Raw genomic sequence first — 57,059 nt, forward strand, 5'->3', positions numbered from 1 at the left:
CCGTGAAGGGCGTGACCATGGCGGTGAGGACCCGCCCGAAGGGGGTCTGCGGAGTCGAGGTCGGAGCCATGGGTAACACGCTACTCGGTGCTCAAAGCGTGGTCTGCCCTCGGGGTGCCGGGAAAGTCAGGACAAATATGGAGCCCGGCACTGCCTGCTCGGGGGTTCAAGCAGTGCCGGGTCCGTTTGATCAGGCTAGATGAACTTCTCCAAATGCCGCAATACGGACACTTCGCCTGGCTGATCCGTACATCCGTTTCCGCGAGGGGGAACACGGCTTCGTCAGGGGGCCACACGCCCGTTCGCGTTGAAGGCGTCGTACGTGAGCGGCATGAGCTTGGCCCACTCGGCCTCCATCTTCTCGCCGACCATCTCGATCTCCCGCTGCGGGAAGGAGGGCACCTTGGCCAGCTCGTGCTGGGTGCGCAGGCCGAGGAAGTGCATCAGGGAGCGGGCGTTGCACGTGGCGTACATCGAGGAGAAGAGGCCGACCGGGAGGACCGACCGGGCGACCTCGCGGGCGACGCCCTCGGCGAGGAGCTTCTGGTAGGCCGCGTAGGCCTGCTCGTAGGACTCCTCGAGGGTGCCGCGCACGGCCTCGTGCTGGGCCGGGGTGCCCTCGACGAAGACGTACTTGCCCGGACGGCCCTCCTGCACGAGCTTGCGGGAGGTGTCGGGGACGTAGAAGACCGGCAGGAGCTCCCGGTAGCGGCCGGACTCCTCGTTGTACGACCAGCCGACCCGGTGCCGCATGAACTCGCGGAACACGAAGATCGGGGCGCTGATGAAGAACGTCATCGAGTTGTGCTCGAACGGGCTGCCGTGCCGGTCCCGCATCAGGTAGTTGATCAGGCCCTTGGAGCGCTCGGGGTCCTTCTTCAGCTCGTCCAGGGACTGCTCGCCGAGCGTGGAGACGCGGGCGGCGAAGAGGACGTCGGCATCCGAAGCGCTGGACTTCACGAGCTCGACGGTGACGTCACTGCGCAGGGTGAGCGACTCGGGGGTGGTCACGGGGGTCCTTCCCATCACTTCTTGAGGTTCGCGCCCACTGTACGGGGCACCCCTGACAGTCCCGAACCGTGACCTTGCCGAGCATTTTTTCTGACATGGGCACCTTTTGTGTCACTCGACCGTCTGTATCGGTGAGGCCCGCACATTCGACCCCGAGAGGAGACGTACCCGCCATGTTCCGTCGGCGTGAGCCCGTGCCCTTCGCCTTCCTGGCCGAGGCGGACAGGTTCCGCAGCAATGTCGCTCCCCCGCCCCGTCAGCGGGCGTCCCTCGGCCAGATGGCCGGGCGCTGGCTGCTGGGCCTCACCATCGTCGCCGGGCTCGTCGGCTCGGTGATCGTCGGCACGCCCGCGCTGTCCACGCCCTCCAGTACGCCGGCCCAGCAGTCCCAGGCCGCGCAGGGGCACTGACCCTTCCGGCCGCCCACGGGTGGTGGGCGAGAACGCGGCCGGATAGCCTCACCGGGCACAGCCCAAGCAAGGATTGAGTGAGGACCAGCCGTGCCCCTGCCCTTCCTGACGGCCGACCGCACCTTCGACGCGGCATCCGAGAACCCGCTGCCGTACGACGACCCGGACCGCTGGCGGCGCCCCTACCGGCCCGGGCCGTGGCGGGTGGCCGGGGCGGCACTCGGGCTGCTGCTCTCCTCGTTCGTCCTGTTCGCCGCCGTCCTCATCGCACTGACCGGCTCCGCGTCCTCGGCCGGCGTGGTCCTCACCCTGGCGCTGGCGGTGATCGCGAGCGCGCTGCGGCTGCTGCGCATGGGCGTGTGGGTGAGCGCGCGCGGGCTGCGTCAGGTCGGCTTCCTGCTGACGCGTACGGTGCTCTGGAAGCGGGTGGTCTCGGTGCGGACGGCACAGCAACCGGTGCGCTGGCTGGGCCTGCCGCGCACGGTGCAGGGGCAGGCCCTGACGCTCGTCCGCAAGGACCGGGCGCCGACGGACACGGCCCCGCTGCTGACCACGCACGGTCTGGACTTCCTGAACCGCCCCATGGCCTTCGACCGGGCGGCGGACGCGGTGGAGGCCTGGGCGGCGGAGTACGGGCGCGGCTGACCGCAGCAGACATGGCTGAGGGGCCGGTTCCGCTGTGCCGCGGACCGGCCCCTCAGTCGTGTCGGCGGGCCGCTGGTGGGGCTCAGGCCCGGACGGGTCTGCCGTCGTGCAGCGCGATGGCGCGCTGCATCGCCTTGCGGGCGCGCGGAGTGTCACGGGCGTCGTGGTAGGCGACGGCGAGCCGGAACCAGCTGCGCCAGTCGTCCGGCGCCGCCTCCGTCTCGGCCTTGCGCTTGGCGAACACCTCGTCGGCCGAGTCGCGGTCGATACGGCCGCCCGGGGTGCGCTTCAGCTCGTCGACGGGCAGGCCGCCCTCGGCGTCGAGTTCGGCGGCGAGCTGGTTGGCCCTGCGGACGAACTGGGTGTTCTTCCACAGGAACCACAGCCCGATGACCGGCAGGATGAGCACCGCGATCCCGAAGGTGACGGTGACGACCGTGCCGGACTGGATGAGCATCACGCCACGGCTGCCGACCAGGACGAAGTAGAACAGCAGGACGGCGGCCGTGACGAGGTAAGTGATCTTCGCGCGCATGACGTCTTCGGGCTCAGCTCAGGTCGAGGAAGTGTTCCAGGCCGAGGGTCAGGCCCGGAGTCGACACCACGCGGCGGGCGCCGAGCAGGATGCCCGGCATGAAGCTGCTGTGGTGCAGGGAGTCGTGGCGGACGGTGAGGGTCTCGCCCTCGCCGCCGAGCAGCACCTCCTGGTGTGCCAGGAGGCCGCGCAGGCGGACGGCGTGGACGGGGACGCCGTCCACGTTCGCCCCGCGGGCGCCGTCCAGGGCCGTGACGGTGGCGTCCGGCGCCGGGGCCGTACCGGCCTGGCGGCGGGCCTCGGCGATGAGCTGGGCCGTGCGCGTGGCGGTCCCCGACGGGGCGTCCACCTTGTTCGGGTGGTGCAGCTCGACGACCTCGACCGACTCGAAGTAGGGCGCGGCGATCTGCGCGAACTTCATGGTCAGGACGGCGCCGATGGAGAAGTTCGGAGCGATGAGCACGCCGGTCTCCGGGGACTGGGCGAGCCAGCCCCTCAGCTGCGCGAGGCGGTCGTCCGTCCAGCCCGTCGTACCGACGACCGCGTGGATGCCGTGGCGCACGCAGAAGTCGAGGTTGCCCATGACGGAGGCGGGTGTGGTCAGTTCGACGGCGACCTGGGCGCCGGTTTCCGCCAGCGTCTCCAGCTTGTCGCCCCGGCCGAGGGCGGCCACCAGCTCCATGTCCTCGGCGGCCTCGACCGCCTTGACCGCCTCGGACCCGATCCGGCCCTTGGCGCCGAGGACCGCAACGCGCAGCTTGCTCATCTCTTGCTTCCTTACGACCGGAGGGGTTAGGCGACCGCGTCGTGCAGCCGCGCGGCCTGCTTGTCCTTCAGCGGGCCGATGACCGACAGCGACGGGCGCTGTCCCAGGATGTCGCGGGCGACCGACCGGACCTCGTCCGGGGTGACCGCGGCTATCCGGGCCAGCATGTCGTCGACGGACATCTGCTCGCCCCAGCACAGCTCACTCTTGCCGATACGGTTCATCAGCGCGCCGGTGTCCTCCAGGCCCAGGACGGTGGAGCCCCGGAGCTGGCCGATGGCGCGGCCGATCTCGTCGTCGGAGAGGCCGTTCGTCGCGACGTGGTCGAGCTCGTCCCGGCAGATCCGCAACACGTCGTGGACCTGGCTCGGACGGCAGCCGGCGTACACGCCGAACAGGCCGCAGTCGGCGAAGCCGGAGGTGTACGAGTACACGCTGTAGGCCAGGCCGCGCTTCTCCCGGACCTCCTGGAAGAGGCGGGAGGACATGCCGCCGCCGAGGGCGGTGTTGAGCACGCCCATGGCCCAGCGGCGGTCGTCGGTGCGGGCCAGGCCCGGCATGCCGAGGACGACGTGCGCCTGCTCGGTCTTGCGGGCGAGCAGCTCGAGCCTGCCGGACGTGCGGATCGTACGGCGGCCGTCGCGCGGGGCGATGGGCCGCACGTCGAGGTTCTTGAACGCGCCCGCCTTCTCGAAGGCCGCGCGGACCTGTCGCACGACCTTGTTGTGGTCGATGTTGCCGGCCGCCGCGACCACCAGATGGGTGGGGTCGTAGTGCTTCTTGTAGAAGCGGCGGATGCGATCGGCGGTGAGGGCGTTGACCGTGTCGACCGTGCCGAGCACCGGGCGGCCGAGGGCGTTGTCGCCGAACATCGTGTGCGCGAACAGGTCGTGCACGCAGTCGCCCGGGTCGTCCTCGGTCATCGCGATCTCTTCGAGGATGGCGCCGCGCTCGACGTTGACGTCCTCTTCGAGGATGAGCGAGCCGGTCAGCATGTCGCAGACGACGTCGATGGCGAGGGGCAGGTCGGTGTCGAGCACGCGCGCGTAGTAGCACGTGTACTCCTTGGCCGTGAACGCGTTCATCTCGCCGCCGACCGCGTCGATGGCGGAGGAGATGTCCAGCGCCGACCTGCGGCCGGTGCCCTTGAAGAGCAGGTGCTCCAGGTAGTGCGTGGCGCCGTTCAGGGCCGGGGTCTCGTCGCGGGAGCCCACGTGCGCCCAGATGCCGAAGGTCGCGGAGCGGACCGAGGGCAGGGTCTCGGTGACGATGCGCAGGCCGCCGGGGAGGGTGGTCTTGCGCACCGTACCGATGCCGTTCGTCCCCTTGATGAGGGTTTGGGTACGGGCGACGGCCCGCGCCTCCGAAGAGGTGCGGGCCGTCGCCATGGAGCTACGGGACGTCACTGGTCGGCGTCGTCCTTCTTGGTCTCGGCGGACTCTTCCTCACCCTCGATCACGGGGATGAGGGAGAGCTTGCCGCGGGAGTCGATCTCGGCGATCTCGACCTGGACCTTCTGGCCCACGCCGACGACGTCCTCGACGTTCTCCACGCGCTTGCCGCCGGCGAGCTTGCGGATCTGCGAGATGTGCAGCAGACCGTCCTTGCCCGGGAGCAGCGACACGAACGCACCGAAGGTCGTCGTCTTCACGACCGTACCCAGGTAGCGCTCGCCGACCTCCGGCATGGTCGGGTTGGCGATGCCGTTGATCGTGGCGCGGGCGGCCTCGGCGGCCGGGCCGTCGGCGGCACCGATGTAGATGGTGCCGTCGTCCTCGATCGTGATCTCGGCGCCGGTGTCCTCCTGGATCTGGTTGATCATCTTGCCCTTGGGGCCGATGACCTCGCCGATCTTGTCGACCGGGATCTTCACGGTGATGATCCGCGGCGCGTTCGGGGACATCTCGTCCGGGGTGTCGATCGCTTCCATCATCACGTCGAGGATGTGGAGACGGGCGTCGCGGGCCTGCTTGAGGGCCGCGGCCAGGACGGAGGCCGGGATGCCGTCCAGCTTGGTGTCGAGCTGGAGGGCGGTCACGAACTCCTTGGTGCCGGCGACCTTGAAGTCCATGTCACCGAAGGCGTCCTCCGCACCGAGGATGTCGGTGAGGGTGACGTAGTGCGTCTCGCCCTCGATCTCCTGGGAGATCAGGCCCATGGCGATACCGGCGACCGGGGCCTTCAGCGGCACACCGGCGTTCAGCAGCGACATGGTGGAGGCGCAGACCGAGCCCATGGACGTCGAGCCGTTGGAGCTCAGCGCCTCGGAGACCTGGCGGATCGCGTAGGGGAACTCCTCGCGCGTCGGCAGGACCGGCACGAGGGCGCGCTCGGCGAGGGCGCCGTGACCGATCTCGCGGCGCTTCGGGGAGCCGACGCGGCCGGTCTCACCGGTGGAGTACGGCGGGAAGTTGTAGTTGTGCATGTAGCGCTTGCGGGTCACCGGGGAGAGGGTGTCCAGCTGCTGCTCCATGCGGAGCATGTTGAGGGTGGTGACGCCCAGGATCTGGGTCTCGCCACGCTCGAACACCGCGGAACCGTGCACCCGCGGGATGGCCTCGACCTCGGCGGCGAGCGTACGGATGTCCGTGACGCCACGGCCGTCGATGCGCTTCTTCTCCTTGATCACGCGCTCGCGGACCAGCTGCTTGGTGAGCGAGCGGTACGCGGCGGAGATCTCCTTCTCGCGGCCCTCGAACTCCGGCAGAAGCTTCTCGGCGGCGAGCGCCTTGACGCGGTCCAGCTCGGACTCGCGCTCCTGCTTGCCCGCGATGGTCAGCGCGGAGGCGAGCTCCGGGCGGACGGCGGCGGAGAGCGCCTCCAGGACGTCGTCCTGGTAGTCGAGGAAGATCGGGAACTCGCCGGTCGGCTTGGCGGCCTTGGAGGCGAGGTCGGCCTGGGCCTTGCAGAGCACCTTGATGAAGGGCTTCGCGGCTTCCAGACCGGCGGCGACGACCTCCTCGGTCGGCGCCTCGGCGCCGCCCTCGACCAGCTTGATGGTCCCGTCGGTGGCCTCGGCCTCGACCATCATGATCGCGACGTCGCCGTCCTCCAGGACGCGACCGGCGACCACCATGTCGAAGACGGCGTCCTCGAGCTCGGTGTGCGTCGGGAAGGCGACCCACTGGCCGCGGATCAGCGCGACGCGGACGCCGCCGATCGGGCCGGAGAAGGGCAGGCCGGCCAGCTGCGTGGACGCGGACGCGGCGTTGATCGCGACGACGTCGTACAGGTGGTCGGGGTTGAGCGCCATGATCGTGGCGACGACCTGGATCTCGTTGCGCAGGCCCTTCTTGAAGGACGGGCGCAGCGGGCGGTCGATGAGGCGGCAGGTGAGGATCGCGTCCTCGGAGGGGCGGCCCTCACGGCGGAAGAAGCTGCCGGGGATCTTGCCGGCGGCGTACATCCGCTCCTCGACGTCCACCGTCAGCGGGAAGAAGTCGAGCTGGTCCTTGGGGTTCTTGGAGGCGGTGGTGGCCGACAGCACCATGGTGTCGTCGTCCAGGTACGCCACGGCGGAACCGGCGGCCTGCTTGGCCAGGCGGCCCGTCTCGAAGCGGATGGTGCGGGTGCCGAAGGCGCCGTTGTCGATGACGGCCTCGGCGTAGTGGGTCTCGTTCTCCACTAGCGTTTTCTCCGTTACTTTGTCTACTTTGTCGTCTTTCGTCCCTCGGCTGCCCGTGTGGCAGTGGGACGGTTACGGAGAAGCGCGCCGTGCGGTGCGGGCCGGTCTTCGATCGAAGCACCCGGGGCTCGCTTCCCCCCGGGGGCCACTACCGAGGACCGGCGGCGGCTAGGTGCGCTTCTCCTCTTCGTTGTCGTGCTGTGTCGTGCGTATTGCGTTGTGCTACCACACTACAAAGCGTGAGTGACACTCCGCACGTTTCCGCACGTACGGCAAAGGGAGCGGCCCCCGAGTCCTACCGGGAACCGCTCCCTTCACGGCGTCCTACTTGGCGCCCGCCGCACCGCGGCGGATGCCGAGGCGGTCCACCAGCGCACGGAAGCGCTGGATGTCCTTCTTCGCCAGGTACTGCAGCAGGCGACGGCGCTGACCGACCAGGATCAGCAGACCACGGCGGGAGTGGTGGTCGTGCTTGTGGGTCTTGAGGTGCTCCGTCAGGTCGGAGATCCGACGGGAGAGCAGAGCGACCTGGACCTCGGGGGAGCCGGTGTCACCCTCCTTGGTACCGAACTCGGAGATGATCTGCTTCTTCGTAGCGGCGTCGAGCGACACTCGTACTCCTCATAGTCTGCGAATGGCCACCGAGTGCCCCCGGTCCACTTCTCGGGGGAGCTTCCACAACTCGGGAGGCGGGGATCCGCTGGGCGCGGCCTCCAGAGTCCTGTCGGGGACTCCGGGGGTGCGTACACAAACGGCCGTCGACCAGGGTACCAGGCGGTGACGGGCGTCCTCTCCACCCTTTTGGAACGGCCCGGGCCCGCGGAAGGCGGCCACTAGGGTGACCTGCTGACCGTAGTCACGTCGGGAAGGGGTCGCTTCGGGATGGCGGAGACGGAAGCGGAGATCAAGGCGCGCAAGGAGCGGGAGCGGGACGAGCTGTACGCCCTCGACATCTCGGGCGTCGAGTGGCACTGCGCGCCGGGCACGGAGGAGCACGAGGAGCGGGTCGAGATCGCCTACCTCCCGGCCGGAGCGGTGGCGATGCGGTCCTCCCTCGACCCCGACACCGTCCTGCGCTACACGGAGGCGGAGTGGCGGGCCTTCGTGCTGGGGGCCCGGGACGGGGAGTTCGATCTGGAGGTCGGGAGGGTTGTGGGGGACTGAGCGGCATCCCGGCGAAGTGACCGGGCCCCGGCTCGTGGAGGAGCCGGGGCCCGGTGCCGTGTCCGAGTGGGTTGTGTCCGAGTGGGTTATTTGCTGGTCATCGCCCGCGCGGTCGCGTACACGTCGAAGACCGCCAGGGTCAGCGGGATCAGCGTCAGCAGGACGAATCCCTCGCAGATCTCCAGGAAGCGGCCCCAGAAGGGCGTCAGGCCACCGCGCGACAGGATCAGGCCCAGGGCCGTGACCAGGGCGCCGGCCGCGGCGATCACCGCGATCAGCCAGATGGTCCGGATGTCCAGGTCCGTGCGGTGCCCGGCCAGCGCCCCGCGCATCACCGACTCCGGCGGGTTGAGGGCGAGCCCGAGGCCCAGCAGGACCAGGGCGCCGAGGCCCGCGGCCAGGACGGAGGCCACCTGGGCCGTGTAGCGGAAGAGGCCGGCTCGCATCAGCATCGCCACCCCGGTGGCCAGGGCGAGCAGCTGGGCCCAGATGTCGTCGGAGAAGCCGAGCACCGCCGCGGCGCCGACGGCGAGGAGGGCACAGCCGCCGACGAGGCCGACGAGCAGCTCGTGGCCCCGGCGGGCCTGGGCCTCGATGCGCTCGATGTCCACGGGCTCCTGTGCGGCGGACTCGGTGCCGTAGGCGGGACGGGGCGCGTTGCTCGGGGCCTCGAAGCCGATCGGCAGCCGGGCGAAGCGCATCGACATCCCCGGCAGGAAGGCGAGACCGCCGACGGCGACCGGGGCGCACAGCCCGGCCATCTCGGTCGGCGACCAGTGCACCAGGGTGGCGACGAAGACGACGATCAGCGCGACGGCCGAGGCGAACACGAAGGCGACGAACGGGCCGTCGCCGCGCGGGGAGCACAGCGTGAGGATCAGTGCGGCGACCAGGACGGCCGCGCACGCCAGTAGGAACTGCAGCCTGCCGATCCCCTGTCCGTCGGTCAGCGGCAGCAACCCGCTGCCCGCGACGCCGATGTTGGGCAGTGCCCCGAGGCCGAGTGCGACGGCCGAGCCGCGGTCGTCGTAGACGCGTGCCCGTACCGCGGACAGTACGACCAGGAGGATGCCGCTGACGGCGGCGAGGATGCCGGCCAGGCCGTTCATGTCGTGGCGGGGGTCGGCGGTCCAGGCGACGAACGCGAGCAGCGCCGGGAGCACCCCGCCGCCGACTAGGCCCGCGGCCCGGGTCAGGTCGCCGCTCCACAGCGTGTGCTGCTTCGTGACGGCCGACGCGACCGCCTCGGACACGTCGTCGAAGACGGCGGGCGGCAGGGAGTCCGCGAAGGGGCGCAGGGTGAGGAGTTCGCCGTCGAGAATGCGCTGGGCTGCGAACGAGCGGGAACTGTCCAGCACGGTGCCGTCGGTGCGGACCAGGTGGTAGCCGACCGGGGCGCCCGCGTCGGGGCTCTGCTGGGACAGCCGGAGGATCTCCGGATAGACGTCGGCGACCGGGACGTCGTCCGGCAGCGCCACGTCGATACGGCTGTCCGGCGCGACGATGGTCACCCGGCAGAAGCCGAGTCCCGTGCCGGGTCCGGAAGGGGCTCCCGTCCCGGGTCCGCCGGTGGCGGCGGCCGTCATGCTCACCTGCTGCTCCCCCTCAGTGGTGGTGGTGCGACTACTTCGTGAAAGTCTCGTGCGGGTGCACTCCGCGCCTTCCACAACGGCGGCGGAACGGGTGCCGTGCGGCGGGATTTTGGGGTCGTTCCGCTCCTGCATCGGGCGGGGTGTCCCGGTTTGTCCAGCCTGATCGGCGTGTGCTCACGCGAACATCCGGCACCCTACCGCTCACCCGTGTTCCGTGAACTCAGTAGGATCACGCGGCGGCCTGCGCTCGCCGGACACGGGGCGGCGGGCGGAACGCCTGGGTCGGGCAAGGGAATTGGTGAGCTGTGAGCCTGATTGTCGTCAAGCGCCCTCCTAGGGCGCTTCCGTCCGAAGTGCCCACGGAAGAGGTCGCTGTCCAGCCGCCGCCCGAACTGCCTCGGGGGCATCAGGAGAGCGTGCTCATGCAGTTGCTGCCCACGCTCGGCATGGGCGGCTCCGTGGTCTTCTTCTTCACGAACGGTCAGCCGTTCATGAAGATCATGGGCATGATCATGATCGCCTCGACGGTGGGGATGTCCATCGCGATGGTGGTCCGGTTCCGCCGCGGCTCCCAGGGTCAACTGGCCGACATGCGCCGCGACTACCTGAGCTACCTGTCGCAGACCCGCAAGGCCGCCGTCGACACGGCCCGGACACAGCGCGACGCGCAGTACTACCTGCACCCCTCCCCCGAGCAGCTGTGGGCGCTCGTCGCCGAGGGCAGCCGGGTGTGGGAACGGCGGCCCGGCGACGAGGACTTCGCACACGTGCGCATCGGCCTCGGCCCGCAGCCGCTGGCGACGCCCCTGGTGCCGCCGCAGACCGCTCCCGTCGAACAGCTCGAGCCCCTGACCGCGGGTGCGATGCAGCGCTTCCTCGCCACGCACAGCACGCTCAGCGATCTGCCGATGGCGGTCTCGCTGCGCGCCTTCTACCACGTCACGGTGAGCGGTGAGCCGCAGTCGGTACGGGCCTCGGCCCGGGCCCTGGTCGGCTCGCTCGCCTCGCTGCACTCCCCCGAGGACCTGCTCATCGCGGTCGCCGCCGGGCGTGAGGCCCTGCCGCACTGGGACTGGGCGAAGTGGCTGCCGCACGTGCAGGCCCCCGGTGTGCTGGACGGCGCCGGCAGCCGCCGGCTGATCAGCGCCGACCCGCGCGAACTGGAGGACCTGCTGGCCTCCCGGCTGACCGGCCGCCCGCGCTTCCACCCCGGCGCCGCGCCGCTGCTGGACGAGCCGCACATCGTGCTCGTCCTGGACGACCTGTCGCTGCTGCCCGACTCCGTGCTCGCCAACCCGGAGGGCCTGCAGGGCGTCACCGTGGTCGAGGTGGTGCCGGGCGAGCTCACGGGCGCGGGCGGCGACCTGTCCGTCGTCGTACAACCGGGCTCCCTGAGCCTGGAGTCCGGGCACGGGATGGTCTACGAGGGCACCCCCGACGCGCTGTCCGCCGAGTCCGCCGAGGCACTGGCCCGGCAACTGGCCCCGCTGCGCATGGTGTCCGGCGGCGACGACGACGAACCGCTGCTCGCCAACCTGGAGTTCACGGATCTGCTGGGCCTGGGGGACGCGGCTTCCGTCGACACCAAGCGGACCTGGCGGCCGCGTGCGCTGGCGGAGCGCCTGCGCGTGCCGATCGGCCTCGGCGAGGACGGCCGCCCGGTCATGCTCGACCTCAAGGAGGCGGCGCAGGAGGGCATGGGCCCGCACGGCCTGTGCGTCGGCGCGACCGGTTCCGGCAAGTCGGAACTGCTGCGCACCCTGGTGCTGGGCCTCGCCGTCACGCACTCCTCGGAGACCCTGAACTTCGTCCTCGCGGACTTCAAGGGTGGTGCCACCTTCGCCGGCATGGCGCAGATGCCGCACGTGGCGGCCGTGATCACCAACCTGGCCGACGACCTGACGCTGGTCGACCGCATGGGCGACTCGATCCGTGGCGAGCTCAACCGCCGCCAGGAGATGCTGCGCGACGCCGGCAACTACGCCAACATCCACGACTACGAGAAGGCGCGGGCGGCGGGCGCACCCCTGCAGCCGATTCCCTCTCTGGTACTGGTCATCGACGAGTTCAGCGAACTGCTGACCGCCAAGCCGGACTTCATCGAGATGTTCGTGCAGATCGGCCGTATCGGCCGTTCGCTCGGCGTGCACCTGCTGCTGGCCTCGCAGCGCCTTGAGGAGGGCCGCCTGCGCGGTCTCGAGACATACCTCTCGTACCGCATCGGTCTGCGCACCTTCTCCGCGGCCGAGTCGCGCGCCGCCCTCGGCGTCCCCGACGCCTACGAACTCCCCAACGTACCCGGTTCCGGCTTCCTGAAGTTCGGCACGGACGAGATGGTCCGGTTCAAGGCGGCGTACGTCTCCGGCGTCTACCGCTCGGGGTCGCAGCGGGCCGCGTTCGCGGGCGGGCCGCTGCCGGTGGACCGGCGTCCGGTGCTGTTCACGGCGGCGGAGGTGCCGGTGCAGTACACCGCCGTCCCGCAGCAGCGCACGGAGTCCGCGCCGGACGTGGACGACGCGCTGGCCGACACGGTCCTCGACGTGATCGTGCGCCGGCTGGAGGCCCAGGGGCCGGCGGCGCACCAGGTGTGGCTGCCGCCGCTGGAGAGCCCGCCCTCCCTCGACGGGCTGCTGCCCGGACTCGCGGCGGTGCAGGGCCGCGGCCTGACCCAGCCCAACTACGAGGGCGCCGGCCGCCTGGTGGTGCCGGTCGGCCTGGTCGACAAGCCGTACGAGCAGCGACGTGACCGTCTGCTCCTCGACTTCTCCGGCGCGGCGGGCCACATGCAGATCATCGGTGGCCCGCAGTCCGGCAAGTCGACCTTCCTCCGCTCGCTGATCTGCTCCTTCGCGCTCACGCACACGCCGTACGAGGTGCAGTTCTACGGCCTCGACTTCGGTGGCGGCGGTATGGCGGCGGTGCAGGACCTGCCGCACGTGGGCGGCATGGCCTCGCGCCTGGACCCGGAACGGGTACGCCGTACGGTCTCCGAGGTCTACGGCGTCATGACGCGGCGCGAGGAGTACTTCCGCTCGGCCGGCATCGCGTCCATCGCCGACTTCCGGACCCGCCGTGCCCGCGGCGACATCTCGGTGACCGACCAGCCCTGGGGCGACGTCTTCCTGGTCATCGACGGCTGGGGCAACTTCCGCACGGACTACGAGGCGCTGGAGCCGGCCGTCCTGGACATCGCCGCGCGAGGTCTCGGCTACGGCATCCACGTGGTCATCACGGCGTCGCGCTCGATGGAGGTCCGGGCGAACCTGAAGGACCACCTCATGAACCGCCTGGAACTGCGGCTCGGTGACGTGATGGACTCCGAGATCGACCGCAAGGTGGCGGCGAACGTCCCCGCCGGCGTCCCCGGCCGCGGTCTCTCCCCCCAGAAGCTGCACTTCATGGCGGCCGTCCCGCGGATCGACGGCCTGACCTCCGACACGGACCTCGCCGAGGCCACGGCGGCCCTCACCACCGAGGTCGGCCGGCACTGGCAGGCCCCGGGAGCGCCGAAGGTGCGGCTGCTGCCGCGTCAGCTGGAAGCCCTCCAGCTCCCGCCGGGCGACCGCTTCCCGAAGCGGGGCGTGGCCTTCGCACTCGACGAGGACAACCTGGAGCCGGTGTTCCTCGACTTCGAACAGGACCCGTTCTTCCTGATCTTCGGCGAGAGCGAGTCCGGCAAGTCCAACCTGCTGCGGCTGCTCATCAAGCAGCTGACGCTGCGCTACGGCGGCGACGAGGCCAAGTTCTTCGTGGTCGACAACCGGCGTTCCCTGCTGGACATCACGCCCGCATCGCACCTGGCCGAGTACATCCCGATGTCGAGCCAGATGGACCACCACATGTCGGCTCTGGCGGATCTGATGCAGCGCCGGACCCCGACGGCCGAGGTCACCGCGCAGCAGCTGCGGGAACGGAGCTGGTGGCGGGGCCCACAGGTGTTCGTGGTCATCGACGACTACGACCTCGTCTCGACGTCCAGCGGCAACCCGCTGAGCGGACTGACGGAACTCCTCCCGTTCGCCCGCGACGTCGGCGTCCGCTTCATCATCGCCCGCTCCTCCGCGGGCGCGGGCCGCGCCTCGTACGAGCCGTTCATGCAGCGCATGAAGGAACTCGGCGCCCAGGGCATCGTCCTCGCCGGCGACCCGGCGGAGGGCGACATCCTCAACGGCGTCCGCCCGCGGCCGATGCCCGCGGGACGGGGTGTCTTCGTCTCCCGCAAGCGGGGGAAGCCGTTGGTTCAGACGGGGTTGGTGGACGTCGAGTACTGACGGGCCCACGCAATGGCGAACCCGGCGGCCGGAATCGGCCGCCGGGTTCGGCGTTCAGGGCGGGGGGTACGGTCAGAAGACGGGCAGCGCGTACAGGCTGCTGCCGCTCGCCGCGAAGACGCGGTTGCCCGCGGCTGCGAAGGCCACGTAGTCCGTGCCCTCGGTCAGTTCGTAGGACCAGATCTCGTCCGACGAGTCCTTGCTCGTGGTCCTCACCGTGGGAGTGCCACTGGCGTCCATCAACCAGACTCCGCCGCCCTGCCGCAGAATCGGGAAATCACCGCTGTCCAGGGCGACCCCGGCCTCCCATCGCTTCTTTCCGGTCTTTACGTCGAACGCGCGGGGGTGGGCGTACCCGTCGCTTTCACAGGCGCTCGCATACACCAGGCCGCCGTGGACACTGGGCCACGACCACTCCTCGATGCTGTTGTCGTAGTAGGTCCTCTCGGTGCGGTGCCACAGTTCCTTGCCGTCCGAGATCCTGCGCGCGCACAGCTTCTTGCCGTTGAGATAGACGACGCCGTCTCGTGCCGCGGGAATCAGGTACCGCTCCGTCGCCAGGTCGCGAGCCGTCCACGCCGTGCGCCCGTCCTTCGTGTGCACGGCCATGGCGTGACCGGTGCTGGTGGTGAGGACGAGCATTCCGTGGTCCGTGGCCGACCGCGGGAGGAGGGTCTTGCGGAAGTCCTCCGGCAGCCGTACCGTCCAGCGGATCCTGGCGTCGGAGCGGCCCACGGCACGCAGGCGGTGGTCCTTGGTCAGCATGTAGACCGCGTCACCGTCCGCGGTCAGCAGCATTTTGACGTCGGCCTTCGTCGTCCACTTGGGCTCCCCGGTGGACGGGACGAAGGTGTGGAGGACGCCGTGTTCGTCGGCGGCCGCGACCAGCCGATCGGAGAGCGAGAGAAAGCGGCACGTCATCTGCATCGCCGGAGCGTCCCAGCGGCGCTTGCCGTCTACGACGTTGACGGCCACGACACCGGCGAGGATGCTGCCGACGATGACGACGTCCCTGATGGGCAGCGGAGCCGGAGCCTTGGCATCCGTCACGTCGGGTGCCTTCCACAGGGGTTTCGGAGAGCCTCCGATGATGTAGTCGCCGTCGTCGGCGGAGAGCAGTCGTGCGGTCGGCGTCCTGGCGGCGGGCGGGTAGGAGAACGGGTCGTTCCGGTCTCGGCCACCGTCTCCTTTCCCGCGCACCAGCCACCAGCCCGTGCCCGTGCCGCCCGCGGCGAGTACGGCCCCGCCGGCCGCGAACCCGGTGAGCAGGCGCCGCCTGCTGGGACCCGTACCCGTCTCCACCGTGCCCGGCAGTGGAGCGGAGAGATTCCTCACCTCACGCTCCCGCTCCTTGATCGCGTCCGCCACCGGCCCGTGCTTCCAGACCGCCGCGGCCTTCTTGGGCGGGGCGAAGGCGGTGACGATCTGCTCGGGGGTGGGCCGTTCCGCCGCGTCCTTCGCCAGGCAGGGGGCGATCAACGCGTGCTGCTCGGGCGTAAGACCCTGCCAGTTCGGTTCGCCGTGGACGACCTCGTACTGGACGGCGGCCACATGTGCGCCCTGGAACGCCCGGTGCCCGGTGGCCGCGTAGACGAGGACGGCACCGAGCGAGAAGACGTCGGCGGCGGGGGCGACCCGTCGGCCGAGCACCTGCTCGGGGGCGCCGTAGCCCGGGGTGACCGGTATCTGTCCGGTGGTGGTGAGCGTGAGGCCGTGCTCGGGACGCGCGATACCGAAGTCGATGACCCTCGGTCCGGTGGAGGTGAGCACGATGTTCGGCGGCTTGAGGTCACGGTGGACGAAGCCGGCGGCGTGGATGTCGCGCAACGTGCTCGCGATCGACGCCGCCAGAGCGTGCAGCTTCGCGTCGTCCAGCGGGCCGTGCCGGTCCACGATCTGGTCCAGGGTCGGACCCGCGAGGAACTCCGTGGCGATCCACGGCCGTCCGCCCTCGGTCTGCGCGCCCAGCACCGCCGCCACCCCGGGACTCCGCACGGCCTGGGCGGCCAGCGCCTCGCGTACGAAACGCTGAGCGAGGCCGGTGTCGTGGGCGAGTTCCGGGCGCAGCACCTTCGCGGCGGCGACGGTGCCCGCGTGATCCTGGCCGACGTACACCTTGCCCATGCCGCCCTCGCCCAGCACGCCGAGCAGCCGGTACGGTCCGAGGCGGATCGGGTCGCCGGTCCCCAGGTGTCTCATCGCTGATCGCTCTCTCTTCTCGCCGGACGGCTCACTGCAGGGGGAAGGCCGCCAGGAATCCGCCGCCCTGCGCGATGACCGCCTTGGCGTTCTCATGGGCGATGAAGCGGTCGCCTGTGGTCCTGTAGGAATGTGCCGGGGTGCGGGAGGAGATTCCGACGGCCCAGAGCCTCGACCCGCGCTTGCTGTACGCGTAGCCGGTGCCGATCACCGGAGCGCTGTTCACGTCCGCGTCGGCGCCCTGGCCTCCCTTCTCCACCCACTCGGGCCGGCCGCTCCCCGCGTCGAAGGCGACGAGCCCGAGCCCCTTCTCGACCGCGTACAAGGTGCCGTCCTTCACCGTCGGAGGCCCGTAGGTCCGGCCGGGCCGGGAGGACTTGGAGTCCCAGACCACTTTCCCGTCGCTGAGCCGCAGAGCGCGCAGCCGGCCGACGCCGACGTACAGATGCTGCGCGTTGGTGGTCAGCGGCAGGCGTACACGGTCCGCCTTGACGCCGTTGAGCGGGCGGTCCCAGCGGACGGCGCCGCTGTCGGTGTCGCGCACGACGGCATGCACGGTGCCGTCGTTGGCCTCCTGAAGTGCCACGAGGTGGCGTCCCACGACGCCGGCGGCGAGGAAGTAGAACCGCTCGGTGCCCACCCGACGCGCGGGCATCGGCTGCGTCCACAGCAGCTTTCCCGTGTCGATGTCGACGGCGAGCAGGTACCAGGACTGGTTGGCCGTAAAATAGTTGTGGATGTACTTTCCGCGGCCCGCCGCCACATAGGCGACGCCGTTCGCGGTGCACACCATCTGGTTCGGGAAGAGCTCGCCGTTGTAGTCGGACAGGTGGGCGAAGGGTTTCGTCATTTCGCCCTTGAGGATGTCGAGGGACGCGATGAGCAGCGCTTCCCCGCCGGCGTTGCCGCGGTCCGCGGAGTCGTCCGAATCGACGAGCGCCACAAGACGCCGGCCGTCGGAGGCGACCTGCCAGGCGGTGTCCATGTACGGCACCGTCCAAGCCCGCTGCCCCGTCTGCGCCACGACCGCGGTCAGGTCGCCTGTCATCGCGGTCACCAGGTTGTTCAGGACGAACGGATGCGACGGCATGCTGCTCTCGTAGTGGTCCTGCTCGCCGATCTGGATCTGCCACAGGGAGTCCAGCTTCGGCTTCGGCAGCAGGCTGTTGCTGGGCCCCGGGGCGGGCTGTGGCTTCGAGCCGCCGGACCCTCGGGTCAGGGCCCACGCGCCGGCACCGGCAGCGCCGAGCACCAGTGCCGCGCCCGAGCCGGTGAGCAGCAGCCGACGACGGGACCACCGCGCGGGCACCGCCGTCGGCGGCAGGTCCGGCTCGTCGGGCGGAGCCGGCAGCCGTTGGGGAGTGATCCGCCAGACCTCGCTCGCCCGCCCCGCGATGTCGGCCAGGAGTGCGTTCGGCAGATGATCGGCGAACTCGCCCGACCCGTCGTGCAGTTGGGAGCCGAGCCAACTGGTCGTCGGCCGCCGGAAGGGGTTCTTGTCCAGACACTGCGTGAGCAGCGGCACCAGACTGCCGGGCACACCACTCAGGTCCGGCTCGGTGTACTGCACCCGGTACAGCAGATCCGCAGCCTGGCCGTGCCCGAAGGGCGGATGCCCCGTGGCGGCGAAGACGAGCAGACCGGCGAGCGCGAAGACGTCACCCGCCGCCGAGTGCTCCTGCCCGCTCGCCTGCTCCGGCGACATGAAGGCGGGGGTGCCGACCGCGACCCCGACTCGGGTGAGACGGTCGTCGCCGGCCGCACGCGCGATACCGAAGTCGATGACCTTCGGCCCGTAGGCGGTGATCAGGATGTTGGAGGGCTTGAGGTCGCGGTGGACGACATCGGACCCGTGCAGCTGGCCCAGTGCCCCGCACAGCGCCGCGCCGAGCGCACGTACGGACGACTCGGGCAGCGGACCGCACAGTTCGACGGCCTCGTCGAGGGGTGGCCCGAGGACGTACTCGGTGGCCAGCCACGGTGTGTCGGCCCGCGGATCCGCGTCCACGACACCGGCCCCGAAACGCTCCCCCACCACCCGGGCCGCATCGGTCTCCAGCCGGAACCGGGTGCGGAAGGCGGGGTCGGAGGCGATACGGGCGTGCATCGTCTTCAGCGCGACGGTACGGCCGCCCGCGGTGCGGGCGAGGTAGACGGTGCCCATGCCGCCGCTGCCGAGGCGGGCGACCGGACGGTAGGGGCCGAACGCCTGGGGGTCGTCGTGGGTGAGGGGAGAAGGCATGGGGCCGTTGTCAGTTCCGGCTGGGAGAAGGGTGAGCGGGTGCGGGCTCGGCAGGGGTCTCCGCCGCGAGGACGGCCGCCGACTGGTGGGCGAGGGCGGCGATCACGCGTCCAGGCAGCCAGCCCGGCTCGAGCAGGGCTGTGGAGCGGGCTTCCGTGCCGGTGTCGGCGCGGGCCGGGTCCCCTGCCAAGGAGTCGATCAGCTCCGCGAGTTGAGGCCGATTGCCCGGATCACGGGAAAGGCACCGGGCGACGACCGTGCGGAAGGAGGCCGGGATCTCGTCGCGCTCCGGAGTCGTGTGACCGGTCGCGGCGTAGGCGAGCGTCGCTCCGAGGGCGTACACGTCGCCGAGGGGCCGCGGGCGTCCGCCGGAGGCCTGTTCCGGGGGGAGGCTGCCCGCTTCCAGTCCCGGCAGCCCGGAACGGGGCGTACCGTCCGGTGCGGCCGTGCGCACCGCGCCGAAGCAGGACAGGCGAGGCGCGTCGGCGGCGAGAAGGACGGCCGCGGGTGACACGCCGGCGAACGTCAGGCCCTGCCCGTGCACGATGGTCAAGGTCTCGGCGAGGGCCACACCCAGTGCGCGTACGGTCCGTTCGGGCAGCGGGCCGCCGTGTACGGCGAGGACGGTCGGCAGCGGAAGGACGGGCAGGTACGGGCTCGAGTACCAGGCCGGCTCGCCGGGACCGGCGAGGGCTGTGGCCGGGGCGGCGCAGGGGCCGAGGAGGTAGCGGGAGGCGTCTGCTTCGGCCAGGAAACGCTGGGGGGCGCCACTCGGCTGTGGCAGGGACAGCAGGACGGTGTGCCGACCGTCGGCGCTGCGGGCGATGTACCGCCGCTCGGGCACGGGGGCCTTGGTCCGGGAATCGTCCAAAGCGGTGATGAGTGTGTACGGGCCCACGTGCCGGAATCTGCCGGCCCGGTCCTGCCCTTCGGTACCCGCCACACCTGTGGCGCCGCCCGTGGCGTGCACGATTCCCTGTCCTGTTTCGTCGGTCTTCTGTGTCGGCTCCGGGCATGACACGGGGGTGGGCACCTCCCGTGCGTGCCCACCCCGCGCTTGACGTGCCGGTCAGCTCTGTGTGCGAGCCTTACATGAAGTAGCTGGCGGCCTTCTTGTCGCCACCCTGGTAGTCACCGCCGGCCGCGTGGACGGCCCGGCCGATCGCCATCAGGGCCTCGTGGATGCCCTGAGCCTCACGGTCCCAGGCGGTCTGCTGCTCGGTGTACGCGGTGTGGGCCTCGCCCTCCCACATGCTGGCGACGGCGGCGACCTTGTGCTTGATGGCCTCGAGGCTCTCCTCGAGCCGCTTGGCGTGGTTGGCGAGCTGCGTGGCGGTGTGGTCGAGGTTGTGGTACGAGACTTCGAGTTCGCCGAGGTTGTTGGCGCCCATGATTACTCCGTAGCTGAGAAGTTGTGGCCTGGCCGGGATCAGTAGCTGGACAGTGCGGAGTGCGAGCCGCCGAAGTCCACGTCGATTCCCTGAACCTGGGCGCGGACCTCGTCTTCGGTGCTGTCCTTGATCTTCCGGGTGCTGCTCATGCCCTCGATGAACTTGGCGAGGATGTTGCCGATGCGGACCATGCGCTCGTTGATCTCGGTCTGCTTGGCGTTGAAGGCGCCGGCACCGATGCCCTTCCAGTGGCCCTCGAGGCTGTCGATGATGCTCTGCAGGTCCTTCAGCTGGCCCTTGATGCCCTCGAAGCGGTGCAGCAGCTCCTTTTCGAGGACGATGATGTCCTTGTCACTTACCTTCTGACGCCCTGTCGCCATTGCGATGCCTTTCGTTGTGAACTGACCTTGCCCTGAGCTGATTTCTGGCGTCAGCGCCGAAGGCAAAGCGGGCTTCTGCTCACTCGGCGAGGAGCAGGTATTCGGGAGAGCACTCAGGCGTTGCGGCGCGCCCGCAACACGGCGAAACCGGCGCCTCCGATGATGAGTACGGCTGCCGCGGCGCCGATGATCACCCAGGTCTGGGTGCTGCTGCTGGAGCTGGAGTCCTTGGCGGCGGAGGTGGGGCCGCTGGAGGAGTTTGCCTCCTTGGCCGGCTTGGTGGACGGGGTCTTGGCCGAGGGGGCGGGGGTGGCCGAGGAGTCGTCACCCGCGGTGTTCTCGGCGGCAAGGGGGTCTACGTTGGCCGGCCCGGGGTTGAAGCTGGCGTCGTCGAGCACCTTGCGCGGACGCATGAGGCCATAGCCGAGGTAAATACTCGGCTTGTCCTTCGGCCATTTGCGACCGGCGGAGTCGATAAGGGCCCGGAGCACCTGGTTGGCCGTCCAATCAGGGTGCGCGGACCAGACTAGGGCGGCAGAGGCGGAGGCGATGGCGGTGGCAGGGCTGGTTCCCTTGCCGTTGCAGTACTCGGTGAAGGTGTTGTCGCACCAGGTCGGAACGTCGATGCCAGGGGCTGCGAAGTCCACATAGGTGCCGTGCTCCGAGAACTTGGCTACGGTGCCGGACTGGTCGGATGCGGAGACACCGTTGACGTAAGGGTAGAAAGCCGGATATTCGACTTGGTTCTTCTTAGTCTGGGCCTCGTTACCGACCGAAGCGAACAACAGTTTCCCCTTGGAAGCCGCATATTTGACGGCCTCTTCTTCCTCCGGATCGTACAGGGGGCCACCGATGGACATGTTGATGATCTTCGCGTCACTGTCTGCGGCAGCCCGGATGTTCGCAGCGAGAGTGGCCGTCTTGGCCTTTTCCGCCTTGTCCTTGAGCGAGTCGAGTTGCACGCGATACGGGATGATCTTCGCGCCCGGCGCAAGCCCCTTGATGCCTCCACCGGCTCCGGTGCCCGCGATCAACTCGGCCATCGTCGTTCCGTGCCCGTTGAAATCCTTGGTCACGTGGTAGGAGACAGACTTGGCCACCTCACCGTCGAGCACCTGCCCTTTGAGGGAGGCAGTGGCCGGATTGACGCCGGTGTCGATGACGGCGACCTTCACTCCCTTACCAGTGCTCGTCTTCCACATGCCATCGGCCTTCATCGCGCCCAGGTACCACTGCTTCGACCGAATGTCCACGGCCACGGCACCGGGGGCCAGTGACGCACACACGATGGTCAGCGCGCCCAGCGCGGAGCCGACAACAGACAGGCGTCTCGCACTGTGACCCGTCAGGTGCATTGCACTGGTGCCACGTCGGCTGGTCCCTGGCTTCATGCCCGCGTACATCCTCGCTCGTTCAGTCGCTCTTCTGTGGCACATCATCACGCCGCTGCTTCTGCTGCGGGCGGTGCTGTCGCTTCTCAGCAGGTGCTCCGGCGCTGCCCGTCTCACCGTTCTGGCTCTTGCGGTTTCCTACCGCACCTCGGCCGAGGCCCGCGTCGCGGCCGCCGGTCTCGGAGCCTGCGAGCTTCGAACCAGCGGCATTCCGCGGCGCGCCGATCGCACCCTCCGGGTTACTCGCCGAACGCAGCACCGACTGGCTTGCACCTGGTTCCGTCTTGGCCGTAGGCGCTCCGACAACCCCTCGCTGTCCGAGAGCCCCCTTTGGCTGCGTGGAGGAGACCGGCTCTTCGGCGCCGACGACCGTACCGCGCGGAACACGCGCACTGGACGTGGCTCCCGGCGAGCGGCCCGTGACAGGCTTGCCGCCCATGACTCCGTTGCGGGCCGCACCGGTGGGGCCGGTGGTTCCGGTGCGCCCGCCGGTCGTGTTGGACGTCCTCGGCGTTCCGCCGGTGATGCCGCGGCCCATGGGGGAGCGTCCGGCCTGCTGAGTGGACCCGCGCACAGCCGACTGACCGGCCGGAGTCGTGCGGCCCATGGCACGAGCAGCCTGCCCCGTGGGCCCTTGCGGAACACGGCCACCGGTGGCGGTGCGCCCCGCCTGGCCCTCGGGCTGTTGCGGCACTCGTCCGCGTGCGGCACCGGAAGGACCGGTACGCCCCTGCGCAGAAATCGGCAGCCGACTGGTTGGACCATAGCCCGTGGCACGTCCGGCGGCCGGGGCGAGCGGAGGAGCCACGGGGCCGGTGACCAGCGGAGGCGTGTGACCTCCGCTGCTACCAGCCGTCGGAAGAGTGGGCGTGGGCGTTTCATGCGGCGCCGTCGTAGGCGCAGGAGGCAGTGTGCCGACAGTGTTGATCTCCGTGCCGACCGGGTGGCCGGGATCTGTCACCGGCTGGTGCACCTCCTTGGGGAGAGAACCGTGGGTGGCATGGTGCACATCTGTCGGCGCCGTCTGCGCGTGATGCCCTACGGCACCGCTGTGGACGGAAGCCGAGTGCGTTGAACCGTACTCCTGCGTCCCCGCGCTCCTGTCGTCGCTACCAGTCACAGTCGGCTTTGGCATGCCCACCGGCGGCATCGCCTTGAACGGCTCCGGCCCATCCTCCTTCTGAAGGTGGCCAGCGGACACAGCGTAGTAAGAAGCCAACTTGTTCATCTGGTTGATGGCCTCTTGCCGGTCCCTCTCGACCTTCTTGGCGAGCACGTAGTCCGGGTTACTGTCGACCTGCTTGGTCTTGGGCAACTTGTCGGGTCGGTGCCGCTCTTCCGCGGGGCGAGTGTCGCGGGGCGGCATCGACTTGCCTACCGTGGCCAGGCCCATACCCGCTGCGGAGATCTGTGTGGCGGCGTGGTTGGCGAACACCGCCAAGGTGTCGCTCCAGTCGGCCAGACCTTTGCCCCACGTCTCAAAATGAGTGGCGGCGTCACCCTTCCAGTCGACCTTGGCGATCTGAGCCCTCAGCTCCTTGGCGGCGTTGAAGATGGCCTCGTGAGCGTCCCACAGCGCCTTGCTCGCGACCTCCAGTTGCTCAGGCCGGGCGTGCTCGACGAGGTCGATCATCTCGTTGAGATCGGCATCCTCGAAGTTGGTCGAACCGAAGACGTTGACCTGCATGCCGCCGAAGGGCATGGCGCCGAGCACGGTCTCCACGACATCTACGACGCCGTTCTGCTGGCCTGCCTGCTCCACGCCAGGCTTGTACTGAGGCTGCTGCTGCCACTTGCCGTCGCTCATCAGTATTCGTCCCCAGCCGACTCGTCGGTACTGCTGTGCTTCGGATCCGGCTTGTCCGTGCGCTCGCGTGCAGCCGCTTGCCGGTGCTCCTGGTTGATGCGTGCCTGAATGGCCCAGAAACGCTGTCGCACGTCTTCGTCGACGTTGTCGTAGCCGATGTCCGCAGCGTGCACCGCGAGCCTCAGTGCCTCGATGTGCAGGCTGAGAGAGTTCGACAGATGCGTGAGGCGTTGATGCACGCGCTCGTACTGATTGTGCAGCTCACCGGCCTCGCTGAAGGCAGCATTCGTGCCGCTGAACGATGGTCGACCGATGGCGTGCTGGCCGATGCTGGTCGAAGCACCCGGCGAGTCCTCAAAGGTCGACAATGCGTCCTTGACGCGCTTCTGGAAGAGCTTCAGAGCCCCGAGACCGCGCCTCAGATCCGCGCCGCCGCCGTCACTCACCGTGACCCCTTCCCCGTTCCCCGTTGGTACAGCCCTCAACAGACCGGGGTAGCGGCCTCCGCTCCCCCGGATCCATCGCCAACCACTGTAGTCACTGTGTAAATCGCGGCCAACTGAACTCTGCGACAGTCCAGTTGCAATGGTGTCCCGAAGTGACCATCTCCGGGTCACACAAGACCGACATGGCGGTCAATAAAGACAGAAGCATTCAGACATCTGCGCAGAAGATTCACATCCCCCTGGATGGCCGGACGCCCGATGCCGTCCTGACGTGAACTTTGCAACTACAAAACCTCACCCTGAGGAAGCGGTGGGCGGGTTGCCCGGGCAGTTCGGCCGGGGAGTGGCTCCGGGCCCCGTACGGCCCTGCGGAGCCGCCGCACAGGTCCGTCTGCCCCGAACCTTCACGACCGGCAAGTCGCACATCAAAGGCATGAGGCAGATTTTTCTCGGCGTGGGTTGCTAACTTGACCCGGCAGCGGAGCATCCACACGGGGGAAGGGTCCTTCCATGGCATGGGACGAGTGGGAGCAACTCAAGGCGCACGCAGCCGAGCAGCAATCAACCCATATGCGCCTCAATCAGCTGCCGGCGGACGGCGGGGGCGGAAGCACGGGCGGAGCCGGGGACCTGGTGGTCAACCAGGACGACCTGGGTGTCGTCGGACATGAGGCCAACCTCCTGTACAACGACGTCAAGAGCCAGGCCGACATCGCCGCCGGTGCGGGCGGCGGGGCGACGACGCAGGCCGCGACGACTCTGAAGTCGCACGGGTTCCAGACGGGCGGCGCCCTTGCGACCACCGTCGAGGTGTGGTCCTCGCAGGTGAAGTCCGTACTGCAGGCCTGTGCACACATCTCCGACCACCTGGACTACACCCAGAAGCGGCACGCTGAGGACGACGCCAAGATCGGTGCCGTGCTCCGTGGGAGTGACGGCTCAACCGTGTCCGTGTCGCAGCTCAACGAGTACTTCAAGTAGGAGAGGTTCTGATGGCTCTCACCTTCACGGACCTCATCGAGGTCGACCTCGGCAAGCTGGCCACCGCCGTGTCGGACTGGAAGAAGGCCGTCGACGGTCTCAAGAAATCGGCGGAGAGCGCCCGTACGGGGATGCAGGCCAAGTCGGACTCCGCCCGGTGGGCCGGTGTGAACGCGACGGTGACCCGGGAGTTCGTCACGAAGACGGCCAAGGAGATCTCGGACCTGCACACCGAGGCGAACAGCATCTACCAGGTCCTCGACGACGGGCACACCGAACTCCTCTCGCTGCAGAACCAGATGAAGACGGCGGTCCAGGACGACGCCCCGAAGCAGGGCATCCGCGTCGAGGACATCGGCGAGGGCAGGGTGCGCTGCTTCTTTCCCCATGTCCGCGGTGACACCGACGAGCGCACGCAGGAACAGCTCGACGGCAAGCAGGAGCTGGAGGACCGGATCAACCGGATCCTGGCCCATGCCGCCGAGATCGACGCGTCGGTCGCGCGGGCGTTGGCGAAGAGCCATGGGAACGACCGCCACAACGCGGGCCACGCCAAGTACGAGTCCCTGAACGACGCCGAGGTCGAGCGCGCCGTGGAGCTGGCGCACAAGGGCAAGAAGATGTCCGACGCGGAACTGCGTGAGCTCAACGAGCTCTTGCGCTTCAACTCCGCCGAGAAGGACGGCGAGTTCGCCACCGAGTTCTGCCAGGGGCTCGGCGGCCCGGAGAAGACGCTGCAGTTCTACGCCGAGATGTCGATCGACGGCACCGATGCCGACGCGACCAAGACCCGGCTCGACGAAGTACGGGACCTCCAGAAGGTCATGGGGTACACGCTCGCCAACGCCACCGACCCGGACCACGCGCACCATCTGCCCGACCAGTGGGGCGCGGACTTCCGGCGCCTCGGCACGCAGCAGATCGGCTGGGAGAAGGGGCAGTGGAACAAGCCGTACGGCTACCAGGTGCTCGGCGGACTGCTGCGGTACGGCAACTACGACCCACGGTTCATCAACCCCATCGCGGAGCACATCACCCAACTCCACAAGAAGGACCCGTACTTCTTCCTGTCGAACAAGCCGACCGGGAGTTCCGACGCTTACGGCTTCAATCCCTCCGGCAAGCTCGGCTCCGGCAACGAACCGCTCAACAGCGTCCTGGAAGCTCTGGGGCACAGCCCCGAAGCCGCAGAGAAGTTCTTCAGCCAGCCGCCGACCGCGTACAACGAGGACGGCACGCTCAAGAAGGACGGCAAACTGGGCTTCGACTCGTATCTCGACCTGCTCACCGACAAGGACTTCGAGTGGACGGCGGATACGAACAGCGCCAACGTGCTTGCCGACGAGGACAAGGCCAAGGAGATCATGGGCTACGGCCGTGACGCCCTCGGTCATGCCCTGGAAGCGGCGACCACGGGCCTGCCCTATGGCAGCGACGCCGTGTCCCCACCGCACTCCAAGGAGGGAGCCGACATCTTCCACCAGCTCGTCGAACGCTACGGGGCCAATCCCGACGACCTGGATGATTCACCCCTAAGGGACAGCCTTGGGAACATCACCGCCGACTACATGCGGGATGTGCAGGGGGCCTTCATGGGGGACGACGGAACCGTCGTGGGAACACACGGGGTCAGCGCGCACCTCGGGAACTTCGACGTCAGCAAGAATCCCGAGGGACTTTCGCCGGGTGTGCTGAAGAACTTCCTGAGCGCGGTCGGGAAGGATCCCGACGCCTACGGGGCCATCGTCACTTCCCAGGAGTCGGTGACCACGGACCTCGTCAACGACGCATTCCACAACGCGGACAAGTACAAGGAGCTGGCTCCGGAGGTCGCCAACCGGATCGCTCCTGGCGGCGAGATCGCCGGCATCATGGCGGAGTCGCGCACACAGGCGGTTGTCGACGAGAAGATCGCCGAGGATGCGGAATTCAACGAGGGTGTCGCCACGGCCGACAAGTGGGCCGGTCGCATCATCGGCATGGGTATCGGCAAGATCCCAGTGGGTGGCGAGGTCGCCGGTTGGGTGGTGGAGGACATCCAGGAATCGGTTGTGGAGAACTTCACCAGGGATTCCAGCCCCGAAGCCCTGAAAGACCGGGATATCTTCCTGGAGCAGCAGCGGGCCAGCTCGGCACAGTCGATCTACGACGCCACGTACACCGCGGCCAAGGAAGCCGGCTACGACGAGACCAATGCGCAGAGTCAGGCCTTGGCCGCCAAGCGCGAGATCGAGGATTCCTACGGGCTGGGACGCCAGAGAGCAGGGAAGTAGCAGATCGTGAATGCGAGTGAAAAGCGTAGCCGGAGATTCACGACGTGGATCACTCTGGCCGTCGTGGCGTTGCTCGCTGTCGCCGGAGTCGTGGCCTGGCAGATGTGGCCATCCGATGAGCCCTCCGTCGCGGTGCCGAACCGTGTGTGCGACAGCTCTCTTCCGGGAGCGGATGTGGAAATGCTCCTGCCGAAGAAGGGCAAGCCGTTCACGGAATGGCACACCGGCACCTTCAACCCGGAGGGTGGAGACGGCCAGAAGAAGCCCGGAACGTGCAAAGTGTACGGCGGGGGTCAGTCGGTAACCATCAAGCACAGCCTTTACGTCGGGGCCGACTACACCATGAAGGAGGTAGTCGGCGACGCGAGTGCCGCAGGCGCCACTCCGATCGCGCTCGGCGAGGCCAAGGGTTTCCACAAGGGAGACACCACTTACCTGTTCGTCGGCTGCTCTGCCGGACAGGCCAAAACCAGCGCGCTGGTGGAGGTCGATGTCACGTACCAGAAGACGACGGACCGCGAGGTGATCCAGAAAACGGCCTCGCTCGCATCGGACACCCTCCGACTCGCGGCCCAGAAACTGTGGACCTGTGACGGCGCGGACGGCCTCCCGAACGGAAGCCCGCAGGTTGGCTGACGACTTGTTGAGTAGGTCGGTGAACTCTCGTAGGACCACACTGGACACCTGCATCGGGCAGTGCTTCCCGCCCTGGCCGGCTGGGAGGTCGTGGTGGAGCCGGTCGCCTACTCCTTGAAGAAGGCGGAGGCGGTCGGTGTGGCCCGCTGTTACGGGGAAGCGCGGGATTCCTGTGCGCACGTGCGCTTCACCGGGGCGTCGGACTTCCACCGGAAGGGTAAGCCCGAGGTTTCCTTCATCGTCCAGACGTACCAGGACTCGGCCACCGCCAAGTCGGCGTACACGAAGGTCTGGGAGGCCTGGAAGGCGCTGGTGCCGACGCCGCGGCCCGTGAATATCGGGGAGCTTGGTGAGCAGCGCGATGCCCTGGCCGGTTTGGGCGCTTCAGGGGCGCCGCACTCGAAGGGCCTGATGACGCAGGTCCGCGTCGGCAGCGTCATCATGCTGACCTTGGTCGAGGCGGGTCCTCAGGTCCAGGTGGCGCAGTCGTTCCTGACCAAGTGCGCCACCCTTTTCGCCGAACGGGCCGAGTAGGTTCAGGACGGCAGGACTCCCTCGGCGTGCCTCAGTACGGGGTGATCCCCTCAGCAGTCGCCCGGCCGGGTCGTCACCCTGAAGACGTACTTCCGTTGCGTCGCCGATCTGCCGCCGATCCCCGGTGCCTCGTAGTCGCCCGCTCTGTCGCGGCCGACCTTGACGTGGATGCAGAAGATCGCGTTCGTTCCGTCGGCTGTGACGGCGTAGTGCGCCTCGTTCGGGTTCTGCGGGCCGGTGGGGGTGACGTCCACCGCGTAGCGGGGGGGCGTGGGAGCCGGCGTGTTCGGCGATCTCTTCGTCGATCGTCATCGCGTAGTCGTCGTTCAGCAGTGAATCGTGCTCGAAGGGACTGTAGGCGAGCCGCCGTCCAGCTCCTCGGTGGCCACTCTCACCGCACTGCCGAGTTCGCCGTCACTCCACTTCGCGTCGTCGGCCATGGCCAGGCTCTGACAGCCGTAGAAGACGCCGAACGCGGCCATCACGAGCAGCGTCACCCGGGCCACGGTGAACGCGGAGTCCGGGACCTCGGAGGCCGAGGGGTTGAGGGACTCCCGCCAGACACGCACACGGTCCGCCCTGACGCAGGCCATCGCGATCAGCACAGCGGACAGCAGGAACAGCACCACCGCCGCCGACGTCACGGCCGCCCCACCAGCCCGCGCCGTCTCCTTCGCGCGTCCCGCAGCGCCACCGCTCCCCCGCCCAACCCGCCTGCCAGCACGGCCACGCCGACGGCTACATAGGTGGCCAGGCGGGCGATGTGCTCCTCGGGAGTTTCGCCGAGCGTGAGTTTGGCCGGGGTCGGTGCCTCCACATGGGTGAGGCCGGCGTCGGGGTGGGGGGTCTCGATCGGGTGGTCGTCCTCCGTCAGGGCGCGGACCGGGTCCACCACGCCCCAGCCGACCAGGCGGTCGTGGCCGTTGATGGAGCGTTCCGCCGTCTGCTCGATCTGGGCGGCCACCTCCTGAGCCGTCCACTGGGGGTGCTTGGCCTTGATCAGCGCGGCCACGCCGGCCACGTACGGTGCGGAGAAGCTCGTGCCGTTGTCGGAGCAGTGGCCGCCCTTGGGCACCGTCGAGATCATGTCGACGCCCGGTGCGGCGACGCCCACCCAGTCCCCGGCCTGGGAGAAGGCCGCCTTCTCGTTGTTGCGGTCGGAAGCGGCGACGGCGAGGACGCCCGGGTAGGAAGCGGGGTACGTCCGCTTGGAGTTGCCGTCGATGCCGTCGTTGCCCGCCGAGGCGACCACGACGATCTTGCGCTTCAGCGCCTCGTCGACCGCGTTCTGCAGGGCGCCGCCCGGTGCCACGGCGTTCGTCGTGTCCTGGGAGATGTTGATGACCTGGGCCCCGGCCGCGATGGCGTGGTTGATCGCCGTGGCGAGGGTCCCCGACGTGCCGTGGCCCTCGGCGTCGTTCTGCTTGATCGGGATGATCGTGGCCTCGGGAGCGAGGCCGACGAAGCCGGTGCCCTTCATGGGGCGGGCCGCGATGATGCCGGCGACGCGGGTGCCGTGGCCGACCGTGTCGGTCGTGCCGTCCTTCTTTCCTACGTCGATCTTCTGGCCCTTGCCGTCTTTCGTGGGCAGGTAGTTGGCGCCCTTGGAGGCGTCGACCGCCTGGGTCAGCTGCGGGTTGGCCGTGTCGACGCCCGTGTCGATCACGGCCACCTTCACGCCCTTGCCCTTCGTCTGGGTCCACAGTTCGTCGAGGTTGACGCGCTGCAACGACCACGGCGTGCCGGTGTACTTGTGGTTCTTCTTGGAGAAGGTGCACTGGTCGGTGACCGAGTCCGCCGCGGCCACGGGAGCCGCCAGCAGGCATGCGGTGACGGCGAGCGCCGACGCCAGGCTCGTACGGGTGCGCAGTGTGGAACGCATCGGCGTACCCCTCACGAACCCTGCGGCTGGCTCGCGCCCGCCGTCGACAGCCGCGGCCCCGTCGGCAGGAACTTCGACCAGGGGGCGGGGATGGGGGTCGTCCTCACGTCGGCGTAGCCGAGGCGGGTCTGCGCCAGCTTGGCCTCCGTCTGCAGCTGCTTGCGCTGCTTGGCGGTCATGCCGATGCCCTCGTTCTCGCTGGCGCTGTCGGCGTTGGACTGCAGGGCGTACCGCAGTCCGGTGTCGGTGACCAGGAAGACCGAGCCCACCTTGGTCTCCCTGCCCTGGAACTGCCGGTAGAGCTGACCGGAGCCCGGGGTGACGTACGCACTGGACGAGTCGGTGGCCAGCTCGGCGGGGAAGTCCTTGCCGGCCCACGTGGTCAGTGTGGTGTCTCCGTTGCCGGGGTCCACGTGGTGCAGGACGTTGCAGACCGTGTTCCTGCTGCCGGTGGCGGTGGAGGCGTCGTTGACCGCGCTGGGTTCCTCGGTCGGCCAGTTGTACTGGGAGGCGAACGGCTTGCCACGGCTGATGGCGCCCGCGCTGACCTCCCGGAAGTGCCCGGCCTGGCCGACCTTCACGAGGTTCGTGTCGGCCAGCAGGAGCTGGGCGACGAAGTCGGACACGGGGGCGACCCGGCCGGGCAGGACCACGAAGTACTGCTCCTGGCCGTTGACCGGTGCCCGGAGGACCATGCCGACGCGGTTGGCCTCGCCCAGCTCACCCGGTGCGTTCGCGGCGGCGTTCGGGACCCCGTCGATCGCCGGGAACTTGATCGGGTCCCCCGGGTGCAGCGTGTCGATCCACTGACTGGTCACCTGCTGCGGCTTGCGTTCCGAGCCCACGAGGGTCTCCACCAGGTGGCTGTCGGACGCGTCCACCGGGTACGCCGTGCCCTGTGCGTCGACCACGTACTGCTTCTTGTCCGTCGCGGTGGTGACGTAGAGAAGTTCACCGCCGTGCAGCTTCTGACCGGCCTTCTCGGTCTTCTTCCGGTCACGCTCGGCCAGGACGAACGCGGCCTTCTGGATGGAGCTGCCGCTGCCGCTCGGGCGTTCGCAGACGGCCCATGTGTGGTCCGCGCCCGCCTCCGAGGCGGACGGCAGCCGGTCGGGGGCGTAGGGGATGCCGATGGTGACGCCGTGCGGGATCTTGCCGTTGTCGAGGATCGACTCGTCGACGGTGACGACGTCTACATCGCTCTGTCCGTTGAGGACGAGCTTGGCCGAGGCCATGTTGAGGACCGGGTGCAGCTCGGCCTTGCCGTTCGTCTTCAGCACCACGTACCGGGTCGTGGACTTGCTGGCGATGATCACCTTCGTCGCCGGTGTGTCCCAGCCCTGCGGGGCCGTCGGCTTGAACATGCCCCAGGCGCCGAACGCGGCCAGGACGACCACGCCGACGATCGCGCCGGGCAGGACGGCGCGCAACGGCCGCGGTGCCCCCTCGTCGGAGGCATCCGGTGACGACTGCACGAACGACGCGAGCATGCGTCGCTTCGCGAAGGTGTAGGCGTTGAGTTGATCCCGCCGAGATGCCATCTGTGCCCGTTTCTCCCCGTGTCTCACGCGGAGCGCGCCCGGGGAACAGCTCCCCCGCCCTCCGTTGTCGGACCCGGCCCCTACTATGCCTGGTACGGAGCGGGTCTCGTGGAGCGGGTAGGGTACCTGGGCCCTCAAGGGCCTTGTTCAGTGGCCTGGTTCCAGCGAGTTGTGAGCAAATCGGGGGGATGGAGTGATGGCTTCCGGAACGCGGACGCGAGCGCGCGGCCGGTCGGCGGCGCGCGGCCGTGCGGCCGGGTCGGCGGCGTCGGCGCGCGGCGCCTCCGTTCAGCGCGGCGCGGCGCGGCAGTCGGTCACGCTCGGGCTGCGGCCCCGGCCGGGCCAGGCCGGTTCGTTCCGTTTGCAACGGCTGGTGCTGGTCGAGCTGGCGGCGGCGGTGCTGGTCGTCGGCTGGGCGATCGGGATGATGGCCATGGTGCCGGCCGCGGTGGCCGCCGTGGCGCTGGTGCTGCTGGCGTTCGTACGGCGGCGGGGCCGATCCCTGCCCGAATGGCTGGGCACCGCACGGGAGTTGCGGGCCCGCCGGAAGCGGGCCGAGAACACCCCGATACCGCCCGGCACGGAGCCGGCTCTGGTGCCCGCTCTCGAGTGCGAGCCCGCTCTGCGGACCTACTCCTACGGGGCGCGCGACCGGCGGCCGGTCGGCATCGTCGGGGACGGCACCTTCGTCACCGCCGTGCTCCAGGTGGAGGCCGACGCGACCGCGCTGCGGGCCGAGCGCAGCCGGCAGCCGTTGCCGCTCGGGCTGGTGCGGGACGCGCTCGAGGTGGACGGCATCCGGCTGGAGTCGGCGCAGATCGTGCTGCACACGCAGCCGGCACCCGCGCTGCATCTGCCCCAGCAGTCCGTGGCCGTCGCCAACTACGTGCCCCTGCAGGAGCAGACGGGCGCCCCGGCGGTGCGCATCACCTGGATCGCGCTGAAGCTCGATCCCGAGCTGTGCACCGAGGCCGTGGCAGCGCGCGGGGGCGGGCCTGCCGGCGCGCAGAAGTGTGTCGTGCGGGCGGCGGACCATCTGGCGAGCCGGCTGACCGGGGCCGGATTCCGGGCGCGTGTGCTCGACGAGGAGGAGCTGATCGCCGCGCTCGCCACCTCGGCCTGCGCGAATCCGCTGGTCACCGCCGAGGCTGGGCGCAGTGAGACGCGGGAGCGGCGCACGGAGGAGTCCGGGCGCAGCTGGCGCTGCGACAACCGGCGGCACACGACGTACTGGGTCAGACGCTGGCCCCAACTGGGCGGTGACCGAGGTGAGTCGATGCCCCAGTTCGTGGCCCGGGTGACGGCCGTGCCGGCGCTGGCCACCACCTTCAGTCTCACGCTCGCGCGCGGTGAGCGGCAGGAGGTGTCGCTGTGCGGGCACCTGCGGGTGACCGGCCGCAGCGACGACGAACTCGTGGCCGCACGGCGCGCGTTGGAGGCTGCGGCACGGCAGGCCGGGGCCGGTCTCGCCCGGCTCGACCGCGAGCAGCTGCCCGGCATGCTGGCCACGTTGCCCCTGGGAGGTGCGCGGTGACGACCGTTCCGACGATGACGCCGGCTGCGGACACGCAAGGAGCGTCGACGGCTTCCGGGCTGCGGCGTGTGGGTGAGCGGCTGCGGCACGGGCTCGGACTGATGGGACCCCGGCACGGCCGGCACGGGCTGCCCGTGCAGCAACTGGACGCGCTCGCCCTCCCCATCGGCGACGACGGCGTGGTGGCCGGCGTGGATGCCGAGGGGCATCCGGCCGTGTTGGGGATCAACCGACCCACGCCGTACGACGTCGTGCTGATCGGGGGCCTGTGGACGGCCCAGGTGCTGGCGCTGCGCACGGCGGCCACGGGGGCGCGGGTGGCCGTGGAGACCGGCCGGCCGCAGGCCTGGATGCAGATGGTGCACGCCATGGGCGGCGGGCAGAACGGCCTCGCCGTGCACGAGGTGGGGCGGGTGCCCCCGCAGGGCGCCTCGGCCGGTACGCCCGTGCTGGTGGTGCGGGACTGCGGTATGCGGCCGCCGCGCGGGCGTGTGGTGTCGGGACCCTGGCAGTCCGTGGTGACCCTGCTGCCGTATCTCAGCCCGGTCGCCCCGCGGCTGCTGCGGCAGGCGCGGCTCGCGGGTATCCAGCGGGTCTCGCCGGACGAGGCCGGGGAACTGGGGCGCACGATGGGGTTGTCGCGGAGCGAGGTGGAGTCGCTGCCGACACTGCCCGACGGCGTCACACTCTGGTGCACCGACCGTGACCGGCAGTATGTGATGACCCAACCCACCGACGCCGAGATCGGATTGTTGGGTACACCGCGCCGGATGGACTGAACTGCCCTTGCCTGTCCCATTTGTTCGACGTTCGCGGGTTGCTCGCACGTGGATTGTTCGTGGTTTCTCGGCGGCTTGTGCCGGTCGCCGTGAGCCGAGGGGCGGGCGGGCCTGCCGAGGTGTGCCTCATGGTGATTAGGCTGGGAGCGGGCGCGATGCCAGAGCCCGTGGACCAGGCGTCGTCGTCCCAGGGGGAGGGCCGATGGATCGGACTGCCTCGAACGACTACGGACGACGTGAACGACACGACATGGTCGCCTCGGCACGGCATGAGGGTGTTCGACCACACCAGGAGGAACTGTGAGCAGCGATCGGGACGGGATCCGCGGGGGCTGGGCGACACCCGACGATGACCAGCCCGACGCGGAGTCGGCCATCGAGACCACCGGCGAGTTCACCATCGACTACGCCCCGCCCGCCTGGTACACGCAGAACGCGTCCGGGACGTCCGGGGGCTCCGGCACCACGGGCGGTGCGGCTCCGGCCGCTCCCGGTGGGGCGAGTGGTGCCGGTGGCGCGAGCGGTTCCGGTACGCCGGGTGGTCCGGGCGGTTCCGGTACGCCGGGTGGTCCGGGCGGTTCCGGTGCCGCGCCGCTTCCCCCGTTCTCCCCGGGGGCGCCCGCCGCGGGTACGGCTCCGCCGCCGCATGCGACACCGGCGGCCGGTACGACGACGCCCGGGGCCCCGTACGCCCCGCCGGCTCCTCCCGCGCCCGCGCCGGGCGCGCCGTACGCCCCGCCCGCACCCGCCCAGGGCGCTCCGTACGCCGCACCGGCTCCGGCTGCCGGCCCCGGGGCGCCGCTCGCTCCGCCCGCGCCGCCGTCGGGCAACCCGGTTCCCGTGCCGAAGCTGCCCGAGGGGTTCGAGCCGCAGACGCCTCAGCAGCGGCAGGCGCCGCACCAGCCGCAGCCGCAGCCCGCCGAGCCGTCACGGCAGGAGGCCCCGGCTCCCGCCGCTACGGCGGTTCCCGAGCCCGAGCCGGACAACGGCGACCTTGAGAGCGGTGCGACCATGCGGTTCTCCGCCGTCGCCCTCAAGCGCGAGATGGCCGAGATCGCCGAGCGCGCCGCCGCCGAGGAGAAGGCCGCCGGTGCCGGGGGCGACGGATCCGCCGAAGGCGCCGGAGCTACTGACGGGGACGACGCGGGCGCCATGGGCGCCGAGAGTGCCGAGAGTGCCCGGGGCGACGAGTCCGAGGCGGAGGCGTCCTCGTCGGGCGACTCCGGAGCGGAAGTCGCCGAGCGGAGCGAAGCACAGGAGGGCTCCGAGACAGCTTCGGACACCGAGGGTGCCGACGCGGCGGCCTTCGTCGACGCCGAGGCCGGGGACGAGAGCCCGGCCGAGGGCGCCGACGTCCCCGAGGCCGCGGTCGCAGCCCCGCCGCAGGACGGCGCGGCCGGTGACGCCGAGTCCGAAGCGCCGCAGTCCACGGACGCCGTCGCGCACGACGGTACGGCCGAGAACGGCGCCCCGCAGAGCGCGGCCCCGGCCGCCCCCGACAACTCCCAGGGCGCTCCCCCCGCATGGGCTCCCCCGCCCGCCCCGCAGGCCGGCGTGCCCCCGCTGCCGCCGTCGTACCAGCCCGCCGCGCCCGCCCCGGCGGGCCAGTGGCCCGCGCAGGCCGCGCCGCAGCAGCCGGGTCCCGTGCCCGGTCAGCCGCAGCCGGCCGCCGCACAGGGTGGGGCCGGCGCGCCCGGACAGCAGCCGCCGTTCCAGCCGCAGGCACCGCAGCCGGCGCCCGCCGCCTGGAACCAGCCCGGCCCGCCCGCACAGCCCGGCCAGCCGCAGCACGTCCCGGGAGCCCCCGGTGCCCACGCGCCCGCACAGCCCCCGGCTCCCGCACAGCAGCCCGCCCCCACCCCGCCTGGCGGCTACGGCTTCCCGCAGCCGCCGGCACCGCAGCCGAACCCCGCCGGGCCCGCCCCCCAGTCCGGCTACGGCTTTCCGCAGCCGGGCCGGCAGCCGGGCCAGCAACCGGGCCAGCAACAGCCGAACGGCCCCACTCCGCCGAGCGGTTACGGCTTCCCCCAGCCCGGCGCACCCAACCCACCGGCCCAGCCGGGTGGTTACGGCTTCCCGCAGCCCGGGCAGCAGCCGCCGACGAACGGGCCCACTCCGCCCAGTGGCTACGGCTTCCCCCAGCCCGGCGCACCCAACCCACCGGCCCAGCCGGGCGGTTACGGCTTCCCGCAGCCCGGGCAGGAGGGGCAGCCTCCGCAGAGCCCCGAGGCCGGGCAGGGCCCGCAGCAGGCCGTCGATCCCAGGGCCGGTGCCGCGTGGCCGCAGCCCATCCAGCACGACCAGCGGCAGCCGACCAACCCGGGGGCCGCGCCGCTGGGTTACACCGCGGCCGTGGAACTGTCCTCGGACCGGCTACTCAACAACAAGAGGCAGAAGGCGAAGAGCGGCCGACCCGCCGCTGCCGCGTCCCGCTTCAAGCTGGGCGGCAAGAAGGAGGAGGCCGAGCGGCAGCGGAAGCTGGAGCTGATCCGCACGCCGGTGCTGTCCTGCTACCGGATCGCGGTCATCAGCCTCAAGGGCGGTGTCGGCAAGACGACCACCACCACCGCGCTCGGCTCCACCCTCGCCTCCGAGCGGCAGGACAAGATCCTCGCCATCGACGCGAACCCGGACGCCGGTACGCTCGGCAGGCGCGTGCGCCGGGAGACCGGGGCCACCATCCGTGACCTCGTTCAGGCGATCCCGTACCTCAACTCGTACATGGACATCCGGCGGTTCACCTCCCAGGCGTCCTCCGGCCTGGAGATCATCGCCAACGACGTGGACCCGGCCGTCTCCACCACGTTCAACGACGAGGACTACCGGCGCGCCATCGACGTGCTCGGCCGCCAGTACCCGGTCATCCTCACCGACTCGGGTACGGGCCTGCTGTACAGCGCGATGCGCGGGGTGCTCGACCTCGCCGACCAGCTCATCATCATCTCGACGCCGTCCGTGGACGGTGCGAGCAGCGCCAGTACGACCCTGGACTGGCTGTCCGCGCACGGGTACGCCGATCTCGTCTCGCGGTCGATCACCGTCATCTCCGGGGTCCGCGAGACCGGCAAGATGATCAAGGTCGAGGACATCGTGTCGCACTTCGAGACCCGCTGCCGCGGTGTGATCGTGGTGCCGTTCGACGAGCATCTGGCCGCCGGTGCCGAGGTCGACCTCGACATGATGCGGCCGAAGGTGCGGGAGGCGTACTTCAACCTCGCCGCCATGGTCGCCGAGGACGTCGTGCGGCACCAGCAGGCACACGGGCTGTGGACCAGCGACGGCAACCCGCCGCCGGTGGCCGCCCCGCCGATGCCGGGCCAGCCGAACCCGCAGGCCCCGGGACAGCAGCCCTACCCGCCCCAGCAGGGGCAGCAGCCGTACCCCGCTCCGGGGCAGCAGCCGTACCCGCCCCAGCAGGGACAGCAGCCGTACCCACCGCAGCAGGGACAGCAGCCGTACCCGCAGGCCCCGGGACAGCAGCCCTACCCACCGCAGCAGGGGCAGCCCGGCCAGCACTACCCGCAGGCCGCCCCCGGCCAGCCGTACCCGCCGCAGCCCGGCTATCCGCAGCCCGGGCAGCCCCAGGCGCAGCCTCCGCAGGCCCAGCCTCCGCAGGCACCGCCCCAGCAGTAGGACGGCACGACGAAGGGCGGCCGGTGCTCACCGCACCGGCCGCCCTTCGTGTGTCACAGGCTCCTTGTGTCTCCGGGGGACACCGCCGCGGCTACGCGTCCGCCGCGACGATCTCCCGGCACTGCTTCACGTCCTCGGCCATCTGCTCCAGCAGGGCCTCCAGCGAGTCGAACTTCGCCTGGCCGCGCACATAGGCCAGGAAGTCGACGGCGACGTGCAGGCCGTACAGGTCGAGGCCGACGCGGTCGATGGCGTACGCCTCCACCGTGCGCTCGGTGCCGTCGAACTGCGGGTTGGTGCCGACGGAGATCGCGGCGGGCATGATCTCGCCCTGCGCGTGCAGGTAGCCGGCGTACACCCCGTCGGCGGGGATCGCGGTGTGCGGGAGCGTCTCGACGTTGGCCGTCGGGAAGCCCAGCTCGCGGCCGCGCTGGGCGCCGCGGACGACCACGCCCTCCACGCGGTGCGGGCGGCCGAGGATCTCGCGGGCACCGGCCACGTCACCCTCGGCGACCAGGCGCCGGGTCATCGTCGAGGAGAACGGCTCGCCGCCGCCCGCCTCACCGGTGACGTACAGGTCCACGACCTCCACCTCGAAGTCGTAGATCTTGCCTTGCTCGACGAGGAACTCCACGTTGCCGGCCGCCTTGTGGCCGAAGCGGAAGTTCGGGCCCTCGACGACCGCCTTGGCGTGCAGCTTGTCGACCAGGACCTTGACGACGAAATCGGCGGGCGACAGCTTCGAGAACTCGGTGGTGAAAGGCAGGATGAGCACGGCGTCGACGCCCAGCTCGGCCATCAGCTCGGCGCGGCGGTGGTGCGCGGCGAGCAGGGGCGGGTGGCTGCCGGGGCGGACGACCTCGCTGGGGTGCGGGTCGAAGGTGACGACGACGGCCGGGACGCCCAGCTCGCGCGCGCGGTCCACGGCGTGCTTGATGATCAGCTGGTGGCCGCGGTGGACGCCGTCGTAGGAACCGATGGTGACGACGCTGCGCCCCCAGTCCTGGGGGATGTCCTCCAAGCCACGCCAGCGCTGCACTGTGACCGCTCCTCGAACCCGTGTCCGTGTCTACCGTTGACCTCTTGTGCAGGTCTAAGGGTGCCATGCCGGGTGCCCCGGGCCCGCATCGGCATGGGGGCTGTGACCGGGCGCACGTTCGGCGCTGAGCTCCGGGCCGGCCGGGCGCACGTTCGGGGCGGCGCCCCGGGCCGGTCGGGCGCACGTTCGGGGCGGAACCCGGGCCGGTCGGGCGCACGTTCGGGGCGGAACCCGGGCCGGTACGCGCGCGCCGGCCCGACGCGGCCGCGGCTCAGACGGCCACCCGCACCCCTGCCAGGTTCTCGATCATGCGGTGGGCGCTGGGGCCCACCACCGCGGCCCAGTCCTGAGGGGTCTCGCCGAGCCAGCGGGCCATGCGGGCGGCGAATCCGGGCACGTGCCGGGACAGCACGACCAGGCTCCAGTCGAAGCGGGTGGCGCCGTCGGGGGTGCGTACGAGGAGCAGGCCGGTGCGGTGGACCAGGGCGCGCAGTTCCTCGTCCCGGCCGTCGCCGTGGGGGGCCGCCGCGTGCAGGACGGCGTCCAGGACGTCCGGGTCCCGCTCGCGGTCGAGCAGGAGGTCCAGCAGCTCGCGGCGCAGGAGGCGGGAGCCCGGGGCGCCGGGGGCGGCGAGCACGTTGGCGAGGGCCGCCCGGACCCGCTCGCACCCGCCGTCGAGGAGGGCCGTGACCAGCGGCAGCAGGACGGAGCGGGCGGCGGTGCCGTGGTCGAGGAGGCGGTCGACGTACGCGGCCGTGTGCCCGGCGGTGTCCGGCCGCAGCGCCACCGCCTCCCGGACCAGGGTGGCGACCCGGTGGGCGAGGGCCGGGGTGGTGACGTCGGCGAGCGTGCGGAGGGTCTCCGCGGCGTCCGGGCCGCCGCGCCGCAGGCGGGCGCGGAATGCCTCCAGGACCGGTTCGGGGTCGGTGGCGAGGACCGGCACGAGGACGGCGGGCGGGAGCTGCGGGTCGCCGTCGGCGAAGTGGCGCAGGGCTTCGCCGAGATACCGCTCGCGGGTCCGCGGGTCGCGGATCAGGAGGGCGAGGGCGCCGCCGTGCAGGGCGCGGTCGGCGGGGCGGGCGAGCAGGGCGAGGGCGGCGTAGCGCAGCAGTTCGCGGTCGGCCGCCGAGCGGGCGTGCGGGGCCGCGCTCAGGCCGAACGTCAGCGCCGCCGTCCGGCGGGCGGGGCGGTCGTCGTGCGCCCAGCGGTCGACGGCCCGGCAGACGGCCGAGGGCTCGTCCTCGGCGAGGACGGCGAGCAGCTCGTCGGCCCTGGGGTGGGCGCTGAGCACGAGCACCTCGGTGAGGTCGTCCAGGGCACCGTGCCGGTGCGTGTGCAGCAGCGCCTGCGCGGCGGTCGCCACGGTGGCGTGCGGGGTCGCGGGCAACGGCCGCTCGTCGTCGAACCACCGGGTGAGGTGCGGCTGTACGGCGGCGGGAGCGGCGGCGAGCAGCCGGGCGACGGCGTCGAGATACCGGCCGCGGGCGCCCTCGCACCGGTCGCCCGTCTCCTGCGGTGCCGCGTCGGCCATGACCAGTCGGCGCAGCAGCGCGCAACGCTCGCCGTCCGGCAGGGGAAGGCCGGTCCAGAAGGGCGGGCCGAACTCGGCCGGTACGGGCCGCCGTTCCTGACGCCAGGCGACGACACGGTCGGCGAGGAGGCCGAGGACCTCGGTGTACGGCGTCGCGTCGGGGACCTGGAGCAGGGTGCGGGCGAGCAGCCGGGCGGCCCACCAGGAGGTGGGTTCCAGCTCCAGGGCGTCCGTCAACGCGCGCAGGCGGTCGGAGAGTTGGCCGGCGCCCTGCTGGCGGCCGAGGAGGAGCAGGGCCTGGACGACCGGGCCGACGCGGTGGTGCGGGACGGGGAGCGGCTGGGCTCGGGGCGGGCTGTGGGGGTCGTGGACCAGGGCGCGCAGGGCCTCGTCGAGGTCGAGGTGGGTGCCCTGGATCCAGTCGGCCAGCTCCTCGTGGGCGAAGCGGTAGCCGCTGCCTGCCGGGACCAGGAGTCCCTCGGTGAGCACGGCGGAGGCCCAGCCGGTCCCACCGCCGAGCCGGGCCGGTGCGGTCCCCCACGGGAACAGCGTCTCGAAGGAGGTCCGGTCGAGCTCGCCCTGGCCGGGGCCGAGGCTGCGCCGGGCGGCCTCGTGCACCTGCCCGGCCACCCGGGCGGCGAGCCGTCGTACGGCCGTGCCGCGCAGTCCGTTCTCGGCGGCCAGGCGGACGGCGACGTGCAGGCACATCAGGTCGAGGTGGGCGGCGATGACCTCGTGCCGGTCGACGGGACGGCCCGGCTCCTCGTCCGGGAGTGCGGCGCGGACCTCGGAGAGGAGGCGCAGGGTGAGCGGGTGCCGGGCGTCGCGGTCGGCGAGCGCACCGTCGGGGATGCCGTGGCGGGCGCGGGCCCGGCGGGCCTCGTCCTCGGTGAGGCCGGCGAGCGGCACGCACGGCGGAAGGGCACTCCCTCCGCTCTCCGGCACATGGAGCAGGTCCGCCGGGAACTCGGCCCCGGCGCGCTCCCAGTGCTCCTCCCGGCAGGCCACCACCAGCCGCGCCCCGGTCTCGCGGAGCCACGTGGCCGTCTCGCTGGTCCACGCCCGGAGCCGCCGGGCGAGTGCGGGCGGCATCTCCTCGGGGCCGTCGAGCAGGAGCAGCAGCGGGCGGCCGGACTGTTCGGCGAGGCGGGCGACCCGCGCGGGCGTGAGGTCGCCGAGGTCGGCATGGTGCACGGAGCGGTCTGCGGCGACGATCCGGCCGGCGCGCCGCAGGGCGCGGCGGGCCGCGTCGGCCACGGAGTCGTCCGTGGCCTTCAGGTCGGCGCCGCGCAGCCACAGCGTGGGCGTGGGCCGCTCGGCCCGGGCGCGACGGGCGGCAAGGGCCGCGAGTTCCGTCGTACGACCGGTTCCCGGGGCGCCGACGAGACCGAGCACGCAGCGGTCACCGGCGGCGAAGGCGGACAACTCCCGCACCACGCCGACTCGTTCGACGGGTCGCACCGAACCCGGACCGGCGGCCTCGGCGGATGCGGCGAGGGCGCCCGGCGGGCCGTCCCGGCCCACCGAGGTGGCGGTCAGCTCCAGGACGCCCGCGAGGTTGAGGTCGGCGCCGTACGCGGGCACGGTGGCCGCGTTGCGGGCGAGCAGCTCGGCGAGAGGGCCGTCGGCGGGCCGCAGGGGCACGGCGAAGCCGGAGTCGCGCCGGGCGGTGTGCAGGGCGCTGCCGAGCACCCCGACCACCGCACCCGTGGCCGCGTCCAGCACCGGTCCTCCGGCGGCGCCCCCGCCGAGCCGGAGCGCGTCCTGGCCCGCCGTGCCGATGGCCAGCTCCAGGGCGTCGTCGATGAGACGGAAGCGGTCGGTGGCGGTGTACGTGACCTGGGTGGCGGCCAGCACCCGCGCCTCGCGCCAGCAGCCGGCGGCCACGCGGAGGTAGGTACCGGCCTCGACCCGCTCGCGGACGGTCAGCGGCAGCGGCCGCACGTCCAGGCCCTCGGTGCGCACCAGGGCCAGGTCCAGCGCCGGCAGCGGGACGACCGCGTCGGCGTCGACCACGCAGGTGCGGTCCCCGGTGGCGTGCAGGACCAGCCGCGCGAGTCCGTCCACGGCCTCGTGGCTGGTGAGGAGCGTGCCGTGGTGGTCGGCGAGGAAACCGACCCCGCGGGGGCGGCCGGCCAGGTCGTGGATCCGCACGAGGACGTCCGTGCGAGCCGTGTCGTGGGCAGGGGGCGCGCCGTCCGTGCGGCACTCGTCCCGGACGTGGTCGAAGACGCCGGTACGGTTCCCGTCGCCGCCCCGTCCCGCCATGGCCGTACCTCCCCGCCCCGCACACCTGTCCTCACCTCGACGGTAGGCACGTGGTGATCAGCGGGACAGCGCGCGGGACGAAAGCGCCCCCTTCCGCTCCCCCGCTTCACTCCGAGCGCCTGCCCGGTCGGGTGAATAGGCGGGAGCGGCTGGATACACCCTAGGGGTGGGGGAACCGAGGGGGGGCCGTGGAGCGGCGGCAGTGGCAGTACCCCGTGGCCGCCGCTCCACGGGCAGGTACCCGTGGCGTCCGGGTGCGGTTCCCGGTCAGCCGAAGACGGCCAGGCTCTTCGCCTTGCCCTTGTGCTCCTCGACCAGCGCGAGCAGACGGCCCTCGGGGCCGAACACGGCTACGGGGCCGGCGCCCGCGTACTCCTCGGGGATCTCCAGCCGGACCCCGTTGAGCAGCAGCCGGGAGCGCCTGGCTTCCACGTCCCAGCGTGGGAACGCGGCAGCGGCGGCGTCGGCGATCGGCATCACGGTCAGCTCCTCCTGGAGCTGGTCGAGCGTCTTCGCGGAGTCCAGCTTGTACGGCCCGACGCGCGTCCGGCGCAGCGCGGTCAGATGGCCGCCGACGCCCAGGTCGGCGCCCAGGTCGCGGGCGAGGGCGCGGATGTAGGTGCCGGAGGAGCAGACCACCGAGACCACCAGGTCGAGCACGGCGGTTCCGTCCTCGGCGACGGCGTCCCGGACGTCGTACACGCTGAACGAGGAGACGGTCACCGGCCGGGCGGGGATCTCGAAGTCCTCGCCCTCGCGGGCCCGCTTGTACGACCGTACGCCGTCGATCTTGATGGCGCTGACCTTGGACGGTACCTGAAGGATGTCGCCGGTCAGCTTGGCGATGCCGGCGTCGATGGCGTCCCGTGTCACCCTCGACGCGTCGGTGGAGGAGCGGATCTCCCCCTCGGCGTCGTCGGTGAGGGTGTTCTGGCCCAGGCGGATGGTGCCCAGGTACTCCTTCTCGGTCAGGGCGAGATGCCCGAGGAGCTTGGTGGCGCGCTCCACACCGAGGACGAGGACGCCGGTCGCCATCGGGTCGAGGGTGCCGGCGTGGCCGACGCGACGCGTGCGCGCGATGCCGCGCATCTTGGCGACCACGTCGTGCGAAGTGAAGCCCGACGGCTTGTCGACGATGACGAGGCCGTCGGGCGTGGTGTGCTTCTGGGTCATTCCGCGGCGTCGCCGTCCGTCTCGGTCGTGTCGGCGGCCTCGTCGTCGGCCGGCTTGCGGTACGGGTCCGCGCCGCCCGCGTACGCCGCGCCCGCCGAGGCCTCGCGGACCTTCGCGTCGGACTGCCGTGCCTTGTCGAGGAGGTCCTCGATGGTCCGGGCGGTGTCCGGGAGGGCGTCCGCGACGAAGGTGAGGGTCGGCGTGAACTTCACGCCCGCCGCGCGGCCCACCTCGGAGCGCAGGATGCCCTTGGCGCTCTCCAGGCCGGCGGCCGCGGCCTTCCGCTCCTCCTCGTCCCCGTAGACCGTGTAGAAGACGGTCGCCTCCCGCAGGTCACCCGTGACCCGGGTGTCCGTGATGGTGACGTGCGAGCCGAGCCGCGGGTCCTTGATCCCGCGCTGCAGCTTCTGGGCCACCACCTCCCGGATGAGGTCCGCCAGCCTTTTCGCCCGCGCGTTGTCGGCCACTGGTCCGTCTCCCGTTCTTTCTTCTTCTCGTTCTGTGGTCAGTCGTCGTCGCCGTGGAAGCGCCGTCGCACGGACAGCAGCTCCACTTCGGGGCGGCCGGCGACCAGCCGTTCGCACCGGTCCAGTACGTCGGTGAGGTGCGCCGCGTCGCCGGAAACCATGGCGAGGCCGATGATCGCCCGCCGGTGGAGATCCATGTGGTCCACCTCGGCCGCGCTCACGGAGTACTTCCGCTGGAGTTCGGTGACGATCGGGCGGACGACGGAGCGCTTCTCCTTCAGCGAGTGGACGTCGCCGAGGAGGAGGTCGAAGGACAGAGTCCCCACGTACATGTGTGTAACCGGTTCACCCGCCGGTACGGGATCGATGGCCCCGGGTCCGTGTGGGCCGGGGACATCAAGAACGGTACCGCGTACCTGCCAGTGGCTCGACAGGGTTTACGGGGCACCGTCGGCTGCAGCCGCTGCCCGGGGGCTACGCCCCCGGACCCCCGGTTTCCCACCCACCTCTCTCGGTCGGCCGACAGGCACCCTGTCAGCCGAGTCGGGCGGACGGGTGGGAAAAGGGGCGCTGGCCGACGGAACCGGGGTTCCGTCGGCCAGCAGCGAACCGGGGCGTTACACCCGCGGCTTCTCCCGCATCTCGTACGTCGCGATGACGTCGTCGACCTTGATGTCGTTGAAGTTTCCGAGGTTGATACCACCCTCGAAGCCTTCGCGGATCTCGGTGACGTCGTCCTTGAAGCGACGAAGACCGGAGATGGTGAGGCTCTCCGCGACGACCTTGCCGTCGCGGATGAGGCGCGCCTTGGTGTTGCGCTTGACCTCGCCCGAGCGGATGAGGACACCCGCGATGTTGCCCAGCTTGGACGACTTGAAGACCTCGCGGATCTCCGCAGTACCGAGCTCGACCTCTTCGTACTCCGGCTTGAGCATGCCCTTGAGGGCCGCCTCGATCTCCTCGATCGCCTGGTAGATGACCGAGTAGTACCGGACGTCCACGCCCTCGCGCTCGGCCATCTGCGCCGCGCGGCCGGCCGCGCGGACGTTGAAGCCGATCACGATGGCGTCGGAGCCCATCGCCAGGTCGATGTCCGACTCCGTGACCGCACCGACGCCGCGGTGCAGGACACGGATGTCGACCTCTTCGCCGACGTCCAGCTGGAGCAGGGAGGACTCGAGCGCCTCGACGGAACCAGAGGCGTCACCCTTGATGATGAGGTTGAGCTGCTGGATCTCGCCGGCCTTGAGCACCTTGTCCAGGTCCTCGAGAGAGACGCGGCGCGTGCGCTTGGCGAACGCGGCGTTGCGCTCACGGGCGGCACGCTTCTCGGCGATCTGACGGGCCGTACGGTCCTCGTCGACCACCAGGAAGTTGTCGCCCGCACCCGGGACGTTGGTCAGGCCCAGGACCTGGACCGGCGTCGACGGGCCCGCCTCGGCGACGTTGTTGCCGTTGTCGTCGAGCATGGCGCGCACTCGGCCGTAGGCGTCGCCCACGACCATCGTGTCGCCGACCCGCAGCGTGCCTCGCTGGACGAGGACCGTCGCCACGGCACCGCGGCCGCGGTCGAGACGGGACTCGATCGAGATGCCCTGCGCGTCCTGGGCCGGGTTGGCCCGCAGGTCGAGCGAGGCGTCGGCGGTGAGGACGACGGCCTCGAGGAGGCTGTCGATGTGCAGACCCTGCTTGGCGGAGATGTCGACGAACATGGTGTCGCCGCCGTACTCCTCGGCCACCAGCCCGTACTCGGTCAGCTGACCGCGCACCTTGGTCGGGTCGGCGCCCTCGACGTCGATCTTGTTGACCGCGACGACGATCGGGACGTCGGCCGCCTTGGCGTGGTTGAGCGCCTCGACCGTCTGCGGCATGACGCCGTCGTTGGCCGCGACCACCAGGATCGCGATGTCGGTCGACTTCGCACCACGGGCACGCATGGCGGTGAACGCCTCGTGACCCGGGGTGTCGATGAAGGTGATCTTGCGCTCTTCGGCGTTGACCTCGGTCGAGACCTGGTAGGCACCGATGTGCTGGGTGATGCCGCCGGCCTCGCCCGCGATGACGTTCGTCTTGCGGATGGCGTCGAGGAGTCGGGTCTTACCGTGGTCGACGTGACCCATGACGGTGACGACCGGCGGACGGACCACCAGGTCCTCCTCGTCGCCCTCGTCCTCGCCGAACTCGATGTCGAAGGACTCGAGCAGCTCGCGGTCCTCCTCCTCGGGGCTGACGATCTGAACCGCGTAGTTCATCTCGCCGGCGAGGAGCTGCAGCGTCTCGTCGGAGACGGACTGCGTCGCGGTGACCATCTCGCCGAGGTTCATCATGACCGCGACGAGGGACGCCGGGTTGGCGTTGATCTTCTCCGCGAAGTCGGTGAGCGACGCGCCGCGGGAGAGACGGATGGTCTCGCCGTTGCCACGCGGCAGCATCACGCCGCCGACGCTCGGGGCCTGCATGGCCTCGTACTCCTGGCGCCTCTGCCGCTTCGACTTGCGGCCACGACGCGCGGGACCACCGGGACGGCCGAAGGCGCCCTGCGTGCCACCGCGGCCACCGGGACCACCGGGACGGCCACCGAAGCCGGGACGGCCACCGCCGCCACCACCGGGACCGCCCGGACGGCCGGCGAAGCCGCCGCCACCGCCACCGGGACCACCGGGACGACCGGCGAAGCCGCCACCGCCGCCACCCGGACGACCGGCGAAGCCGCCGCCACCCGGACGACCGCCGCCGCCACCCGGACGGCCGCCGCCGCCACCACCGGGGCCGCGGCCGCCGGGGCCACCGCCACCGGGACGCGGGCCGGCAGCGGGACGCTGCGGCATCATGCCGGGGTTCGGACGCGGACCGGCCGGGCCGGGACGCGGACCGCCCTGCGGACGGGGCATACCGGACGGCGACGGACGGGAACCGCCCGGAGCCTGCGGACGCGGACCGCCACCCTGCTGACCGGGTGCCTGCGGACGGGGACCGGCGCCGGGGCCACCGGGACCACCGGGACGAGGTCCGCCCTGCGGGCGCGGGGCCTGCGGACGGGCCATGCCGGTGGAGCCACCGGAGGTGAAGGGGTTGTTACCCGGACGCGGACCGGCGGGACGGGCACCCGGACGCGGGGCCTGGCCACCGGAGCGCGGACCACCCTGACCCGGACGGGACGCCTGGCCCTGACCGGGAGCCGGACGGCCACCGGGCTTGGGAGCACCCGGACGGGCGCCGGGACGCGGGCCCTGCCCGGACGGAGCCTGCGGGCCCTGCGCGGCCGGAGCCTGCGGGGTCTGCGCGGCCGGAGCCGGCGGAGCGGTGAACTCCGGGGCGGCCGGGGCCGGACGCGGCGCGGGCTTGGGACCCGGAACCGGACGCGGACCCTGGGCCGGTGCGGGCGCCGAGGGAGCCGACGGCGCAGCGGGCTGCTGGGCCGCGGGAGCCGTCGGAGGCTTGGGGGCAGCCGGCTTGGGGGTAGCCGGACGGGCCGCCTGCGCCGGAGAGGGCGCGGCGGGCCTGGGGGCGGCCTTGCGCGGGGCGGGCTTGCCGGCGGACTTGCCGGACCCACCGCCCTGGAAGGCGTCGGTCAGCTTGCGTACAACGGGCGCTTCGATCGTCGAAGACGCCGAACGGACGAATTCACCGAGTTCCTGGAGCTTGGCCATGACGACCTTGCTCTCAACGCCGAACTCCTTGGCGAGTTCGTAGACCCGGACCTTAGCCACTTCGCTCCTTTGAGGTCCGGGTGAAGCCGGACCGTCGCTAGTTCATGGGCGTACTCATCGCGTACTCATCGAGTGCTCATCGCAATCTCGACCTGCTTTCGACTCGCGAGGTACCAGGCCGTACAGGAGGTTCCGTACGGCTTGCTTTCTTACCGTGTTGCCTGTTCAGCAACTGTCTGTCTGCTCGACGTACCGGCGCAACGCCTTTATGTCGAGCGGCCCAGGGACGCGCAACGCCCTCGGGAACGCCCGGCGACGTACCGCCTGGTCGAGACAGACCGGGTCGGGGTGTACGTAGGCACCCCGGCCGGGCAGCGTACCGCGAGGATCAGGAACGCAGTGTTCCTGGTCCGCCACGGTGCGCAGCAGATCGTCCTTGGCCGCTCGCCGCCTGCACCCCACACAGGTGCGTTCAGGGCATACGCGGGCATGCGTCCGGCCAGACACCTCTTAGTCTACCTCCCCGTACCGACCCCACCCGTTTGGGGGAAAAGTCGAACAGTTGCCTGCTTCAGGCTGACGTGATCTCAGCGCCGCACGGCCGAGATCTATTCCCCGGCACGCTCCCCGGCCTGCTCGGTGTCCGGACGGATGTCGATCCGCCAGCCGGTGAGCCGGGCCGCGAGCCGGGCGTTCTGCCCTTCCTTGCCGATCGCCAGCGAAAGCTGGTAGTCCGGCACGGTCACCCGGGCGGAGCGGGAGGCCATGTCCACGACCTCCACCTTGCTCACCCGGGCGGGTGACAGCGCGTTCGCCACCATCTCGGCCGGGTCGTCCGACCAGTCGACGATGTCGATCTTCTCGCCGTTCAGCTCGCCCATCACGTTGCGCACCCGGCCGCCCATCGGGCCGATGCAGGCGCCCTTGGCGTTCAGGCCCGAACGGGTGGACCGTACGGCGATCTTGGTGCGGTGACCGGCCTCGCGGGCGATGGCCGCGATCTCGACGGAGCCGTCGGCGATCTCCGGCACTTCCAGGGCGAAGAGCTTCTTCACCAGGTTCGGGTGCGTGCGCGAGAGGGTCACGGAGGGACCCCGGACGCCCTTGGCGACCCGGACGACGTAACTGCGCAGTCGCATGCCGTGCGGGTAGGTCTCGCCCGGCACCTGCTCCTGCACGGGCAGGATGGCCTCGAGCTTGCCGATGTCCACGAGCACGTTCTTCGGGTCGCGGCCCTGCTGGACCACTCCGGTGACGATGTCTCCCTCACGCCCCGCGTACTCGCCGAGCGTGGCGTCGTCCTCGGCGTCGCGCAGCCGCTGCAGGATCACCTGCTTGGCGGTGGTGGCGGCGATCCGGCCGAACCCGGACGGGGTGTCGTCGAACTCGCGGGGCTCCTGGCCCTCCTCGAGGTCCTCGGGGTCCTCCTTCGCCCACACGGTCACATGTCCGGTTTCCCGGTTGAGCTCCACGCGCGCGTGCCGGCGGCTTCCCTCGGTGCGGTGATAGGCGATGAGGAGGGCCGACTCGATCGCCTCGACCAGCAGGTCGAAGGAGATCTCCTTCTCCCGAACCAAGCCCCGCAGGGCGCTCATGTCGATGTCCACGGCTACGCCTCCTCCTCTTCCGTCATGTCCTTCTTGTCCTTGCGGTTGAACTCGACCTGCACGCGCGCCTTCTCGATCTCCGGGAAGCCGAGTCTGCGGCCGGTGGCCTTGCGGCCCTTGACCCCGGGCACCTCGACGTCGATGCCCTCGTCGTCGACCTTCAGGATCCGCGCGACCAGTTCGCCGTCCTCGGCCAGCTGGAACTTCACGAGCCGGTCGGTGGCGCGCACGTAGTGCCGGTGCTCGGTGAGGGAGCGCTCCGCGCCGGGGGTTCCGACCTCCAGGTCGTACGCGGCGTCACCCATCGCGTCGGTCTCGTCGAGCTTCGCCGAGAGCGCACGGCTCACATCGGCGATCGCGTCCAGATCCGCACCGGTGTCGGAGTCGACGACCACCCGCAGCACCCGCTTGCGTCCGACGGAGTCCACAGCGATCTCTTCGAGATCCAGCCCCTGAGAGGTGACGAGCGGTTCCAGCAGCTCTCGCAGCCTCTCGCTCTGGGTGGTGCTCATCCGGGTGACTCCTCGGCCGCGTGTGCTGTTGTGGGATGGGTCGCGCGTCTGGTCAAAGGGTATCCGGTCGAGGGGAGTGTTGCCGTCCACCTGTGTACGCGCGGTGCCGGTGAGTGGTGTGCGCGGGGCGCGCGGGTACGGTGATCACGGGCGTGCCGCCCGTTGAATGTTCTTCTTTCATTTGTTCCTTTCGTACGAGTGCCCCGAGGACGTCTGCAGTGCCGTACCCCCCGCCGCCGCGTACCCCCTCGGGGCCGCGCAGAAGATCCCTGCTCGCCTCGGCCGCCGGGTCCGCCCTGCTGGCGGGCTGTTCGGCCGGTCCGGACTCCCGGGACGGCGGTGGCGGCCCGTCGGTGAGCGAGCGGGCACGCGCGGGTGCGGCCCGCGACAGCGCGGCGCTCGCAGAGCGCTACGACGCCGTGCTCGCCGTCCATCCGGCGCTGGCGGAGCGGCTGCGGCCACTGCGCGCCGAGGTAGCGGCGCAGGCGAAGGCGTTCGGCGGCGCCGCGGCCACCAAGTCCCCGACCCCCACGGCCTCGACGGCCTCCACGGCGTCCCCGCCGGCCGTGCCCGCCGCCGAGAAGGACGCCCTCGCCGATCTCGCCGCCGCCGAGCGCGGCCTAGCCGACCGGCGGGCGAAGGCCCTGCTGGAGGTGCCGGGCGAACTGGCCCGGCTGATGGCGTCCGTGGCCGCGGCCGGGGCGGCGCACGCGTACCTGCTGACGGAGGGGGCCAAGTGAGCGACGAGGACCAGAACGCCGACCGTGAGGCCGAGTTGACCGCGCTGCAGGCGGCACTGGCGGCGGAGCACGCGGCCGTGTACGGGTACGGCGTCGTCGGCGGCCGGATCGGTGGGCCGCGGCGGGCCGAGGCACGGGCGGCGTACGACGCGCACCGGGCACGCCGGGACGCGCTGGTGCGCGAGGTGCGCGACCTGGGCGGTGTGCCGGTCGCCGCGAGCGCCGCGTACGCGCTGCCGTTCCAGGTGCCGGACACGGCCTCCGCGGTGCGGCTGGCCGCCCAGCTCGAGGAGCGGGTGGCCGATGTGTACTCGGACCTGGTGCGGGCGACGACCGGTGAGCGGCGCGGCGCGGCCGCCGGGGCGCTGCGCGAGGCCGCGGTGCGGGCGGTGCGCTGGAGCGGGGCAGGCGTAGCCTTCCCTGGGCTCGCCGAGCGGGCCGGTGACGACACGGGCGCGGCCGGACCGCGTGCCTCGGCGTCCCCGACGCGGTGACGGCACGGCCGGCGACGTGAGCGCCCGGCCGCCCGTACGGCAGAGCCAGGAAGGCACAGGAAGAAGGGAACGACTCGCGCATGGCTTTCGAACCGCCGCAGCGGCTGGTGCGGGCGCTCGGTGAGACGGCGCCGGCCGGTGACGACTGGCTGGCGCGGCTGCCCGAGACGGCCGAACGAGCGGTCGCCCGGCGCGAGTTGACCGTGGAACGGGTTCAGGTGCCGGGCGGGCGCAGCAGCCTGGTGGTGCTGGTCCGGCGGGCGGACGGCACCCCGGCGGTACTGAAGCTGGCCCCGCCCCGGGCCCGTCCGGAGAGCGAGCGGGCGGCGCTGGCGCACTGGGCCGGCCTGGGCGCCGTACAGCTGCTGGAGACGGATCCCGAGGACACCGTGGAGGGGGTGCTGCTGCTGGAGCGGCTGCACCCGGAGGTGTCGGTGCGGTCGCTGCCGGAGGCGAAGGCGCTGCTGGAGGCGGCGGGGACGCTGCGGCGGCTGTGGGTGGAGCCACCGGGCGGCCACGCGTTCGAAACGGTGGCCGAGCGGACCGGGCGGCAGGCGGAGGCGATGCGGGCGAGCGCTCTGGCCGAGCCGGAGGCGGCGCCGTTGGTGGACGCGGCGCTCGCGGCGCGCGAGGAGTTGCTGGCCTCGCCGCCGGAGCAGCGGTTGCTGCACGGCACGTTCCGGCAGAGCAAGGTGCTCGGCGGGGAACGGATGCCGTGGCTGGCCGTGGGACCGGATCCGGTGGTCGGCGAGTCCGCGTTCGACCTCGCGCGCCTGGTGCGGGACCGGGTGGAGGACCTGATCGCCACGCCGTCGGGGGCGGCCACCACCCGGCGCCGGATCAAGCGGCTCGCGGAGTCGCTGGAGGTGGATCTGGAGCGGCTGCGGGGGTGGACGCTGTTCCGGGCGGTGGAGTCGGGCGTACGGGCGCTTCGCGTGGGGCGCCCGAAGGACGGGGAACTGCTGCTGGAATTCGCCGGCTGGCTGTAGCCCTCCTCCCACCGGCCCCCCTGCTCGACGGTGGACGACGTCCGCGCCGCGCGCGTGCGCGGGCGCATCACGGCCAACGCGGCGACGCCCTCGGGAGGGCTCTCCCGAGGGCGTCTTCAGGCGGGCGCCGCTACGCCGTCAGGCGGGCGATCGCGTCCTCGACGGACAGCTCCTCGCGCTCACCGGTCTTGCGGTCCTTCAGCTCCAGCACGCCCTCGCCGGAGCGGCGGCCGGCCACCAGGATCTGCGGTACGCCGATCAGCTCGGCGTCGGTGAACTTCACGCCCGGGGAGACCCCGGCCCGGTCGTCCACCAGGACCCGGACGCCCGCGGCGGCCAGCTTCTCGGCGACGTCGAGCGCCAGCTCGGTCTGCAGGGCCTTGCCGGCGGCGACGACGTGCACGTCGGCCGGGGCGACCTCCTTGGACCACACCAGGCCCTTGTCGTCGGCGGTCTGCTCGGCGAGGGCGGCGACGGCGCGGGAGACGCCGATGCCGTAGGAGCCCATGGTGACGCGGACCGGCTTGCCGTTCTGGCCGAGGACGTCGAGCTTGAGGGCGTCGGCGTACTTGCGGCCCAGCTGGAAGATGTGGCCGATCTCGATGGCGCGGTCCAGCTTCAGGCCGGTGCCGCACTTCGGGCAGGGGTCGCCCTCCTGGACCACCACGACGTCCACGTACGCGTCGACGTCGAAGTCACGGCCGGCGACGACGTTCCTGGCGTGGGTCTGGTCCTTGTTGGCGCCGGTGATCCAGGCGGTGCCGGGGGCCACGCGCGGGTCGGCGATGTACGTGAGCTTCTCGCCGAGGCCCTGCGGGCCGACGTAGCCGCGGACCAGGTCGGGACGGCCGGCGAAGTCCGCCTCGGTGACCATCTCGACGGTGGCCGGGGCGAAGTGCGCCTCGACCTTGTCCAGGTCCACCTCACGGTCGCCGGGCACGCCGACGGCGACGATCTCGCCGTCCACCTTCACCAGCAGGTTCTTCAGCGTGGCGGAGGCGGGGACGCCGAGGGAGGCGGCCAGGGTCTCGATGGTCGGGGTGTCGGGGGTCGGGATCTCCTCGAGCGCGGGCACGGCCGAGCCGTCCACCGGCTTGAGCTCGTGGACGACTGCCTCGGTGTTCGCCGCGAAGTCGCAGTTCGGGCAGTCCGCGAAGGTGTCCTCGCCGGCCTCGGCCGGGGCCAGGAACTCCTCGGACTTGGAGCCGCCCATCGCTCCGGCGGTGGCGGCGACGATGCGGTAGTCGAGGCCGAGGCGCTCGAAGGTGCGCCGGTAGGCCTCGCGGTGCAGGGCGTAGGACTTGCCGAGGGCCTCGTCGTCCAGGTCGAAGGAGTACGAGTCCTTCATGAGGAACTCGCGGCCGCGCAGGATGCCGGCGCGGGGCCGGGCCTCGTCGCGGAACTTGGTCTGGATCTGGTACAGGATCACGGGCAGGTCCTTGTAGGACGTGCACTGGTCCTTGACCAGCAGGGTGAAGATCTCCTCGTGGGTGGGGCCGAGGAGGTAGTCACCGCCCTTGCGGTCCTTGAGCCGGAACAGCTCCTGGCCGTACTCGTCCCAGCGGCCGGTGGCCTCGTAGGGCTCGCGCGGCAGCAGCGCGGGCAGCGAGACCTCCTGCGCGCCGATGGCGTCCATCTCCTCGCGGACGATCCGCTCGACGTTGGCGAGGACCTTCTTGCCCAGGGGCAGCCAGCTCCAGATGCCGGCGGCGGTGCGGCGGACGTAGCCGGCGCGGACGAGGAGCTTGTGGCTGAGGACCTCGGCGTCCGCCGGGTCGTCGCGCAGCGTCTTCGCCATCAACTGGGACATGCGCTGGACCGGTGCGTTGGCCATGGTTCTCGTACTCCTGCCGGGAAAGGGTGATGGCATAGGAGGTTAGCCGGGCCGACTGTGCCGGTGGAAATCGGTTAACGCCGACGCAGCGGCAGGGGGGCGCCCATCACGGCGTACGGCTTGGGGGCGCTGGGGAAGTGGACCTGGCGCGCGAGGTCGACGTAGCCGAGGGAGTGATAGAGGCCGCGAGCGGGGCTGTCGGTGTCGATCGCGGAGAGGATCGAGCGGGGTTCGCCGGCGCCGTCGGTGATGATGGTGATCAGACGGCGGCCGATGCCGCGGTTCTGGTGGCCCGGGTGGACGTGCAGCTCGGTGATGACGAAGGAGTCGTCCAGCCAGAAGTCGTTGTCCCGGGCGCGCAGATAGGGCTCGACGACCGTGGACCACCAGTGGGTGCGGGAGTTGGGCATGCCGTAGACGAACCCGACCAGGCGGCCCCGGCTGGTGGCGCCGAGGGCCCGGGCGCCCGGGTACTGCATGTGACGCTGGACGATCTGGCGGCGTACGGCGACCTCGTCTGGAGCCAGTCCGAAGGCGAGGGCCTGGACCGCCAGGGCCTCGTCGACGTGGGCTGAGAGGTCCAGGGGGCCGATCACGACGTCCATGCGGGGAGAGTACAGGGGAGGTGTCGGTGCCCGGCCGGGCACCGGCGTCCCTCCCGGGCCGGTACGACCGCGGTCCTAGGCCCTGCGCACGGGCACGGTTCGACCCGGCGGCCGATGAGCACACCCGCCACGCATGGCTAACGTCGCATGTCATGGACACCGACAGCACGCTCGACGAGGCCTACGAACGACTCCACCGGAGCGGTCCGGAGTTCGAGGGGTGGCTGAGCAACCACGGCCCGATGGCCGTGGAAGCGCTGGTACGGCACGGGCACGCGCACCAGGTCCACCGCTGGCTCGACCGCTACATGGACCGGCTGGACGAGCTGCCGCGCGGTACGGCGCCCGTCACCGCGGACGACTGGCGTGCGGCGCTCGGCGATCCGCGCCGGCTCGGGGACTGGCTCACCTACTTCGAGCGGGAGGCGCGGGAGCGGCCCTGGCGCACGGTGCTGGGCACGTGGTGGCCGCGGCTGCTGCCCGGCATCGCGGCCGGCGCCACCCACGGGGTCATCAGGACCGGCCACGCGGTCCACGCCCTGCTGGACCACGAGGACACAACGCGCCTGACGGAGTTCGCCCAGTCCCTCGGCTACTGGGCGGCGCGCTGGCAGCCGGTGCCGGTCGTCCCGCCGTCAGGCGCCGCCGATCCCGCGTCCGCCCTCGCCGGGGTCCCCCGGGTCCCGGACCAGAGCGGCGGCATCAACCACCGGCTCGACCAGCTGTCCGGCGCGGCCGGCTGGCCCACCGCGCTGGCCGCGCTCAGGCCCGCCACGGACGCCGAACAGGCCCGCGCGCTGCTGGCCGACCTGACGGCGGCCGCGGCCCTGCGCTATCTCCCGAACGCGCACGGCTCGGCGGTCATGCTCGTGCACTCGGCGACCGCGCCGATGGCGGTGCTGCGCACCCTGCCCGCGCTGCCCCGCACCCAGTGGGTCGAGAGCCTGCACGCGGCGTGGGCGGCCACTGCGGCCGTCACCGCGGCCTACAGCCCGGCCGTGCCCGCACCCACGGACAGCCTGCCCGGCGCTCCCGCGTCGGCGGACGAGGCGTTCGCGCTGGCCGCCCGGCACGGCGACGAGCACGTCATCAAGCTCGCCGACACCTGCCTGGACGTACACCACCGCACAGGCCGCCCCGAGGCACTCGCATCCGTGGCCCGCGCGGCGACACTGATCGACGAGCTGTGAGGGGGCGACGGACACCGGGCCGGGCGTCAGGACCGCGATCGGCGTCGGCGTCGGCGTCGGTCAGAACAGCACGCTCATGAAGGCGCCGACCTCCTGGAAGCCCACGCGCCGGTACGTCCTTCTCGCCGCCGTGTTGAAGTCGTTGACGTAGAGGCTGACCATCGGGGCCACGTCCGCCAGGGCGTACCGCAGTACGGCGGCCATGCCGGGCGCCGCCAGGCCCCTGCCCCGGTACTCCGGGGCCACCCACACGCCCTGGATCTGGCAGGCCTGGGACGTCGCCGCGCCGATCTCCGCCTTGAAGACCACCTTGCCGTTCTCGTCGAGGCGGGCGAAGGAGCGCCCGGAGCCGACCAGTTCGGCCACCCGGGCCTGGTACAGCAGCCCACCGTCCCCGGCCAGCGGCGATACACCGACCTCCTCGGTGAACATCGCCACGCACGCCGGCATGATCGTCTCCACCTCGTCCTTGCGGATGCGGCGAACGTAGGGATCCGGTGCGATGTCGGCGGGCATGCGGCCGGTGACCATCAGGGGCTGGTGCGAGCGGACCTCACGCGCGGGGCCCCAGTGGGGTTCGAGCAGGCGCCACAGGCGGCCGGTGGCCTCGGCGGGCCCGACGATGGAGGAGCAGCGTCGGCCGGCCCTTCTCGCCCTGTCCGCGAAGGCCCGTACGGCCCTCGGGGTCGCGCAGATCGGGACCAGGTTGGCGCCCGCGTAGCACAGGGACGTGAGCATGCCGTCCTCGTACCAGCCCCACATCTCGCCGCCGAGCCGCCACGGGTCGAGGCCCGCCACCTGGACCCGGGAGGTCACGAAGGCGTTCGCGACCGGCTCGCGGTCCAGGACAGCGAGCGCGGCGTCCAGGTCGCTCGGTTCGAGCACCCGTGAGGTGGTCTGAGTCAACACGTAGCGGGGCCTCACCCTGGGGGTTCTGCTGATCTCCGCACTGTACCTGCGGATGCTGAGCGACGCCGCCCTGCGGCGGCTGCCGCTCGCCCGGGGGCTGCCGGGCGGCCCGCGCCGAGCCGCCTCCCTCCGCGGGCTGCCGCCCCCAAGCCCCCGCGTCGGCCCCGTACGGACCGCGGCCTCGAACGCCGGACCGGCCGGACGAAGCCGCCCGGCGCCGGAAGGTTCCGTCAGCCCGCGACCGACACCGACGGCTCGCCCGAGGCGATGCCCTCCGCCTCCATGCGCTCGGCGAGCTTCATGGCCTCCTCGATGAGGGTCTCCACGATCTTGGACTCGGGGACGGTCTTGATGACCTCGCCCTTGACGAAGATCTGGCCCTT

Annotated in this window: 46 protein-coding genes and 1 pseudogene; 15 read left to right on the forward strand and 32 right to left on the reverse strand. The window is 71.1% G+C overall.

The genetic code is table 11. The features are described 5' to 3' along the window. Positions 1-282: 282 nt before the first annotated feature. Positions 283-1,026, reverse strand: a complete 744-nt coding sequence (gene thyX, locus AC07CM_RS41945) for an FAD-dependent thymidylate synthase (protein ID WP_478881800.1) — start codon at positions 1,024-1,026, stop codon at positions 283-285. 158 nt (positions 1,027-1,184) lie between these two features. On the opposite strand from thyX, the gene AC07CM_RS41950 reads away from it, so the two are divergent. Further along, positions 1,185-1,421 carry a hypothetical protein gene (locus AC07CM_RS41950; RefSeq protein ID WP_478881801.1) on the forward strand — a complete coding sequence of 79 codons (237 nt, stop codon included), beginning with the start codon at positions 1,185-1,187 and terminating at the stop codon, positions 1,419-1,421. Positions 1,422-1,511: 90 nt separating this feature from the next. Then, positions 1,512-2,066 (forward strand): hypothetical protein, encoded by a 555-nt coding sequence (locus tag AC07CM_RS41955; protein WP_478881802.1) that lies wholly within the window; start codon positions 1,512-1,514, stop codon positions 2,064-2,066. Between the two features lie 82 nt (positions 2,067-2,148). Here the strand turns inward: AC07CM_RS41955 and AC07CM_RS41960 are convergent, their stop codons facing one another. The 5 genes from AC07CM_RS41960 to rpsO form a co-directional block, all read right to left on the reverse strand. Further along, positions 2,149-2,601 carry a hypothetical protein gene (locus AC07CM_RS41960; RefSeq protein ID WP_478881803.1) on the reverse strand — a complete coding sequence of 151 codons (453 nt, stop codon included), beginning with the start codon at positions 2,599-2,601 and terminating at the stop codon, positions 2,149-2,151. Between the two features lie 13 nt (positions 2,602-2,614). Next, positions 2,615-3,367: a 4-hydroxy-tetrahydrodipicolinate reductase gene (gene dapB / locus AC07CM_RS41965; RefSeq protein ID WP_478881804.1), complete on the reverse strand. Its 753-nt coding sequence runs from the start codon at positions 3,365-3,367 to the stop codon at positions 2,615-2,617. Between the two features lie 26 nt (positions 3,368-3,393). After that, positions 3,394-4,773: a M16 family metallopeptidase gene (locus AC07CM_RS41970; RefSeq protein ID WP_478881805.1), complete on the reverse strand. Its 1,380-nt coding sequence runs from the start codon at positions 4,771-4,773 to the stop codon at positions 3,394-3,396. Beyond that, positions 4,770-6,992 (reverse strand): polyribonucleotide nucleotidyltransferase, encoded by a 2,223-nt coding sequence (locus AC07CM_RS41975; RefSeq protein ID WP_478881806.1) that lies wholly within the window; start codon positions 6,990-6,992, stop codon positions 4,770-4,772. The genes AC07CM_RS41970 and AC07CM_RS41975 overlap by 4 nt, the downstream gene beginning before the upstream one ends. A 324-nt stretch (positions 6,993-7,316) precedes the next feature. Next, positions 7,317-7,604, reverse strand: coding sequence for a 30S ribosomal protein S15 (gene rpsO, locus AC07CM_RS41980; RefSeq protein WP_004982702.1), 288 nt, complete (start codon positions 7,602-7,604; stop codon positions 7,317-7,319). Positions 7,605-7,874: 270 nt separating this feature from the next. Between rpsO and AC07CM_RS41985 the strand changes: the two genes are divergently transcribed. Next, the gene (locus tag AC07CM_RS41985; RefSeq protein WP_478881807.1) at positions 7,875-8,156 is read left to right on the forward strand and encodes a DUF397 domain-containing protein; all 282 of its coding nucleotides are present in this window, start codon (positions 7,875-7,877) and stop codon (positions 8,154-8,156) included. Positions 8,157-8,242: 86 nt separating this feature from the next. Here AC07CM_RS41985 and eccD read toward each other — a convergent pair whose 3' ends face one another. Next, a complete protein-coding gene (gene eccD, locus AC07CM_RS41990) occupies positions 8,243-9,742 on the reverse strand; it encodes a type VII secretion integral membrane protein EccD (RefSeq protein WP_478881843.1) in 1,500 nt (499 codons plus the stop codon). A gap of 311 nt (positions 9,743-10,053) precedes the next feature. Between eccD and eccCa the strand changes: the two genes are divergently transcribed. After that, positions 10,054-14,019, forward strand: a complete 3,966-nt coding sequence (gene eccCa, locus AC07CM_RS41995) for a type VII secretion protein EccCa (protein WP_478881808.1) — start codon at positions 10,054-10,056, stop codon at positions 14,017-14,019. A 72-nt stretch (positions 14,020-14,091) separates the two neighbouring features. Here the strand turns inward: eccCa and AC07CM_RS42000 are convergent, their stop codons facing one another. The 8 genes from AC07CM_RS42000 to AC07CM_RS42035 all read right to left on the reverse strand — a co-directional run bounded on the left by AC07CM_RS42000 (position 14,092) and on the right by AC07CM_RS42035 (position 23,875). Continuing rightward, the gene (locus AC07CM_RS42000; RefSeq protein WP_478881809.1) at positions 14,092-16,218 is read right to left on the reverse strand and encodes a serine/threonine-protein kinase; all 2,127 of its coding nucleotides are present in this window, start codon (positions 16,216-16,218) and stop codon (positions 14,092-14,094) included. Between the two features lie 31 nt (positions 16,219-16,249). Continuing rightward, positions 16,250-18,460, reverse strand: a complete 2,211-nt coding sequence (locus AC07CM_RS42005) for a protein kinase domain-containing protein (RefSeq protein ID WP_478881810.1) — start codon at positions 18,458-18,460, stop codon at positions 16,250-16,252. Between the two features lie 10 nt (positions 18,461-18,470). After that, entirely contained in the window at positions 18,471-19,358 is an 888-nt protein-coding gene (locus tag AC07CM_RS42010) for a protein kinase family protein (RefSeq protein WP_478881811.1), read from the reverse strand. Between the two features lie 190 nt (positions 19,359-19,548). Further along, positions 19,549-19,851 carry a WXG100 family type VII secretion target gene (locus tag AC07CM_RS42015; RefSeq protein ID WP_478881812.1) on the reverse strand — a complete coding sequence of 101 codons (303 nt, stop codon included), beginning with the start codon at positions 19,849-19,851 and terminating at the stop codon, positions 19,549-19,551. A 38-nt stretch (positions 19,852-19,889) separates the two neighbouring features. Further along, positions 19,890-20,231 (reverse strand): WXG100 family type VII secretion target, encoded by a 342-nt coding sequence (locus tag AC07CM_RS42020; RefSeq protein ID WP_478881813.1) that lies wholly within the window; start codon positions 20,229-20,231, stop codon positions 19,890-19,892. A 113-nt stretch (positions 20,232-20,344) separates the two neighbouring features. Continuing rightward, positions 20,345-21,622, reverse strand: coding sequence for a S8 family serine peptidase (locus AC07CM_RS42025; RefSeq protein WP_478881814.1), 1,278 nt, complete (start codon positions 21,620-21,622; stop codon positions 20,345-20,347). Between the two features lie 22 nt (positions 21,623-21,644). After that, entirely contained in the window at positions 21,645-23,429 is a 1,785-nt protein-coding gene (locus AC07CM_RS42030) for a hypothetical protein (protein ID WP_478881815.1), read from the reverse strand. Beyond that, positions 23,429-23,875, reverse strand: a complete 447-nt coding sequence (locus AC07CM_RS42035; protein WP_478881816.1) for a hypothetical protein — start codon at positions 23,873-23,875, stop codon at positions 23,429-23,431. Before AC07CM_RS42035 ends, AC07CM_RS42030 begins: the two co-directional genes overlap by 1 nt. Positions 23,876-24,385: 510 nt before the next feature. Here AC07CM_RS42035 and AC07CM_RS42040 point away from each other — a divergent pair. The 4 genes from AC07CM_RS42040 to AC07CM_RS42055 all read left to right on the forward strand — a co-directional run bounded on the left by AC07CM_RS42040 (position 24,386) and on the right by AC07CM_RS42055 (position 28,299). Continuing rightward, positions 24,386-24,856, forward strand: a complete 471-nt coding sequence (locus AC07CM_RS42040; RefSeq protein WP_478881817.1) for a hypothetical protein — start codon at positions 24,386-24,388, stop codon at positions 24,854-24,856. 11 nt (positions 24,857-24,867) lie between these two features. Further along, positions 24,868-27,129 carry a hypothetical protein gene (locus AC07CM_RS42045; RefSeq protein ID WP_478881818.1) on the forward strand — a complete coding sequence of 754 codons (2,262 nt, stop codon included), beginning with the start codon at positions 24,868-24,870 and terminating at the stop codon, positions 27,127-27,129. Between the two features lie 63 nt (positions 27,130-27,192). Continuing rightward, positions 27,193-27,765, forward strand: coding sequence for a hypothetical protein (locus AC07CM_RS42050; RefSeq protein WP_478881819.1), 573 nt, complete (start codon positions 27,193-27,195; stop codon positions 27,763-27,765). A 60-nt stretch (positions 27,766-27,825) separates the two neighbouring features. Further along, positions 27,826-28,299: a hypothetical protein gene (locus tag AC07CM_RS42055; protein ID WP_478881820.1), complete on the forward strand. Its 474-nt coding sequence runs from the start codon at positions 27,826-27,828 to the stop codon at positions 28,297-28,299. 50 nt (positions 28,300-28,349) lie between these two features. Here AC07CM_RS42055 and AC07CM_RS42060 read toward each other — a convergent pair whose 3' ends face one another. The 4 genes from AC07CM_RS42060 to eccB all read right to left on the reverse strand — a co-directional run bounded on the left by AC07CM_RS42060 (position 28,350) and on the right by eccB (position 31,722). Further along, positions 28,350-28,553: a hypothetical protein gene (locus tag AC07CM_RS42060; protein ID WP_478881821.1), complete on the reverse strand. Its 204-nt coding sequence runs from the start codon at positions 28,551-28,553 to the stop codon at positions 28,350-28,352. Positions 28,554-28,625: 72 nt separating this feature from the next. Then, on the reverse strand, positions 28,626-28,943 hold the full coding sequence (locus AC07CM_RS42065; protein ID WP_478881822.1) for a hypothetical protein: 318 nt from the start codon (positions 28,941-28,943) through the stop codon (positions 28,626-28,628). Next, the gene (gene mycP, locus AC07CM_RS42070; RefSeq protein WP_478881823.1) at positions 28,940-30,181 is read right to left on the reverse strand and encodes a type VII secretion-associated serine protease mycosin; all 1,242 of its coding nucleotides are present in this window, start codon (positions 30,179-30,181) and stop codon (positions 28,940-28,942) included. The genes AC07CM_RS42065 and mycP overlap by 4 nt, the downstream gene beginning before the upstream one ends. An 11-nt stretch (positions 30,182-30,192) precedes the next feature. Continuing rightward, positions 30,193-31,722 carry a type VII secretion protein EccB gene (eccB, locus tag AC07CM_RS42075; RefSeq protein ID WP_478881824.1) on the reverse strand — a complete coding sequence of 510 codons (1,530 nt, stop codon included), beginning with the start codon at positions 31,720-31,722 and terminating at the stop codon, positions 30,193-30,195. A gap of 196 nt (positions 31,723-31,918) precedes the next feature. Between eccB and eccE the strand changes: the two genes are divergently transcribed. The 3 genes from eccE (at position 31,919) to AC07CM_RS42090 (ending at position 37,668) form a co-directional block, all read left to right on the forward strand. Continuing rightward, positions 31,919-33,256, forward strand: a complete 1,338-nt coding sequence (eccE, locus tag AC07CM_RS42080; RefSeq protein WP_478881825.1) for a type VII secretion protein EccE — start codon at positions 31,919-31,921, stop codon at positions 33,254-33,256. Positions 33,257-33,270: 14 nt separating this feature from the next. Beyond that, a complete protein-coding gene (locus AC07CM_RS42085) occupies positions 33,271-34,035 on the forward strand; it encodes a hypothetical protein (protein WP_478881844.1) in 765 nt (254 codons plus the stop codon). A gap of 300 nt (positions 34,036-34,335) precedes the next feature. Continuing rightward, complete coding sequence (locus AC07CM_RS42090; protein ID WP_478881826.1) at positions 34,336-37,668, forward strand: SCO5717 family growth-regulating ATPase; 3,333 nt, start codon at positions 34,336-34,338, stop codon at positions 37,666-37,668. A gap of 91 nt (positions 37,669-37,759) precedes the next feature. Here the strand turns inward: AC07CM_RS42090 and AC07CM_RS42095 are convergent, their stop codons facing one another. From AC07CM_RS42095 to rimP, 9 genes are all read right to left on the reverse strand, one after another. Further along, positions 37,760-38,707, reverse strand: coding sequence for a bifunctional riboflavin kinase/FAD synthetase (locus tag AC07CM_RS42095; RefSeq protein ID WP_478881827.1), 948 nt, complete (start codon positions 38,705-38,707; stop codon positions 37,760-37,762). A 271-nt stretch (positions 38,708-38,978) separates the two neighbouring features. Next, entirely contained in the window at positions 38,979-42,506 is a 3,528-nt protein-coding gene (locus tag AC07CM_RS42100) for a trypsin-like peptidase domain-containing protein (RefSeq protein ID WP_478881828.1), read from the reverse strand. Positions 42,507-42,773: 267 nt separating this feature from the next. Then, positions 42,774-43,679 (reverse strand): tRNA pseudouridine(55) synthase TruB, encoded by a 906-nt coding sequence (gene truB, locus AC07CM_RS42105; RefSeq protein WP_478881829.1) that lies wholly within the window; start codon positions 43,677-43,679, stop codon positions 42,774-42,776. Beyond that, positions 43,676-44,146 (reverse strand): 30S ribosome-binding factor RbfA, encoded by a 471-nt coding sequence (rbfA, locus tag AC07CM_RS42110; RefSeq protein ID WP_478881830.1) that lies wholly within the window; start codon positions 44,144-44,146, stop codon positions 43,676-43,678. Before rbfA ends, truB begins: the two co-directional genes overlap by 4 nt. Positions 44,147-44,184: 38 nt before the next feature. Beyond that, positions 44,185-44,478 carry a DUF503 domain-containing protein gene (locus AC07CM_RS42115; RefSeq protein WP_478881831.1) on the reverse strand — a complete coding sequence of 98 codons (294 nt, stop codon included), beginning with the start codon at positions 44,476-44,478 and terminating at the stop codon, positions 44,185-44,187. A gap of 285 nt (positions 44,479-44,763) precedes the next feature. Further along, positions 44,764-47,856 carry a translation initiation factor IF-2 gene (infB, locus tag AC07CM_RS42120; RefSeq protein WP_478881832.1) on the reverse strand — a complete coding sequence of 1,031 codons (3,093 nt, stop codon included), beginning with the start codon at positions 47,854-47,856 and terminating at the stop codon, positions 44,764-44,766. 165 nt (positions 47,857-48,021) lie between these two features. Next, a complete protein-coding gene (locus AC07CM_RS42125; RefSeq protein WP_478881833.1) occupies positions 48,022-48,303 on the reverse strand; it encodes a YlxR family protein in 282 nt (93 codons plus the stop codon). Positions 48,304-48,404: 101 nt separating this feature from the next. After that, entirely contained in the window at positions 48,405-49,403 is a 999-nt protein-coding gene (gene nusA, locus AC07CM_RS42130; protein WP_478881834.1) for a transcription termination factor NusA, read from the reverse strand. 2 nt (positions 49,404-49,405) lie between these two features. Beyond that, on the reverse strand, positions 49,406-49,915 hold the full coding sequence (gene rimP / locus AC07CM_RS42135) for a ribosome maturation factor RimP (RefSeq protein ID WP_478881835.1): 510 nt from the start codon (positions 49,913-49,915) through the stop codon (positions 49,406-49,408). Between the two features lie 218 nt (positions 49,916-50,133). Here rimP and AC07CM_RS42140 point away from each other — a divergent pair, with 218 nt between their 5' ends. The 3 genes from AC07CM_RS42140 (at position 50,134) to AC07CM_RS42150 (ending at position 52,138) form a co-directional block, all read left to right on the forward strand. Next, the gene (locus AC07CM_RS42140; RefSeq protein ID WP_478881836.1) at positions 50,134-50,655 is read left to right on the forward strand and encodes a hypothetical protein; all 522 of its coding nucleotides are present in this window, start codon (positions 50,134-50,136) and stop codon (positions 50,653-50,655) included. Next, entirely contained in the window at positions 50,652-51,149 is a 498-nt protein-coding gene (locus AC07CM_RS42145; protein WP_478881837.1) for a ferritin-like domain-containing protein, read from the forward strand. The genes AC07CM_RS42140 and AC07CM_RS42145 overlap by 4 nt, the downstream gene beginning before the upstream one ends. Before the next feature lie 80 nt (positions 51,150-51,229). Next, on the forward strand, positions 51,230-52,138 hold the full coding sequence (locus AC07CM_RS42150; RefSeq protein ID WP_478881838.1) for an aminoglycoside phosphotransferase family protein: 909 nt from the start codon (positions 51,230-51,232) through the stop codon (positions 52,136-52,138). 130 nt (positions 52,139-52,268) lie between these two features. Here AC07CM_RS42150 and AC07CM_RS42155 read toward each other — a convergent pair whose 3' ends face one another. Then, on the reverse strand, positions 52,269-53,972 hold the full coding sequence (locus AC07CM_RS42155; RefSeq protein ID WP_478881839.1) for a proline--tRNA ligase: 1,704 nt from the start codon (positions 53,970-53,972) through the stop codon (positions 52,269-52,271). 74 nt (positions 53,973-54,046) lie between these two features. Then, positions 54,047-54,577 (reverse strand): GNAT family N-acetyltransferase, encoded by a 531-nt coding sequence (locus AC07CM_RS42160; RefSeq protein WP_478881840.1) that lies wholly within the window; start codon positions 54,575-54,577, stop codon positions 54,047-54,049. A 152-nt stretch (positions 54,578-54,729) separates the two neighbouring features. Between AC07CM_RS42160 and AC07CM_RS42165 the strand changes: the two genes are divergently transcribed. Beyond that, a complete protein-coding gene (locus AC07CM_RS42165) occupies positions 54,730-55,767 on the forward strand; it encodes a questin oxidase family protein (protein WP_478881841.1) in 1,038 nt (345 codons plus the stop codon). A 60-nt stretch (positions 55,768-55,827) separates the two neighbouring features. On the opposite strand, the gene AC07CM_RS42170 is transcribed toward AC07CM_RS42165, so the two are convergent. Both AC07CM_RS42170 and AC07CM_RS42175 read right to left on the reverse strand, forming a co-directional pair. Continuing rightward, on the reverse strand, positions 55,828-56,676 hold the full coding sequence (locus AC07CM_RS42170) for a GNAT family N-acetyltransferase (RefSeq protein ID WP_478881842.1): 849 nt from the start codon (positions 56,674-56,676) through the stop codon (positions 55,828-55,830). A gap of 230 nt (positions 56,677-56,906) precedes the next feature. Further along, positions 56,907-57,059, reverse strand: a pseudogene (locus AC07CM_RS42175) (flavodoxin-dependent (E)-4-hydroxy-3-methylbut-2-enyl-diphosphate synthase); the annotation flags it as partial.

The organism is Streptomyces sp. NPDC044061, assembly GCF_056434305.1.

Bases quoted from the DNA above. Each gene is read 5' to 3' on its own strand.
- AC07CM_RS42020 (WP_478881813.1), bottom strand. From the start codon at position 20,231: ATGGCGACAGGGCGTCAGAAGGTAAGTGACAAGGACATCATCGTCCTC.
- eccB (WP_478881824.1), bottom strand. From the start codon at position 31,722: ATGGCATCTCGGCGGGATCAACTCAACGCCTACACCTTCGCGAAGCGA.
- AC07CM_RS42160 (WP_478881840.1), bottom strand. From the start codon at position 54,577: ATGGACGTCGTGATCGGCCCCCTGGACCTCTCAGCCCACGTCGACGAG.
- eccD (WP_478881843.1), bottom strand. From the start codon at position 9,742: ATGACGGCCGCCGCCACCGGCGGACCCGGGACGGGAGCCCCTTCCGGA.
- AC07CM_RS42005 (WP_478881810.1), bottom strand. From the start codon at position 18,460: ATGCCTTCTCCCCTCACCCACGACGACCCCCAGGCGTTCGGCCCCTAC.
- AC07CM_RS42165 (WP_478881841.1), top strand. From the start codon at position 54,730: ATGGACACCGACAGCACGCTCGACGAGGCCTACGAACGACTCCACCGG.
- AC07CM_RS42015 (WP_478881812.1), bottom strand. From the start codon at position 19,851: ATGGGCGCCAACAACCTCGGCGAACTCGAAGTCTCGTACCACAACCTC.
- eccE (WP_478881825.1), top strand. From the start codon at position 31,919: ATGGCTTCCGGAACGCGGACGCGAGCGCGCGGCCGGTCGGCGGCGCGC.
- mycP (WP_478881823.1), bottom strand. From the start codon at position 30,181: ATGCGTTCCACACTGCGCACCCGTACGAGCCTGGCGTCGGCGCTCGCC.
- AC07CM_RS42085 (WP_478881844.1), top strand. From the start codon at position 33,271: ATGACGCCGGCTGCGGACACGCAAGGAGCGTCGACGGCTTCCGGGCTG.
- dapB (WP_478881804.1), bottom strand. From the start codon at position 3,367: ATGAGCAAGCTGCGCGTTGCGGTCCTCGGCGCCAAGGGCCGGATCGGG.
- AC07CM_RS42045 (WP_478881818.1), top strand. From the start codon at position 24,868: ATGGCTCTCACCTTCACGGACCTCATCGAGGTCGACCTCGGCAAGCTG.
- thyX (WP_478881800.1), bottom strand. From the start codon at position 1,026: ATGGGAAGGACCCCCGTGACCACCCCCGAGTCGCTCACCCTGCGCAGT.
- AC07CM_RS42030 (WP_478881815.1), bottom strand. From the start codon at position 23,429: ATGAGCGACGGCAAGTGGCAGCAGCAGCCTCAGTACAAGCCTGGCGTG.
- AC07CM_RS41960 (WP_478881803.1), bottom strand. From the start codon at position 2,601: ATGCGCGCGAAGATCACTTACCTCGTCACGGCCGCCGTCCTGCTGTTC.
- AC07CM_RS42115 (WP_478881831.1), bottom strand. From the start codon at position 44,478: ATGTACGTGGGGACTCTGTCCTTCGACCTCCTCCTCGGCGACGTCCAC.
- AC07CM_RS41985 (WP_478881807.1), top strand. From the start codon at position 7,875: ATGGCGGAGACGGAAGCGGAGATCAAGGCGCGCAAGGAGCGGGAGCGG.
- rimP (WP_478881835.1), bottom strand. From the start codon at position 49,915: ATGAGCACCACCCAGAGCGAGAGGCTGCGAGAGCTGCTGGAACCGCTC.
- AC07CM_RS42155 (WP_478881839.1), bottom strand. From the start codon at position 53,972: ATGGCCAACGCACCGGTCCAGCGCATGTCCCAGTTGATGGCGAAGACG.
- AC07CM_RS42025 (WP_478881814.1), bottom strand. From the start codon at position 21,622: ATGAAGCCAGGGACCAGCCGACGTGGCACCAGTGCAATGCACCTGACG.
- AC07CM_RS42150 (WP_478881838.1), top strand. From the start codon at position 51,230: ATGGCTTTCGAACCGCCGCAGCGGCTGGTGCGGGCGCTCGGTGAGACG.
- AC07CM_RS41950 (WP_478881801.1), top strand. From the start codon at position 1,185: ATGTTCCGTCGGCGTGAGCCCGTGCCCTTCGCCTTCCTGGCCGAGGCG.
- AC07CM_RS42040 (WP_478881817.1), top strand. From the start codon at position 24,386: ATGGCATGGGACGAGTGGGAGCAACTCAAGGCGCACGCAGCCGAGCAG.
- AC07CM_RS42000 (WP_478881809.1), bottom strand. From the start codon at position 16,218: ATGAGACACCTGGGGACCGGCGACCCGATCCGCCTCGGACCGTACCGG.
- AC07CM_RS42100 (WP_478881828.1), bottom strand. From the start codon at position 42,506: ATGGCGGGACGGGGCGGCGACGGGAACCGTACCGGCGTCTTCGACCAC.
- truB (WP_478881829.1), bottom strand. From the start codon at position 43,679: ATGACCCAGAAGCACACCACGCCCGACGGCCTCGTCATCGTCGACAAG.